Raw genomic sequence first — 57325 nt, forward strand, 5'->3', positions numbered from 1 at the left:
CCTCCGCCGCTTCCGGTTTTAGAACACTTGTTCGCCGTGCAGCGAGATATCCAGACCTTCGCGCTCCTGGTCGCGGCTTACGCGCAGGCCGATCACGGCGTCGGTGAATTTGAGCAGCGCCCAGCTCACCACCGCGCAATAAACAATGGTGGCGCCCACGCCCACGGCCTGCACGCCAAGCAGGTGCCAGCCGCCCTGCGCCACCCCGCCCGAGAGCGGGCCGAAGGCGAACCAGCCGGTAGCCAGCGTGCCGATGATGCCGGCGATGCCATGCACGCCGAAGGCGTCGAGGCTGTCGTCATAGCGCAGTTTGCGCTTCAGCGAGGTGGCAGTGAAATAGCAGACGAAGCCAACCGCCAGCCCGATCAGCAGCGCTGGGCCGGGCAGCACGTAGCCCGCCGCCGGGGTGATGCCGACCAGCCCCGCCACCGCGCCCGAGATGGCGCCGAGCACCGAGGGCTTGCCGTGCATGTACCACTCCACCGCCGTCCAGGAGAGCGTGGCCCCGGCGGCGGCGATCTGCGTGACCAGCACGGCCATGCCGGCGCGGCCGTTGGCGCCCATGGCGCCGCCGGAGTTGAAGCCCATCCAGCCGATCCAGAGCAGCGAGGCGCCGATCACCGCGTAGCTCAGGTTCCACGGCGCCATGTTTTCGGTGCCGTAGCCCAGGCGCCGCCCGAGCATAAGCGCGCACACCAGGCCGGTGATGCCGCAATTAATCTCTACCACCGTGCCGCCCGCGAAATCGGCGATTCCCATCTGCGCCAGCCAGCCGGTCGGCTCCCACACCCAATGCGCCAGCGGGGCGTAAACGAAGACCGACCACAGCGTGAAAAACAGCAGCATGGCCGAGAATTTCATGCGGTCGGCGCAGGCGCCGGTGACCACCGCCGGGGTGATGATGGCGAAGCTCATCTGGAACATCAGGAACACGGTCTCGGGCACCGTGGTCGGCTGCGCGAAGGGCGTGCCCGCGGCGATGGTGAAGGCCTGGTTCCAGCCAGTCCAGATGCCGTTGAGCAGCAGGCGCGAGGTGCCGCCGAGCAGAGCGTCGCCGGGCGTGAAGGCGAGCGAGTAGCCGGCCACCACCCACAGCACCGTAACCAGCGCGCAGAGCATGAAGGACTGCATCATCGTCGCCAGAATGTTCTTCTTGCGGACCATGCCGGCATAAAACAGGGCCAGGCCGGGCACGGTCATCAGCAGGACGAGAACCGTGCACATCAACACCCAGGCGGTATCGCCCGGATCCACATGCTGCATTTTTATTTCCCTTTGCCGGGGTGACTGGAGTTTGTCTTCCCCGGAAGCAGGGGCGCAAGGGGCGTGCTAGGCAGTCTGCTGCGTTGCGTCAAGCGCCCGGAATGGTCTTGCCGGGGTTCAGCACTCCCGCCGGATCGAGCGCCTGTTTGACCGCCCGCATCAGTCCCAGCGCCACGGGCGATTTATGCGCCGCCATGCCCGTCAGGCGGAGCTGGCCGATGCCGTGCTCGGCGGAAAAACTGCCCCCGAATGAGACGGCCAGTGACTCGACGGCCTCGCTGATCGCGGCCTTTGGCAAGGTGGTCAGCGCCGCCCCCTGGGGCGGGCGGATATTGATGTGCAGATTGCCATCGCCGAGATGGCCGAAGATATTGGGGATGCAGCCGGGGAAGTCCCGCGCCACCAGCGCGTGCACGGCGGTCGCCATCGCGGGGATCCGCCCCAGCGGCACCGAAATATCGTGCTTCACCGCGCCGCCGCTGGCCAGCTCACCTTCAGAGATCGCCTCGCGCAGCGCGATGAAGCGCAACCGCTCACGCTCGGATTGCGCGATCACGGCGTCGCTCGCCAACCCCTGCGCCAGCGCGTCGGCCAAAACGCTCTCCAGCGTGGCGGCGGGGGCGTGCGCCGGGTCGGTGGCGGAGATCTCCAGCAGCACATAGCCCGGCGCGGCGAAGGGCAGCGCGCCGCCCGCGAGTTGCCCCGCGCCCAGCGCCAGGGCTTTATCCTCCATGTATTCGCACAGCGTCAGCCCCGCCCCGGCGGCGGCGCGGGCGGATTGAAACAAGCGCAGCGCGGCCTCGGCCGAGGCCACCCCGGCCAGCGCACTGGCCCGCGCGGCAATGGCCGGATACAGGCGCAGACACGCGGCGGTGATGATGCCGAGCGTGCCCTCGGCGCCGATGAAGAGCTGCTTGAGGTCGTAGCCGGTATTGTCCTTGGGCAGCGCGGCCAGCCCGTCCCAAATGGCGCCATCGGCCAGCACCACCTCCAGCCCCAGCACCTGGGCGCGCATGGAGCCGTAAGAGAGCACTTGCATGCCGCCCGCATTGGTCGAGATCAGCCCGCCAAGGCGCGCCGTGCCCTCGGCGCCGAGGCTTACGGGGAAGAAGCGCCCGGCCTCGGTCGCGGCGTTTTGCAGCTCCACCAGCGTCAGCCCGGCCTCGGCAATGATGCAATCCGCCGCGAGGTCGAGCGTGCGGATGCGGTTCATGCGGTTAAGGCAGAGGATGAGCTGGGGCGCACCAGCCACCGGCACCGCGCCTGCAACCAGCCCGGTATTGCCGCCCTGGGGCACGATACCCACGCCGTGCGCGGCGCAGAGTTTCACAATGTCAGAGACTTGCGCGGTGGTCTTAGGCAGGGCGACGGCGACGGCCGGGTTTTGCACCAGGCCGCGCCAGTCGCGCTCATAGGGGGCGCGGTCTTGCGGGGCGGTGAGTAGCCCCCCCTGCCCCAGCACCGCGCTTAGGGCGGCGAGCAGCGCCGCCGGCACGTTACGCCTTCGCCTTGCCCTGCTTGTGGGCCAGGGCCTCCTCCGCCGTGGCCACGCCGCCATGCGCGGCCGACCACGCCATCGGGTTCTCCAGGAATTTGCGCACGCCCGAGAGCGCGGCATCGGAGAAATAAGGCTGGTTTTTCGCGGCTTCCAGCACATCCCACCAGGTGCAGAGATGATGCAGCGAGATGTTCATGCCCGCCAGCGTCTCGAAGCTGCCGGGGAACACGCCGTAGAAGAACACCACGAAGGTATGGTTGCAGATCGCCCCGGCCTCGCGCAGCGCCTTGGCGAACTGGATCTTGGAGCCGCCATCGGTGGTCAGGTCTTCCACCAGCAGCGTCTTCAGCCCCTCCGGCACGTCGCCCTCGATCAGCGCGTTGCGCCCGAAGCCTTTGGGCTGCTTGCGGATATAGGCCATCGGCGCGGACATGCGCTCGGCGATCCAGGCGGCGAAGGGGATACCCGCCGTCTCGCCGCCCGCCACGGCCTGGATGGTCTCGTAACCGACATGGCGGGAGATCTTCTCCACCGCGAGATCGCAGATCTTGGCGCGGGCGCGGGGGAAATAGATGATCTTGCGGCAATCGATATACACCGGGGACTTCCAGCCAGAGGTGAGCGTGTACGGGTCCTCGGGCCGGAAGTTCACGGCCTTGATCTCCAGCAGCAGCTTCGCCGTGGTCAGCGCGGCGTCGCGGTCCCAGTCGCTCGCCCAGTCGATTTTCGCGGCAATCCGGCCACTCATGTCATCACTCCGAAATTTGCAATCCGGCCCCTCTCCTAAACCGCCCGTCGCGGCGCGTCCATGCACCCCGCTCCCCGGTAGGGTTGTGTAGCGTGGCCAGGGTGTTATTGGAGGGGCGCGATTGAATTGGAGAGAGACCCTGACATGGCAAAAATCAAGGTAAAAAACCCCGTCGTGGAGATGGACGGCGATGAGATGACCCGGATCATCTGGGGCTTCATCAAAGACAAGCTGATCCTCCCCTATCTCGACATCGACCTGAAATATTACGACCTCGGCATCGAGCACCGCGACGCCACCAACGACCAGGTGACGATCGACGCCGCCAACGCCACCAAGCAGTATGGCGTGGCCGTGAAATGCGCCACCATCACTCCGGATGAGGCGCGCGTTCAGGAATTCGGCCTGAAGAAGATGTGGAAGAGCCCGAACGGCACCATCCGCAACATTCTCGACGGCACCATCTTCCGCGAGCCGATCATCTGCAAGAACGTGCCCCGCCTGGTGCCGCATTGGAGCCAGCCGATCGTGATCGGCCGCCATGCCTATGGCGACATCTACCGCGCCACCGAGACGAAGATCCCCGGCCCCGGCAAGGTGCAGCTGGTGTACACGCCCGAAGGCGGCCAGCCGCAGATCATGGATGTGCACGATTTCAAGGGCCCCGGCGTGACCATGGGCATGCACAACACCACCGCCTCGATCGGCGGTTTCGCCCGCGCCTCGTTCAACTACGCCCTGTCGCGCGGCTACCCGCTGTATCTCTCCACCAAGAACACCATCCTGAAGGCCTATGACGGCACCTTCAAGGATACGTTCCAGACGATTTACGAGACCGAGTTCAAGGACAAGTTCGAGGCGGCGGGGCTGACCTATGAGCACCGCCTGATCGATGACATGGTGGCCTGCGCCCTGAAGTGGAGCGGCGGCTATGTGTGGGCCTGCAAGAACTATGATGGCGACGTGCAGTCCGACATCGTGGCGCAGGGCTTCGGCTCGCTCGGCCTGATGACCTCGGTGCTGCTCAACCCGGATGGCTCGGTGGTGGAGTCGGAGGCCGCGCACGGCACCGTGACCCGCCATTACCGCGAGCACCAGAAGGGCCGCACCACCTCGACCAACCCGATCGCCAGCATCTTCGCGTGGACGCGCGGCCTGATCTATCGCGGCAAGTTCGACGGCACGCCGGACGTGTCCGCCTTCGCCGAGACGCTGGAGAAGGTCTGCGTCGAGACCGTGGAGTCGGGCCACATGACCAAGGATCTCGCGATCCTGATCGACAAGAACGCCCCCTGGCTGAACACCCAGGACTTCCTGGACAAGATCGACAGCAACCTGAAGGCGGCGATGAAGTAACGAAAAAGCCGGCGGGGATCACCCGCCGGCCCGTGATCTGCCAGATGACACCCGGTCCTGCGCGCAGGACCGGGTGTTTTCGTTTCAGCCCTTGTCCGCGGCCAGCGGATAGGTGTTCTCCCACCCGCCGCCCAGCGCCTGATAGAGCGTGACCAGATCAGTGCCCAGCCGCTCTTGAGACTGCGCCTGGTTCTGTTGCGCGCTCAGCAGCGCCTGCTGCGCGTTCAGCACCGAGAGATAGTCGATCAGCCCCTGCTTATACTGATCCTCGGCCAGGTTGAGGGCGATCTGCGCCTGCTGCACGTCGTTGTTCAGGGCATCGAGCGTGGCGTGCTCCTGGGTGTAGTTGGTCAGCGCCGTGTTCACCTGGGTGAAGGCGGTGATCACCGTCTTGGCGTAGCCGATCGCGGCTTCCTTCTGCTGCGCCTTGCGCAGTTGCAGCTGGCCGGTGAGCTGCCCGCCCTCAAACAGCGGCAGCGTGATCTGCGGCCCGGCGCCATAGGTGAGTGCCTTCCATTCATTGAGGTCCTTGAACTGCATGGCCTGTAGCGAGGCCGTGCCGTTCAGCGAGATATCGGGGAAGAATTGCGCCTTCGCGACGCCGATCTCGGCGGTGGCGGCATGCAGATCCTCGGTGGCCTCGCGCACATCCGGGCGGCGGGTCAGCAGGTCTGAAGGCAGGCCCACCGGCACGGAAGGCGGGGTAACTGGCACCGGGGCGGCGTTGACGAGATCGGCGGGCAGACCGGACGGCGTCTGCCCCAGCAGCAGGCCGATCTGGCCGATCAGCGCATCGCGCTGGGCGGTGAGCGTGGGCACCTGCGCCTCGATCGAGGCGGCGGTGGCCTTGGCGTCGGCCACGTCCAGCGCCGTGGTCAGCCCGGCCTGCTGGCGTTCGGTGGTGAGGGTGACGAGCTGGTTGGCCGAGTCGAGGTTTTTCTGGGTGATCGCCAGCACCGCCTCGGTGCCGCGCAGCTGGATATAATTGCTCGCCACCGCGGCCTCGACATTGAGCAGCCCGGCGCGGCGGGCTTCGGCGGAACTGCGCGCCTTGGCCACGGCGGCCTCCACGGCGCGGCGGTTCTTGCCCCAGAGGTCGAGGTCGTATTGCAGCTGCAACCCGTATTGGTAGAGGTCGTAGGGCTGGATTACCGCCGGAAAGGCTTGGCCGAACATGCCGTTCGGGCTGTACTGGCTCACCTTGCTGCGCGAATATGAGGCATCGGCACCGAGGCTGGGATAGAGCACCGCCCCCTGCATCTTGGCCTCGGCCTCTGCCTCCAACAGGCGCTGGGTGGCGATCTGCAGATCGAGATTCTGCGTCACCGCCGCGCTTTCAAGCTGCGTCAGTGTCGGGTCGTTGAAGCTCGTCCACCATTGCGGGTCAACCGCATCGCCCGACACATACGGGCGCGCGCCGGTTGGGGCGTCATTGGTGTAGCTGCCCGGCACCGCGGGGTGCGGCGCCTTGAAATCCGGCCCGACCATGCAGCCGGACAGGGCCAATGACAGGCAGACAGTGCCCAGCAATTGCAGGCGGCGCGAGGCGAGAGACACTTGCGAGAACTCCGTTATGAAGCCGTTTTAACGTGGCGTGCATGCATAGCAACGCCTGGGCGGCGATTATAGAGATAAAGGCGGCTGCGCGCGAAGCGTCAAGCCTGCTGTCAAAATCTGCACGGGTGCGGCGCTGCCGCGTTCAAGTTTCGTGCGTTGCCATGGTTTTTTGCAATCCCTGATTTTGCGGCAGAGCATGGCGATGCGGTTGATCGCGCCACCGTGCGGCTGTGTGGAAAAGGCGCAAAATGATGCAACTTAAAGATGTCTATCACGTACGCGCAGGTGGACGGAGCGATTTGAAAACAATTTTGAAAAAACGTATATTTGTGTTTTTTATCAATGTTCTATGGGCCATTTCATGCAAGGCTTAAATCCCAATAATTAACAAAAATTAATTAAACAGTAATTCAGATTCGGGGTTGCATCCGAGTCGATTTTGGAGGTTATGCTAGCATAGGTTGTATTATTAACTAAATTTAAGGGATTATGGATGGCTGCCGCGACGTCTCTCGATGCGCTTGTTCGTCATAAACTCCGCTCCTGGCCGCAGCACCCGCCGGGGCTGGCGGACCACGATTTCGGGGCCCGTGGCTGCTGGATGCGCGCGCGTCCGGGAGCGGTGGACGATAGCGACCATCCCTACCTGAAGCTGCCCGGCAGTAACCGGCTGCGCACCATTCCCGACGGGCTGTGGCTGTGCTTTGGCGGCACGGAGCGCGACCCGTATGTCGATATCTTCGCCATCGAGGCCTGCGGCGGGTTTCAAAATCTGCTCGACAAGCGCTCGCGCTTCGCGCCTTCGATGCACTCGCTGCTGGCGGTCTGCCCGCTGGAATGGCTGCACCAGCCGGTTTCGCCCTCCAACGCCATGCGGCGCTGGCGCTATACCGGGCTGCTGCGCGACGAGCCGCGTGGCCCGCTGGTGCTGCCGGTGCGCGACATCCGGGTGATGTATGCCCTGCGGCCACGGCAATATGAGCATTTTGCCGCCACCCAGATCCCGCACGCGCATGAATTCTTCGCCCCGATCGGCGCGCTCATCGGGCCGGAAGGCTGGCAGCACCCGACTCTGCGGGCCTTCATCGCCCGCACCTCGCCCCGCGCCAATTTCTGGGATTTCGCGGCCGCTTCAGCCGCCTGAGGCCTGCTCCGCGGCCAGCAGCGCCGCCGTCGCCGCGGCCCGGCCATCGGCCACTGCCTTGGCCAGCGAAGTGCCGTCCAGCTCACTGGCGATGGCGTCGCGCACCCGGCGCATCACGCGGCGGACATCGCAGGCTTGTTCATCCTTGCACTCATCGCAGCGGCGGTAATAATTCACGCTCACACAGGCCAGCGGCGCCAGCGCGCCATCCATGATCCGCACCACCTGGCCAAAGGTGATGAGGTCGGCCGGCTTGGCCAGGGCATAGCCGCCCCCGCGCCCGCGCCGCGAGCGCACGATGCCGTTGCGGTTGAGCTCCAGCAGGATCGCTTCGAGGAATTTCTTCGGCAGGTTTTCGCGCTCGGCGATCTCGCTCACCAGCAACAGGTTGTCACTGTTTTCCTTGGCCAGCACCATGAGTGCCTGCAACGCGTATTTGCACTTTTGCGACAGCATGATCCTGCTCCGTTATCCAAGCAACCTATAGGTTTTCTTCTACAACACCCACTCCCCGGAGGAAATGGTTTCCTGCCGCCTATATGGTGGTTGTCTATGGGTTTTCTAGGATCTGTCGTCTATTCTTCCCCGGCGAGGCTCAGCCCCACCGCTTCCGCGACCTTGACGCCATCCACCCCGGCCGAAAGGATGCCCCCGGCATAGCCCGCCCCCTCACCCGCTGGATAGAGGCCGCGCACGTTGAGCGAGCAGAAATCCTTGCCACGCGTGATGCGCACGGGTGACGAGGTGCGGGTTTCCACGCCGGTCAGCACCGCATCCGCCCGGTCGAAGCCGGGGATTTCCCGCCCGAAGGCGGGCAGCGCCTCGCGGATGGCGGCGATGGCGTAATCGGGCAGCGTGGGGGCGAGGTCGGTGAGATGCACGCCGGGCTTGTAGGAGGGCAGCACGTCGCCGAATTCATGCGAGGCCCGCCCGGCCAGGAAATCTCCCACCAGCTGCCCCGGCGCCTTATAGCCGCCACCCCCAGCGACAAAGGCGGCACTCTCCCAACGGCGCTGGAATTCCACCCCAGCCAGCACATCGCCGGGATAATCGGCCGGGCTGATGCCGACCACGATGCCCGCATTGGCGTTGCGCTCGGCGCGCGAATATTGGCTCATGCCATTGGTCACCACGCGCTCGGGCTCCGAGGTGGCGGCCACCACCGTGCCGCCGGGGCACATGCAGAACGAATAAACCGCGCGCCCGTTACGCGCATGATGCACCAGCTTGTAATCCGCCGCGCCCAGAATCGGGTGGCCCGCGCTGGGGCCGAAGCGGTGGCGGTCGATCATCGATTGCGGATGCTCGATGCGGAACCCCACGGAGAAGGGCTTGGCCTCCATGAACACGCCACGCTCATGCAGGGTGGCGAAGGTGTCGCGCGCCGAATGGCCGATCGCCAGCACCACATGGCTGGTCTCGATATATTCGCCCGAGGCGAGGAACAGCCCGCGCATCTGGCCGTCGTGGATGTCGAAATCGGTCACCCGCTCGCCGAAGCGGTATTCCCCGCCCAGCGACTCGATTTTGGCGCGAATCGATTCGACCATGCTGACCAGCCGGAACGTGCCGATATGCGGCTTGGCGACGTAGAGAATCTCCTCCGGTGCGCCGGCGGCGACGAATTCAGTGAGTACCTTGCGGCCGAGGTGGCGGGGGTCCTTGATCTGCGAATACAGCTTACCGTCGGAAAACGTGCCCGCCCCGCCCTCGCCGAACTGCACGTTGGAGTCCGGATTCAGTTCACCGCGCCGCCACAGGCCCCAAGTGTCCTTGGTGCGCTCGCGCACCAGCTTGCCGCGCTCCAGGATGAGCGGGCAAAACCCCATTTCCGCCAGCACCAGCGCGGCGAAGATGCCGCACGGGCCGGTGCCGATCACCACCGGGCGTCTGGCCGGGCGGCGCGTGGCGCGGGCCAGGAATTTATAGCTCACATCCGGGCTTGGCTCGCCTGTGGCCACGTCCACGGACAGCTCGGCGTCGATGGTATAAACCAGCTTGATGTCGCTCTTGCGCCGCGCATCCCAGGCGCGGCGATAGACATTATAGGAGAGCAGCGCCGCCTCCGGCACGCCGAACCCGGCGGCGATGGCGGCCCGCAATTCGGCCTCGGTGTGGTTGAGCGGCAGGCGGAGTTCGGTCAGGCGGCGCATTGGGTGAGACTCAGGAAATCCATTATGCAGGCTCTACAACCGGAGCGCCGTCAACGCCAATGTCCCTCGTCATCGATCTGCGCTGCCTGCAGGATGTGAATTATTACGAGCGTGGCATCGGCAACCACGCGCGCAACCTGCTGCGCCATGCGCCGGAGCCGTTCATCGGGCTCATCGACCCTGCCCTGCCGCCGCTGCCCGCCGAGATCGCGGCGCTGGCGGCGCAGCTCTCACCGCATGCCTATATCCCCGGCGCGCGCATGCTGCTCAACCCCTCGCCCTTCACGCCCAACCAAGCCTTCCTCGCCCGGCTGCTCACCGATCCGGCGGTGCTGAAGGCGGTGTGCGTGCATGACTTCATCCCCTATGACGACCAGGCGAACTACCTCACCCACGCCGCCGAGCGGCGGGACTATTTCACCGCCATGGCCTGGCTGCGGCGCTACGACGTGTATTTGCCCAATTCGGTGCCGACCGAAACGCGGCTGCGCGAATTATACGGCGATGTCCGCAGCGTGGTGACCGGGGTGGCGCTGCCGCCCTGGGTGCAGGGCATCACCCCCGAGCCGCCGCGCCATATCCTGATGATCGGCGGCGACGATGCGCGCAAAAACCCCGAGGCGCTGGCGGCAGCGCATGCGGCCAGCCTGGCGCTGCGGCGGCTGAAGCTGGTCATCACCGGCCATGTCCATCCGGCGCGGGCGGCGCGGCTGCGTGCGATCACGGCGCTAGAACTGCCCGGAAGGCTGAGCGACGCGGCGATGCGCGCGCTTTATGCCCAGGCCTATGCGGTGGTCACACCCTCGCTTGCCGAGGGCTTCTCGCTGCCGGTGCTGGAGGCCTGCGCCGCCGGCGTGCCGTCCATCGCGTCGGATATCCCCGCGCACCGCGCCTTGCTCCCCGCCGAATTCCTGTTCCCGCCCGATGATCCGGCGGCGCTGGCGCGGCTGCTGGAGGATGTGCTGGCGCGGCGTGAGGCTGTGGCGCGGGCGCAGGGCGGGCTGTGGCGGGGTTTCTCCGAGGCGGCGGTCGCGGGCAAGGCGTTTGCCGCCTTGCTCCCGAAACCCGCCATCGCGCGCCGGGCGAAGCCGCGCCTGGCACTGCTCACGCCCCTGCCGCCCGCGAAAACCGGCATCGCCGGTTACTCCGCCGCCATGCTGGCGGCGCTGCGCGAACTGGCCGAGGTCACGGTTTTTACCCCCGAGGCCACCTGGCCCCTGCCCTATGCCGATGCCCGGTATGATGCCGTGCTCAGCGTGATCGGCAACGACAAGCTGCACCTACCTACTTACGAGGCGGCCCGGCGCTGGGGCGGCGCGGTGTTGTGCCACGACGCGCGGCTGCTGGGGCTGCTCGGCCCGCGCGCGGCCACGCTGGCCAGCGCCGAGCTGGGCCGGGTGGTGACGTCGGAGGAGATCGATGCCTGGGCCCGCGATGAGACGCGGCGCGAGGCAAGCGGTCTGGGCGAGATCGCGGCCACGGCCCGGCCGCTGATCTTTCACGCACGGCAAAGCGTCGCGCTCGTGCGCGCGCGCTTTGGTGTGGCGGCGCGTTACCTGCCCTTCGCCATCCAGCGCAGCTTCACCCCGATCCCCAAGCCCCAGGCCCGCGCCGCGCTAGGGCTGGACCCGGCGGAGAGGCTCGCGGTGAGTTTCGGCTTCGTCACCCACGGCAAGGCGGTGCCCCTCGCGCGCCGCGCCGCCGCGCAGGCCGGGTGCCGCCTGGTGTTTGCGGGCGAGGCCGCGCCGGATTTCGCCGGGCTCGGCACCGGCTACCTGAGTGAGGCGGATTACCGGCTCTGGCTCTCCGCCGCCGATGTGGCGCTGCAACTGCGCGAGGGGCCGGGCGGCAACATCTCCGGCGCGTTGCAGGACGCCATTACTGCCGGGCTGCCCGCCGTGGCCAATGCGGATCTCGCGGATAATCTCAACTCGCCCGGCTACGTGCGGCGCGTGGCGGACGCGTTGGACGCCGGGGAGATCGCCGCCGCGCTGGCCGCCCAGCTCGACGCCCGCGCCAACACGGGCGAGGAACGCGCCGCCTATCGCGCCCGGCACGGCATGGCGCGCTACGGCGCCGCGCTGTTGGAGCTGCTGGCGCCCTGATCCTCGGCCTTGGCCAGCGCAATGGTCAGCAGCGCGGCCTCCAATTGCTGGTCGCGCTGCGCCAGCTGGGCGCGCAGCTCGGCCAGTTCGGCCAGCACATCGGCCAGCATCAGCCGGCGCAGGCGGCGTAGCAGCGGCTTAAACACGGCGCAGATCCAGCGTGCGCGGATATTCCGGCCCGGGCACGGCGCGCGGCTCGGCGCAAGGCCCTGGCGTGTGGCCGAACGGGTAGAAGCGCGCGCGCCGGCGCGCCTCGGCCGCGTTGGAATTCACCGGGAAATCCTCATAAGCCCGCCCGCCCGGATGCGCCACGTGATGCGTCATGCCGCCCAGGCTGCGCCCGCTCCAGCGGTCGTAAACGTCGAACACCAGCGGCGCCTGCGCGCCGATCGTCGGGTGCAGCGCCGAATAGGGCTGCCACGCCTTGAAGCGCACCCCGGCCACATATTGCCCCTGGGTCTCGGTGCGCTGTAGCGGCAGCGCGGCGCCATTGCAGGCCAGCACGTAACGCTCATCCACCCAGCCGCTCACCTTCACCTGCAGGCGCTCGGCCGAACTATCGACATAGCGCGCGGTGCCGCCCGAACCCTGCTCCTCGCCCAGCACATGCCAGGGCTCCAGCGCGTGGCGCAGTTCGAGCTGAATGCCGCGCACCGCCACCTCGCCCAGCTTGGGGAAGCGGAATTCCTGATGCGGCGTGAACCAGTCCGCGTCGAGCTCGAAGCCATAGGCCGCAAGTTCCTCCAGCGCGCCCCTGAAATCCGCCTCGTTATAATGCGGCAGCAGGAATTCATCGTGCAGCCGCGTGCCCCAGCGCACCAGCGCGCGCTCATAGGGCCGCGCCCAGAAGGCGGCCACGGCGGAGCGCATCAGCAGCATCTGCGCCGCCGACATCTGCGCATGCGGCGGCATCTCGAAGGCGCGGAACTCCACCAGACCGCGCCGGCCGGAGGCGCCGTTGGGGGAATATAGCTTGTCGATGCAGAATTCGGTGCGGTGGCCGTTGCCGGTCATGTCGCAGAGAATGTTGCGGAACAGCCGATCCACCAGCCAGGGCGGGGTCTGCGCCTGTTGCCCCACTTGCTGGAAGGCGATTTCCAGCTCGTTCACCGCGTCGTCGCGCGCTTCGTCGATGCGCGGATGCTGCGAGGACGGGCCGATGAACAGGCCGGAGAACAGGAAGGAGAGGCTCGGATGGTTGTGCCAGAAGCCGAGCATCGACTTCAGCAGGCCTGGCCGGCGCAGGAACGGGCTGTCCGCCGGGGTGGCGCCGCCCATCACCACATGGTTGCCGCCCCCCGTGCCGACATGCCGCCCATCGAGCATGAATTTCTCAGCCGCCAGCCCCACTTCGCGCGCAGCCTCGTAGAGTTGCTCGGTGCGCTCCACCATCTCCGCCCAATTGGCGGCGGGGTGGATGTTGACCTCGATCACGCCGGGGTCGGGCGTGACGGAGAAATTGAGCACGCGCGGGTCCTCGGGCGGCAGATAGCCCTCCAGCACCACTTTGCGGCCGCAGGCCGCGGCGGTGTCCTCCACCGCCGCCGTCAGGTCCAGCCAGTCCTCCACGTCGTAAAGCGGCGGGTAGAAGACATGCAGCAGGCCGCCCCGGGCTTCCACGCACAGCGCGGTGCGGACCACGCCCGGCTCCTCGCGCCCCACCACCGGGGCCTCCTGCGGCACGGGGCGGAACCCCTCGATGCCCGGCGCGCCATGCCCGGCACGCGTCATCTGCAGGGTATCGCGCCGGGGCAGTGTCTCGCGCGGGGCGAAGGGGTCGGTCTCGTAATCCGGCTCAATCCGCGCCGGGTCTGCCCAGGGCAGGCTCTCCAGCGGCAGGCGCAGCCCCAGCGGCGAATCACCCGGGATCAGGAACAGAAGATCGTCGCGGAAGAACCATTTGCCGGATTGCCAGAGGCGCTGGCCCTCCATGATCACGCGGCGCAGCGGCAGCACCGAACCCACCGGCGAGGCCAGCCCCTGGCCAAACACCCGGGCCAGCCGCGCGCGCTCCAGCGGGTCGCGCAGCTTGGCGTCCTCGGCGATGACGTTGGCGGGCAGGCGCTTCTCGCGCCAGAGATAATAATGGATGTCCTCATGGGCCTGGTTGACGAGGCCGGGCGCCACGCCCAGCCGCGCCGCCAGGGCCTGTGCGAAGGCGGCGGCCTCCGCCGGCCCGGCATCGCCCGTGTCGTCATCGCTCGCCAGCAGCGCCGGGTTCTTCCACACCGGCTCGCCATCGGCCCGCCAATGCGCGTGGATCGCCCAGCGCGGCAGTTGCTCGCCCGGATAATGCTTGCCCATGTTATGGGTGAGCGCCGCCCCCTTGCTCCAGAGCGGGGTGAGCTTGCGGATCAGCCGCCCGGCATAGGCGCGCTTGGTCGGTCCGAGCGCGTCGATGTTCCATTCCGCGCCCTCATGGTCATTGGCTGAGACGAAGGTCGGCTCGCCCCCCATGGTCAGGCGCACATCACCCTGTAGCAGCGCCCGGTCGACAGCGGCCCCGCGAGCCAAAATCTCCTGCCATTGGCGCGGCGTGTAGGGCTTGGTCACGCGCGGCGTTTCGGAAACGCGGCGCACCTCCATGTGAAAATCGAACGCGGTTTTGGTGCCGTCCTCGGCGGTGAAGCCCCCCGAGATCGGTGCCGCCGATTGCGGCGAGGGCGTGGCCGCGAGCGGGATATGCCCTTCGCCCGCGAACAGGCCGGAGGTGGCGTCGAGCCCCACCCAGCCCGCGCCGGGCAGATAAACCTCGGCCCAGGCGTGCAGATCGGTGAAATCGGCGGCGGGGCCAGCGGGGCCGTCGATCGGTTTCACATCGGCAGTGAGCTGGATCAGATAGCCCGAGACGAAGCGCGCCGCGAAGCCGAGATGGCGCAGCAAATTCACCTGGAGCCAGGCGGAATCGCGGCAGGAGCCCTTGGCTTTTTCCAGCGTCTCCTCGGGCGTGAACACGCCCGGCTCCATGCGCACCACATAGGCGATGCGCTCATGCAGCACGCGGTTGATTTCCACCAGCATGTCCACGGTGCGCGGCGCCTTACCCTCGAAGCATCCCCGCATCTCGTCCAGCAGCGCCGCGAGGCGCGGGCCGAGCGGGTTGAGCACGCGGAACGGCGCCAGCTCATCGGCCAGCACCTCGTCATAGGCGAAGGGCCAGGTTTCCGCCTGCGGTTCGAGGAAGAAGTCGAACGGGTTGATCGTCGCCATATCAGCCACGAGATCGACCACCACCTCAAAGCTCGTCACCCGCTCGGGAAACACCACCCGGGCCAGGAAATTGCCCTGCGGGTCCTGCTGCCAGTTGAGGAAATGCGGCTTGGGCGAGATTTGCAGCGCATAGGAGATGACCGGGGTGCGCGCATACGGCGCGGGGCGGAGCCGGATGGTCTGCGGCCCGAGCGATACGGGACGGTCATAAGTATACGAGGTGCGGTGCGTGATGGCGGCGTGGATCGACATGCAGGCTCCTTGCTTTCCGGCTGTCAGGTCAACACGCGTATGTTTTTTTTGCAACGCAATAGAGCGCGAGAGACAATTTTCCGGCATAAAACTCTATCTCAGGTGGTGGCGTATCGCGTAGTGCACGCGGGATGTATAGCCAAGCCATGACCGCACACGAAAACGCCGTCGTCTTCGCCACCGACGCCACGTATCTGCCCATCGCCTGGACCGCCGCCAAAACCGCCGCCGCCCAGCCCGGCCGGAATTTCGACGTGCTGCTGCTGGTCGCCGCCGGGTTGGGGCGCGGCGTGCCGCCCCCGCCGGGCTGCGTGATGCGCGAGGTGGAGCTGCCCGAAAGCCTGCGCGGATTGCCGGGGCCGAAGCATATGTCGCTATTCACCTATGCGCGCCTCGCCGTGGCGGAGCTTTGGGCGCCCGGCTACCGGCGGCTGCTTTACATCGACTCTGATACCCGCATCGCCGGGCCGTTAGCGCCGCTCTTTAGGGTGGATCTGCGCGGCGCCGCAATCGCCATGGCGGAGGATTGCGGGCGCTATCTGGGCGACAACGCCGGCCGGCACGACTGGGATAATTACCGCGCCAGCCTGGGGCTGGACCTCGCCGCCACTTATCACAATGCCGGCGTGCTGTTGATCGACACCGCCCGCTGGCGCGAGGCGCAATACTGGCGGCGGCTGCAAGAGTTTATCGCGGCGCGCGAGGGGCGGCTGATGTTCATGGACCAGGACGCGCTGAACGCCGTCTGCGCCGGGGCGATCGCCGAGCTGTCGCCGCGCTGGAATTTCCAGACGCATTATTTCGCCCTGGGGCTGGAGCAGACCATGCGCCCGGCCATCCTGCATTACGCCAATGTGTTGAAACCCTGGCGGGACCCGGAATGGGCGGCACTGTATGGGCGGAGTGACGCGCAAGCCTTCGCCGCGCTGTTGGCGGAATCACCCTGGCTCGGGCTAATGCAGGCGGGGCTGACGCGGCCGGGCCGGTGGCGCAGCTGGGCGGCGCGGCGCGCGGCGAAGCGCGCGCGGCATGTGACGGATGCGGAGATCCGCCGCCATGTGGCGAATTTCACCGCGATGGCGCCCCGCTTGCGACGCGATGTCGCCGCCGGGCTGGCCGCGGCCGCGCCGCGCTGCGCCGATTTAAGCCCGGATGAGGCGGCCTCCTGGCAGGCGGCGCTCAGCCCAGCCTGACGAGCACATGGTGCTTCTTACCGGCGGAGAGTTTCTGCTCCGCCTTGGGCGCGATCACCTGCGCCTCGTCGCCGATCACCACGTCATCCAGCCTCGCGCCGCCGCCGCGGATCAACCGCCGCGCCTCGCCATTGGTGGCGGCCAGACCAGCCCTCACCAACAGCGCGAAGGCGGGAATGCCCTCGCCGAACTCGGCGGCGGGAATGGTGATGCTGGGCAGCCCCTCGGCCGCCACGCCCTGCTCGAACAGCTTGCGCGCGGCCTCGGCGGCTTCCTCGCCGGCGGCGCGACCATGCGCGAGCGCGGTGGCCTCCGTCGCCAGCACGATCTTGGCGGCGTTGATCTCGGCCCCGGCCAGAGCCTCCAGCCGGGCGATCTCGTCCAGCGGCAGATCGGTGAACAGGCGCAGGAAGCGGCCGACATCGGCATCCTCGGTGTTGCGCCAGAATTGCCAGTAATTATACGGGCTGAGTTTCTCCGCCGAGAGCCACACCGCGCCCGAGGCTGATTTGCCCATCTTGGCGCCCGAGGCGGTGGTGATGAGCGGCGTGGTCAGGCCGAACACCTGCTTGCCCTCGGTGCGGCGCACCAGATCGATGCCGCTCACGATATTGCCCCATTGGTCGGAGCCGCCCATCTGCAGCACAACGTTCTCGCGGCGAAGAAGCTCGCGGAAATCGTAGGATTGCAGGATGGAGTAGTTGAATTCGAGGAAGGTCAGCCCCTGCTCGCGATCCAGCCGCTGCTTCACGGAATCGAAGGACAGCATGCGGTTGACCGAGAAATGCACGCCGACATCGCGCAGCAGCGAGATATAGGAAAGCTTGTCCAGCCATTCGGCGTTGTTGACCAGCTCCGCCCCCTTGGAGAAATCGATGAAGGCTTCCAGGTTCTTGCGGATGCCGACAAGATTTTCGGCGATCTTCTCCTCGGTCAACAACTGGCGGGCTTCCTCGCGGAAAGAGGGGTCGCCGATGCGCGTGGTGCCGCCGCCAAGCAGCGCCACCGGCTTGTGCCCATGCTTCTGAAACAGGCGCAGCAGCATGATGGGAATCATGTGGCCGACATGCAGAGAGTCGGCGGTGAGGTCGAAGCCCGCATAACCCGCGATCGGCCGGGCGGCACAGGCGGCGTCCAGCGCCTCCTCGTCGGTGCATTGGAAGATGAAGCCGCGCGCCTTCGCCTCGGCCAGAAATTCGCTTTTCGCCATTGTCATGCTCCTGTGGGCCGGGGCGGTAGCACAGCCGCACGGGCGCGCAAAGCGGTGCGGCCAAGGGCGGCCCGCATTGGCTGACGCAACCATCCGCACCAAGCCTTGCTGTTGCCTTGCCACCCTCGTAACACGCTCTCCATGCCCGCCCGCACCCTTCGCGCCATCGGCCTGATGTCCGGCACCTCGCTTGACGGCGTGGACGCCGCCTGGATCGAGACCGATGGCGAGCACGTGTTCCATTTCGGCCCGGCGGCGATGCTGCGCTATCAGGATGATCTGCGCGCCGATCTGCGCCGGCTGCTCGATCTTGCCCCTGGACTTAGCCCTGACGATCGTTTTTTACAACGAGTTGAGGAGCGCCTTACCCGCGACCATGCCCTGGCCGTCAGCATGACCGGGCGCGCGGCGGATGTGATCGGCTTTCATGGCCAGACGATCCTGCACGCGCCCGAGGCCCACCGCACCTGGCAGATCGGCGATGCGGTGCTGCTCGCGCATATCACCCGGATCCCGGTCGTGCATGATTTCCGCAGCGCCGATGTTGCCGCCGGGGGCCAGGGCGCGCCCTTCGCGCCGCTGTTTCATGCCGCGCTGGCCGCCGCTCTGCCCAAACCGCTGCTGGTGGTGAATATCGGCGGCGTCGCCAACATCACCTGGCTGGGCGCGGGGGGCGAGATCATTGCCTGCGACACCGGGCCAGGCAACGGCCCGCTCGACGATCTGGCCCAGCGCCACCTCGGCAAACCCTATGACGAAAACGGCGCCTTCGCGGCCTCGGGGCAGGTGGACGAGGCGCGGCTCGGGCTGCTGCTGGGGCATCCATATTTCGCCCGCCCGGCGCCGAAATCGCTGGACCGGCTGACCTTCTCCGCCCTCATCGCTCAGGCCATTGAGGGGTTACCCCCGGCGGACGCCGCCGCCACCCTGGCCGCTTTTTGCGCCACCGCCATTGGCCGCGCGCCCCTGCCTGCCCCGCCTTTGCGCGTGCTGGTGGGCGGCGGCGGGCGGCATAACGCGCATCTGATGCAACTGCTGGCGGCGCAATTTCCGGTGCCGGTGCAGCCGGTCGAGGCCGCGGGCTGGGATGGCGACGCGCTGGAGGCGCAATGCTTCGCCTTTCTCGCCGTGCGCTCGCTGCGCGGGCTGCCGCTCTCCTTGCCATCCACCACCGGCGTGCCGGAGCCGATGCCCGGCGGACGGCTTCAGCGCCCAACCTTGTAGAGCCGCCAGCCATCCTGGTTCTGCCCGGCCAGGGTCAGCCAGGGCGGCGGGGTGCCAGCATCAAGCGCGTCCCACAACGTGTCTCGCGGCAGGTCGGCCACCAGAAGCGAGCGCGCCGGGCTGGGGCAGAACAGCACATAGGCCGCCTTGGCCGCCGCCAGCTCCGGCGGCACATTCCGCCCCGGCAGGGCGCGCCAGGCGGCGCGGTCGCGCAGATAGCCGGGCACGCCGTGCTGGTAGAGCGAACCGACGGTCTTCACCTGCGTCCGGTAGAGCAGTTCCGGCGCGTCACTCGGCCCGGCGAGCACCACCTGTCCGGCGGCGGCGGCCAGCAGCGGCGCGATATTGTGCAGCGTGCAGCTCGGGGCAGCGTGTAATGCTGCGGCGGGCGCCTTGGGCGCAGGGGCGGCGAAGGCCGCCAGCTCCGGCACGCCAAGCACCAGCGCCAGCGCCGCGAGGCGCGCCAGGCTGGCCCGTTGCGGCGTGGCGGCGAGGCTGGCACTGGCTTGGCTGAGCGCCACCGGCAGCAGCGCCGCGCCAAGCACGGTCGAGAACCCGACGAAGAGCAGGAATTTCGCGCCCAGCGCCAGCGCTACCGCAGCGCACAGCGCCAGATACAGCCACATCAGCCGCGTATTGCCGCGCGGTGCGAGCAGCCCCTCGGCGGGCTCGGGCTGCCGCAGCCCGCGCCAGAGCGTATAAGCCAGGGCGCAACCGCCGGGGAACAGAAACACCACGAGATCATGCCCATGAAGCGGCCGCAACTCGCTGATTGCGCCGAAGAAGACCCGCGCCTGATCGGGCGGCAGAATGCCATAAGGCCCCAGCACCACGCCAGGAAACGCCGCCACCCAGACGCCAAACAGCACCGCCAGCACCGCGAACCCGGCTGGGCCGCGCCAGGGCCACGGGCGCTCCTGCAACCGCAGCAGCACCGCCGCCCCGGCCAGGAATAGCAGCGCCATCACCACATACACGCAGGAGAGCCGGTCCACTTCCGGCGCCAGATAACCACCCGCCGGCGGATCGACGAACAGCGCCACCACCAGCACATCGAAACACCCGGCGGCGGTGGCGAGCAGCACGGCGGCGTTTTTCGCCTCCAGCCAGCGCAGCGCCAGCGCGGTGTAGGCCATCAGCACAAATGGCATCGTCTCCGGCGTCAGCCAGATGGCGAAGCCCCCGCTCACCCCGGCAAGAAACCCGGCCCAGCGGTCATCGCGCCAGGCGCGGACGGCATACCCGGCGGTGAGCGCGATCATCGCCAGCAGCAGCACATGGTAATGCACCGCGCCGGGCACCGCGATCGTCACCACGCCCGGCAGCACGGCGGCGGCCAGCGTTGCGCTCCACAGATACCGGCGCAAGGCGAAGGGCTCCACCGCCCAGGCCGTGACCGCGCCGAGAAACCCGACACCGAGCGGCCCCAAAGCCACCCCGGCGGCAAGCAGCGCGCGGTGCCAGCCCAGCAACGGCGCCAGGGGCGCGGCCAAAAGCCAGAGCAACATATCCAGCAGGCGCGACCATTCCACCATCCCCCCGGCGCCGGACTGGTCGCCCGCCACGGTGGTGAGCAGATGCCCGGCGCGGATGCCCTGCTCCAGGCGCACGAGGCGCATGTAGGAATCCGGGTCTTGCAGATTGCCCGCGAGCACGGCGGGCCAGTGCCCGGCACCGAGCAGGATGTTCAGCCCGGCGCCAAGCAGAAACAGCGCGAGCAGACCCATCAGTTGGCGGCGGCCCTGAATCCGGCGACGCCGCGCTCAATCTCAGTGACGTGTTTCGGCGCGAAATAGCTGGCGTCGGTGAGGCCGCAGGAATGCGCGATGATCTCCACCTCCTCGCGCATCTTTTTGGCGTAGCGCGCCACCCGCACCGCCTTATCGGCCGGGTTCAGCCCCCGGATCAGCCGCTCATCGGCGGCGGTGACCCCGGTGGGGCAGAAGCCGCTGCCGCATTTCATCGCCTGGATGCAGCCAAGCGAGAACATGAAGCCGCGCGCCGATGACACGAAATCCGCTCCCATGCAAAGCGCCCAGGCCACCTTGTCCGGCGTGATGAGCTTGCCCGAGGCGACGATGCGGATGCGCTGTTGCAAGCCATGCTCGTAGCGCAGCCCGGCGACATAAGGCAGCGCCTGGGTGATCGGCATACCCACATAATCGGCCAACGGCTCGGGCGCGGCGCCGGTGCCGCCCTCGCCGCCGTCGATCTGCACGTAGTCGGGGCAATGCGCCGGGTTGCTGGCGCAATCGTCGAACCATTCATCGACGAACCGCGGATCACCCAGCACGAATTTCACCCCCACCGGCTTGCCAGTAATGCCGCGCACCCGCGCGATGAACGCGCCCAGCTCCTGCACGTTGCCGATATCCTTGTGGCGGTTGGGGGAGATGCTGTCCTGCCCCACCGGGATGCCGCGGATCTTCGCGACCTCGGCTGTCACCTTATGCGCGGGTAGAATGCCGCCTTTGCCGGGCTTCGCCCCCTGGGCCAGCTTCACCTCGAACATCCGCACCTGCGGATGCGCCGCGATCTCGCGCAGCTTCTCCTCGGAGAGATTGCCCAGCGCGTCGCGCACGCCGTATTTCGCGGTGCCGATCTGCATGATCAGATCCGCCCCGCCTTCGAGATGATAAGGCGACAGCCCGCCCTCGCCCGTGCTCATCCACACCCCCGCCATCTTCGCCCCGCGCGAGAGCGCGCTCACCGCCGCATGGCTCAGCGCGCCGTAAGACATGCCCGAGATGTTGAAGAAGCTTTGCGCCATATACGGCTCGCGGCAGGCGCCGGGGCCGTCGCTCACGCCGATCTGTTTGCCGGGATAGGGTTTCTGTTCCTCCTCCAGCGTCGGGAAGGCGGCGTTGCGGAAGATGAAGCTCGGCACGTTTTCGGAGCCGAAGCTGATGAGGTTGGAGAGCCCCTTGGCCGAGCGGTACACCCAGCTGCGCTCCAGCCGGTTGAACGGGCGCTCCGACCAGTCGGGCAGATATTGGTATTGGCGCATATATTCGCCCCAGGTCTCGGCGAAATAGCGGAAATGGCCGATGACCGGGTAATTGCGCAGGATGGTGTGCTTGGTCTGGCGCACATCGTGCAGGTAAAGCGCCGCGATGCTCAGCACCAGCAGCACGATGATGATCTCTACACCCAGCATCCCGTCTCTCCTTCGCGCTGGCCGCGATCAGGCCAGCAATTCGCGGATTTCCGCCGCTGCGGCCTTGATGTTGACAAGGATGACGCCGAGCGAGGTGCGCGCGCTGACCATCAGGATCAGCGGCTGGCGCGTATCCGCGATGGTGATGCTGGCGATCTGCAGGCCCTGCGCCTCCATGGTGATGATATCGAGCAGCCCGCCCGCCGGCACATCCCACGAAAAATCGGAAGCCAGCGCATCGCCGATGGAATTCACCGAACTGGTCAGCGCCGCCATGCGCCCAACCAAATTTTCCGCCACGCCGACGGAGCAGACATTGAAGCCGTCCGGGGTGCAGATGAGCGCGTTGCGCAGCTGCGGGATCCGCGAGATCATTTTGCGGAAGGCGGGCCGTAACAGCACCCCAAGCTCGGAAAAATCCATGTCGCTCCCGTACCTCACCTGAACCGGTCAGTCACCGCGCACCGCCCCTGGCAACGCCGTCAGCGCCGCCGCCACCATGCGGCGCACATCCTCGGCCGCGCGCGGATCGGCCGCCTGCACCACCGCCAGCGGGTGTAAACGTTGCACCAGCGCGCGATACGGCGCCAGCCCCGCTTCCTGCGCCGCCAATGGCAGGCGCGAGACGGCCACCGCCACCCGCAGCAGCGAAGCGCGCTGGCCGAGCGCGCGCAGCCAGGTGGCGCATTGGTTCACGCCCTCCGCCTGGTCGCCATAGGCCCACAGCACCACGGCCGCGCTGGCGGGCACCAGCAGGTCCCACATCGCGTCAAACCGCTCCTGCCCCGGCAGGCCGAACACCGCCACGCGCTCGCCCGCCGCGAGGCGGAACTCGCCATAATCAAACCCGGCGGTGGTCGTGGTCTTGCCGCCGGTACGCTGGGCGGTGTCGAGCTCGCGGCTGGCGACATCGGTGTTCACCACCGGAATTTCGGAGATTGCGCGCAGCGCGGTGGTTTTGCCGACGCCGAACGGCCCGGCAAACACCACCTGCCGGGAGGCAGGGTGCCCGAGCACGATCTCAAGCGCGTCTTCAGGCTGCAACTCCACGGACCTCACCTTGGCCTCAACGCCCGCCTGGCCGGCGCCATACGGGCAGCCAAGTTTCACCCGCCGAGGCGCGCCGCGTCAACGCCGCTCAGCATCTTGGGCAGCGCCACGGCCAGTAGCACGCCGAGGTTGACCTTCGCGGCATCCATCAGAACGCCCTGTAAAATCCCGGCGCCGTGCTGGATGATCATCACCGTCTTGCCGCCTTCGAGATCCATGTAGAAATAGCGGCTGAGCTTGGGGAAGCCCGAGGCGGCAAGCGTGTCGTTGAGCGAGTTGGTAATCTCGGTAAACAACGCCACGGCGGTCGGCTGCGAGTTGAAGCCCGCAAGCGAGAGGCCGGTGGAACGGTCCCAGATATCGGTGGCCAGGAGGCCATCCTTCATCGTGGCACGAAGGTCGGCGACGGCGGTTTCGAGTCTCTGCACGTCAATCTGCATCGGGCATCCTCCTTGTCGATCGGGCTGTTGGGCTTCGCCTGTTCGCCGCCCGCCACGCTGGCCGGGACGGTTCGTAGGTTAACATTCTTTAACCACAGGATTGAGGGATTGAGCTGCGCCGTCAAGTGCTTATCGCGTCTGGCGCGAATCAAAACTCAACCGGCGCGGCCGGGTAACCAGACGGTGAACACCGACCCCTTGCCCGGATCACTGTCGATCGCCAGCCGCCCGCGATGGCGGTTAATGACATGCTTGACGATGGCCAGCCCCAGCCCGGTGCCGCCGACGGCGCGTGAGCGGCCCTTATCCACCCGATAGAAACGCTCGGTCAGGCGCGGGATATGCTCGCGCGGAATGCCCGGCCCGTTATCGGCCACGCTCACGCTCACCCCGCCCGGCTCGAAGCGTGTATCCGGCGCCACGGTGGCGGATAACCGCACCACCCCGCCCGGCTTGCCATATTTCAAAGCGTTATCGAGCAGATTGCTGAAGACCTGGGCGAGCTGGTCGGCATCAGCCGGGATTTTCGGCAAATCCGGCGGCACGTTCACCTCAAGTCGCGTGCCGCTGGCGCGCAGCAGCGGCTCCAGCCCGGCGGCGACACGCTCCAGCACCGGCGGCAGATGCACCAGCTCCTTCGGCGGCGAATGCTCCGAGATCTCGATGCGCGAGAGGCTGAGCAGATCGCCGATCAGGCGCTGCATCCGCGCCGCCTGCTCGGCCATGATGCCGAGGAAGCGCTGCTGCGCCTCCGGGTCGTCGGCGGCGGGGCCGCGCAGGGTCTCGATGAAGCCGGAGAGCGAGGCGAGCGGCGTGCGCAGCTCGTGGCTGGCATTGGCGATGAAATCGGCGCGCATCTTCTCCACCGCACGCTCATGCGTGCGGTCGCTCACCAGCAGATAAAGCGGCCCGGCGGCGGGAATCAGGGTGACATGAAGATCGCGCGTGACCGGCGCCGCGAGCACGATCTCGCGCCGCACCGGCGCGTTGTCGCGGAGTGCCTCGGCCAGGGCGGCGCGCACATCCGGGTGGCGCAGCAGGGCCGCGATCTCGCCGCTGAAGGCGGTGGCGGCACTGGCGTTGCGCCACAGGATGTTGGCTTCGGCGTCTAGCTTCAGCAGCGGGTCGGGCAGACGCTCGACCAGCGCGCGGTCCTCGGCGGCGCTTTCCAGCTGACGCGCGCGCGAAAGCCGCTCGGCGCGGATCAGGCGGATCGCCTCCTCCCCCAGCTCGCGCATGCCGGGCACCAGCAGCGCCGGCTCATCGGGCAGGCTCTCCGGCGCGCGGCGAAGGGCGCGCAACAGCCTGGTCATCGCCTTAACGTCACGCCCGAGCAGGGCAGAAAACGCAACCGCCACGGCGGTGCATAGCCCCCAGGCCAGCAGCGCCGGCGCTGGCGCCAGCCGCCCGGCCAGCACCAGCGCGAGAAAAGCCAAACTGGGCACCAGCGCCAGCGCCACGAACAGGCTGGCCGCGGCGGAGCGGATGACGCCGGAGGCTCGTTCCATTTTGGGCTGTCAGGGCTGGTTGAGGTTGGCCGGGCCGGGCGAGGTCATCACCGGCTGCCCCGGCTCGACCGAGAACACCGCGAGCCCGCGCGATACCGTGCCGTCTGGGTGCAGGGCGAGCACGCCATCGGCGCCGGTGAAGCCGGCCGGGGCGGTGAGCACACTGCTCGTATACCCGCCCTGCCCCGCCGCCAGTTCGGCGATCGCGGCGGCGTCGAAGGCGACCTCGGCGATGGCCGGCGGCACCGCGCCATAGGCCGACTGGTATTTATTGGCGAAGGCGGTGCCAGCGGCGGGGTCGGCGGCGGCATACATGGCGCCGATAAACACACTCTGATTGGCCATCTGCGGCGCCAGATTGGCCCATAGCGCCGGGCCGAGGAATTGCACCTGCGGCGGCGACACGTCGTAATACGGCAGGAAATTGGCCAGTTCGGCCAGGGTGTTGGCATCGGTCGCGCCGATGAACAGGGCGTTGAAGCTGGGCGGCGGCACTTGCTGGTGCTTGAGCGCGGCGGCCTTGGCCCTGCCCGCCGCGGTGCCGAGATCCTCGGCCCGCTTGATCTGGTTCATCAGCCCCTGGCCACGATCGGCGAAATCGGAGAGCTGCTCTACCGCCTGGTTCACGCCGGTGAACCCCGGCTCGTAGAAGGTGATCTGCGCGGCGGGCTCGCCCAGCTTGCTGGTTTCCGCGCTGATCGCGTCGCTGAGATGGTGGCCGAATTCGGTGTCGGGCAGCAGCGCCGCGAGTTGGGTGCGCCCAGCATCCGCCGCCACCTGCAGCACACGCTCCACCTGTTGCGACGGGGTGATGCCCAGCGGCCACACGCCCGGCGCGGCGACGCTGCCATCATTGGTGAAGGCCAGCACATTCACGCCCGCCGCCTTGGCGATGGGAGCGACGGCCTGCGTTTCGCCCGAGGTGAGTGGGCCGATGATAATGCCATCGCCCGCCGCCAGCCCGGCTTGCGCGGCGGTGGCGGCGCCTTCGGGCGTGCCGCCCGTGTCGCGGATGTCCAGCCCCGGCCCGCCACTGGCCGGGAAGGCGAGCTTCGCCGCGTTCACCAGCGCCTGCCCCACCGGGGCGAGGCTGCCCGTGAGCGGCGCCAGCAGCAGCACATTGCCGCCGGTGCGGCCATAGCCAGAGGGCGCCGCCTGTGGCACCCCCGGCGGCGCCAGCAGCGCCGGAGCCCCGGCGCCCGATGAGAGGTACGGGACTTGACCGGCGCAGCCGGCAAGCGCCAGCGTGCCGCCCAGGAGCAGAGATGAACGAAGAGACAACCCAAGGCGCGAATCAGGACGAGACAATTTCACGGCCCTCCGTGAGCGGGGATGATGCGGCTTCATGCCCCGCCCTTGTGCTGGTTTCCACCCCGATCGGCAACCTCCAGGATTTTTCGCCCCGCGCGCGTGACGCTTTGGCGCGGGCCGACGTGGTTTTGTGCGAGGATACCCGCACCAGCGCGGCGCTGTTGCGCGCACACGGCGTCACCACCCGCACCCAGGCGCTGCACGAACACAACGAATCGGCGCGCATCCCGGCGCTGGTGGCGGCGATGCAAAGCGGCACCCGCTTCGCCCTGATCTCGGATGCGGGCACGCCGCTGGTTTCCGACCCCGGCTACCGGCTGGTGCGCGCGGCCATCGAGGCCGGGCTGAAAATCTCCGGTATTCCCGGCCCTAACGCGGCGCTGTTGGCGCTCACCCTCTCCGGCCTGCCGCCGCACCCCTATCTATTCAGCGGCTTCCTGCCGCCGAAATCCGCCGCCCGGCGCGCCGCCTTCACGGTTTTGCGCGGGGCGGAGCTGGCCGGGCTCTCGGCCACACATATCTTTTATGAAGCCCCGCACCGTCTGGCGGAATTCCTGGAAGATGCCGCCGCCGTGCTCGGCCCGCGCCCCGCCGCCGTATGCCGCGAGCTGACCAAGCATTTCGAGGAGGTGCGCCGCGGCGGGCTGGACGAGCTGGCCGCGCATTACGCCGCCCATGCCGCGCGCGGGGAGATCTGCGTCGTCATCGGCCCCGCCCCGGCGGAGAGCGCCAGCGCCGACACGCTCGACACCGCCTTGCGCGCTGCGCTCGCCAGCATGTCGGTGAAAGACGCCGCCGCCGCCGTGGCCACCGCCACCGGGCTGCCGAAAAAGCAGGTCTATGCCCGCGCCCTGCAACTCAGCCAAGGCGGGGAATGAGCGAGCCGATTGCGTTCGCCTGCCGCGATGGCGTGCGCCTGGGCGGGCATTGGTGGCCCCATGCCGGGGCCGAGTCGCGGGGCGTGGTCGTCATCAACGCCGCCACCGGCGTGCTGGCGCGCTATTATCACCGCTATGCCGCCTATCTCGCCGCGCATGGCTTCGATGCGCTGACCTATGATTACCGCGGGATCGGGGCCTCGCGCCCGGCCAGCCTGCGCGGCTGCGGCTATCGCTGGCACGATTGGGGCACGCAGGATTTCGACGCCGCGCTGCGCACCGCCGCCGCCCGCGCCCCAGGGGCGGAATTGCTGGTGGTGGGGCACAGCATCGGCGGGTTTCTGCCAGGCTTCTCGCCCGAGGCCGGGCGCATCGCGCGCATCCTCAGCGTTGGCGGGCAATACGGCTACTGGAGCGATTACGCCGCCCCCCGGCGCGCGGCGATGATGCTGAAATGGAACCTCGCCATGCCGCTGCTCACCGCGCTGTATGGCTATTTCCCCGGTAAGCGGCTGGGCTGGCTGGAGGATCTGCCCGCCGGAGTGGTGCGCGACTGGAGCTTCCGCCGGGCGCGCATGGAACTGGCGCATGCGCCGCATGAGCGCGCGGACATCCTGGCGCGCTTCGCCGCCGTCACCGCGCCGATCCTGGCCGTCACCCTCACCGATGACGAATTCGCCACGCGCTCGGCCCTGGCGCGGGCGCTGCGCTATTACCGCAACGCCCCGCATGAGGTGGTGCGCCTGCATCCGGGCGATCTGGGGTATGACGCCATCGGCCATTTCGGCCTGTTCCACGCCCGCCACGCGGCGGATTTCTGGCCCGCCACACTGGCCTGGCTGCGCGGCGGCGAGGCGCCATGGCCGCACCGCCGCCTCGCGCTTCAGGGGTAGAGCCGCCCGGTCTCCCAGCCGCTGGCGGTCTTGCTGAAGATCAGCCGGTCATGCAGGCGGAAGTCGATGCCCTGCCAGAACTCGAAATAATCCGGCGCCAGCTTCCAGCCGGACCAGAATTCCGGGCGCGGCACCGGCTGGCCCTGAAAGCGCGCCTCGACCTCCCGCACCCGCGACTCGAAGGCCTCACGCGAGGCCAGCGGGCGGGATTGCTCCGACGCCCAGGCACCGATCTGGCTCATGCGCGGGCGGCTGGCGAAATAAGCGTCGGCCTGGGCGTCGCTCACCTGGCTCACGATGCCCTCGATGCGCACCTGCCGGGCCAGGCTCTTCCAGTGGAACAGCAGCGCCACCTGCGGATGGGCCTGCATGTCCCGCGCCTTGCGCGAGCCGAGATTGCCGTAAAACGAAAAGCCCGTCTCATCCCAGGACTTCATCAACAGGATGCGCGCGGCCGGGCGGCCGTTCGCGCCCACCGTCGCCACTGTCATGGCGTTGGGGTCATTTGGCTCGCTGCCCTCGGCCGCGGCGAACCACTCGCCGAATTTCTTGAAGGGGGTCTCACTCATACGCAACAGCCTCCGGAGTTCATCGACACTTGATCGGATGATATACTCTATGCCACCACCGGCCCTGAGAGACGATAGCATCACGGAGAACACCCCCATGCCGGACACCCAAGCCGAACTCGCCCCGCCGCGTGGCACGCTCATGGCCGGCAAGCGCGGGCTGATCATGGGCGTGGCGAATAACCGCTCGATCGCCTGGGCCATTGCCCAGGCCGTGGCCGCCCAGGGCGGCGAGGTCGCCTTCACCTATCAGGGCGAGGCGCTGGAGAAGCGCGTGCGCCCGCTCGCGCAATCCATCGGGTCGGATTTCCTGGTGCCGTGCGACGTGTCGGACGATGCCGCGATCGACGCCGCCTTCGACGCGCTAGCCCAGAAATGGGGCAAGATCGACTTCCTGGTGCATGCCATCGGCTTCGCCGATAAAAATTTCCTGCGCGGGCGCTATGCCGACACCCCGCGCGATGCGTTCCTGCAGGCGCTGGATATCTCCTGCTACTCCTTCAGCGCCGTCGCGCGCCGCGCCGCGGCGATGATGCCCGATGGCGGCTCGCTGCTCACCCTCACCTATCTGGGGGCCGAGCGCTGGATGCCGCATTACAACGTGATGGGCGTGGCCAAGGCGGCGCTGGAAGCCTCCGTGCGCTATCTGGCCGCCGATTTCGGCAAGGATAATATCCGCGTCAACGGCATCTCGGCCGGGCCGATCAAGACCCTGGCCGCTAGTGGCATTGGCGATTTCAGCTACATCCTGAAATGGAACAAGTATAACTCGCCCATGCAGCGCAATGTGGAGCTGGAGGAAGTGGGCGGCGCCGGGCTGTATATGCTCTCCGACCTCTCGCGCGGCGTCTCCGGCGAGATCCACCACGTGGATTGCGGCTACCATATCGTCGGCATGAAGAACCCGGACGCGCCGGATCTCGCGATCGCGAGCGATTAACCCATGTCGTTCAACACCTTCGGGCAGTTGTTCCGGGTCACCACCTGGGGCGAGAGCCATGGGCCGGCCATTGGCTGCGTGGTCGATGGCTGCCCGCCCGGCATCGCGCTGTCCGAAGCCGATATCCAGCCTTATCTCGACAAGCGCCGCCCCGGCACCTCGCGCTTCACAACCCAGCGCCAGGAGCCGGATCAGGTGAAGATCCTCTCCGGCGTGTATGAGGGGCGCACCACCGGCACGCCGATTTCGCTGCTGATCGAGAACACCGACCAGCGCTCGAAGGATTACGCCAACATCGCCGCGCGCTACCGGCCCGGCCATGCCGATGTCGCCTATGACATGAAATACGGCCACCGCGACCCGCGCGGCGGCGGGCGCTCCAGCGCGCGCGAGACGGCGATGCGCGTGGCCGCCGGAGCCATTGCGCGCAAAGTGCTAGGGCCGCAAGTGGTGATCCGCGGCGCCATGACCGCGCTGGGCGCGCATGGCATTGACCGCGCGAATTGGGACTGGGCGGAGGTGGAGCGCAACCCGTTCTTCTGCCCCGACGCTGCTGCCGCCGCCGCCTGGGAGGGCGAACTCGACGCCATCCGCAAGGCCGGTTCCTCGATCGGCGCGGTGCTGGAGGTGGTGGCCGAAGGCGTCACGCCAGGACTGGGCGCGCCGCTCTACGGCAAGCTCGATGCCGACATCGCCGCCGCGCTGATGAGCATCAACGCGGTGAAGGCGGTGGAGATCGGTGATGGGTTCGCCGCCGCCGCCCTGCGCGGCGAAGACAATGCCGATGAGATGCGGATGGAGAACGGGAAGATCAAATTCCTCTCCAACCATGCCGGCGGCATCCTGGGCGGCATTGCCACCGGCCAGCCGATCGTGACCAGGTTTGCCGTAAAACCAACGAGTTCTATCCTCACCCCCAAGCAGAGCGTGAGCGCCGAGGGCGAGGATGTGGAGGTGATGACCAAGGGCCGGCACGACCCCTGCGTGGGCATCCGCGCCGTGCCGGTGGGCGAGGCCATGCTAGCCTGCGTGCTGGCCGACCATCTGCTCCGCCATCGCGGGCAGATCGGGTTAGGTTAGGCAAAAAAAGATCTGTTTTCGCAGCTTTTTTGAAAAAACCCAGGTTATAAATGTGAGAGCTGGGCCGGGTCTGGGCCCAGCCCAAGCAGGATCGGCAGGGCGGTGAACATGCCCACCAGCACGCCGCTCACCGCCACGATCAGCGCCGCCCGCCAGCCGCTCACGGCCAGCCCGGCGCGCAGCGTGAACCAGCGATACCAGAGCAGATACAGCCCCGCGATGCCCAGTGTAACGTATTCGGCCTGAACCATGCTCAGTCCAGCCTGAGCCAGAATCCCGCCAATGAAAGCGCCCACCACCATCACCGGCAGCAGCACCCAGAACGACCAGTTGAGCGCCGTGGCGGTACGCAGCCAGAGCGGCTCGCGCTGGTAGATGCGGGCAAACTCGTAGACCATCACCGGCAACACCAGCACCCCGCATAGCCGCGCGATGAAGCCCACCAGCGCCACCCGCCAATTCCCCTGCAGCGCGGTCGCGGCCGCGCCGACGAGCGGAAACGCGATCAGCGGCGCCAGCGAGGCATAAAAATTCTCCACGCCGCCGCCAAACTCACCGATGCCCCCGGCATCGCCCTTGGCCAGCCGCCACAAACCACGCAAAATCATCCGCAGAACGCCCCGATCAGCGCCTTATAAACCTCAGCCAGCTGGCGCAGATCGGCCAGCGGCACGGCCTCGTCCACCTTATGCATGGTCGCGCCGACCAGCCCGAACTCGGCCACCGGGCAATAGCGGGCGATGAACCGGGCATCGGAGGTGCCGCCGCCCGTGTTCTGCTCGGGCGTCACGCCCGTAACCCGCGCGATCGCCCCGGTCAGCGCCGCGATCTCGGCCCCCGGCTGGGTCAGGAAGGCTTCACCGGAAATACTCACCTCCAGCTTGGCGTCCGGCGCTTGGCGGTCCAACACCTCGCGCAGCCTGGCGGTGAGCGAGGCGCCGGTGTGCAGGTCGTTGAAGCGGATATTCAGCTTGGCCGTGGCCAGGGCGGGGATCACATTGGTCGCCGGATTGCCGACATCGACCGAGGTGATCTGCAGCGAGGAGGGCTCGAAGAACGGCGTGCCCTCGTCGAGCCGCGTGGCGATCAGCTCGTTAAGCGCCGGGATCAGCTTATGCACGGCATTATCGGCCAAATGCGGATAGGCGGCATGGCCCTGCCGCCCTGGCACCGCGATGCGCGCATTCATGCTGCCGCGGCGCCCCACTTTCACCACATCGCCCAGCCGCGCCCGGCTGGTCGGCTCGCCCACCACACAAAAATCGGGGATCTTGCCATGCGCGGCCATCCAGTCCAGCACCCTCACGGTGCCATCCTTGGCCTCGCCCTCCTCATCGCCGGTGATCAGCAGCGAGACATGGCCCGGCATCTGCGAGGCGGCGGCGACAAAGGCGGCGATGCCGCCCTTCATGTCCACCGCGCCGCGCCCGAAGATCACGCCCTCGGCCTCATCGGCCGCGAACGGGTCGTGCGACCAGCCCTCGCCGGGCGGCACCACATCAGTATGCCCGGCGAAGCACAAATGCCGCCCCGGCCCCGGCCGCTCTGCGAAAAAATTCTCGATCTCGCCGAAGCGCAGCCGGGTGACGGTGAACCCCAGCCCCTCCAGGGCACTGATCAGCACCGCCTGCGCGCCGCCATCCGCCGGAGTGACGGAATTGCAGCGCAGCAGCTCGCGGGTCAGGGCGGCGGGGTCGATCACGCGCGCAGCAGCTCGTTGATCGAGGTCTTGGAGCGCGTCTGCGCGTCCACCCGCTTCACGATCACGGCACAGGCGAGGCTCGGGGCCTCGGGCGTCTTGCCGGGCAGCGTGCCGGGCACCACCACCGCATAGGGCGGCACCTTGCCGTAGAACACCTCGCCGGTCTCGCGGTCAACGATCTTGGTGGAGGCGCCGAGGAACACGCCCATGGAGAGCACCGCGCCGCGGCCGACGATCACGCCCTCGGCGACCTCGGAGCGGGCGCCGATGAAGCAATCATCCTCGATGACGACCGGGTTGGCCTGCAACGGCTCCAGCACGCCGCCAATGCCGACGCCGCCGGAGATATGGCAGTTTTTGCCCACCTGAGCGCAGGAACCAACGGTGGACCAGGTGTCGATCATCGTGCCCTCGCCGACATAGGCGCCGACATTCACGAAGCTCGGCATCAGCACCACATTGGGGGCGATGAAGGCGGAGCGGCGCACCACCGCGCCCGGCACGGCGCGGATGCCCGCGGCGGCGAAGCGCTCTGCGCCCCAGCCCGTGAACTTCACCGGCACCTTGTCAAACACCGGGGCGCCGCCGGGGCCGTCCATCAGCGCGTTGGGGTTGAGGCGGAAGGAGAGCAGCACGGCCTGCTTCAGCCACTGGTTCACCACCCAGCCGCCCTCGCCCGGCTCGGCCACGCGCGCCTTGCCCGAGTCGAGCAGCTCCAGCGCGGCGTCCACCGCGTCGCGGATCTCGCCGGTGGTGGCGGGGGAGATGTCGGCGCGCTTGTCCCAGGCGGCTTCGATGATGGTCTTGAGGTTGGTGGTCATGTCTTTCCCGTACTGCGAATGTCGGGGCGGACCATGAGGGCCAGCGGCGCGCAATGTCAACGCGCCCGGCGCGGGCGCGGGAGCTGGTTAAGCTCCTGTTCAGCACCGGGCGGCTAGAATCGGGGCATGATTCCGCTTCTGCCCTCATCCTCCGCCCTGGGCGCGCTCAGCCCCGCCCCCGGCACGCATTGGCTCGCCGTTGCCGCGATGCTCACAGACCTCGCCTTCGAGACCGATCCGAAAGGGCGGTTCACCGCGTTCGGCCCCGGCAAGGTGCTGGGACGCCAGCCTTCGGCGCTGATCGGCGTGGAGATCGCCAGCCTGCTCGCCACGGGCTGCCCGGAGGATGACGCGCTGACCACCGCGCAATTCCGCTCGATCATCGACACCATCTGCACCGAATGCGTGGCTTGGCACGGCAAGATCCGCCTCTCGCTGGCCGATGGCGACACCGGTAGCTTCCGTCTCGCCCTGGCGCCGCGCCTCGCCGGGGCGCGCGTGGCCGGGATCTACGGTATCCTCATGGATTTGGAAGCGCCGGAACTAACCCTGCCGGACAGCCATGCCGGCCACGCTGGCGACCCCGCTTTGCACCACGGCACCATGCTCGACGCCGAGACCGGCCTCTGGGCCGCCCGCACCTTCACCGAGGAACTGGCCCGCCGGTTTGACCGGCTGGAGGTGGAGGGCCAGCCCGGTTCGCTGATTTATCTCGGCTTCTCCCGCGCCGCCGCGGCGCTGCGCCCGGCGATCGCGCTGCGCCTGGCCGAGGAACTGCGCGACACCGTGCGCCCCACCGATCTGCTCGGGCGGGTGGACGAGACCACGATCGGGCTATGGTGCGATGGCATGGACCATCTGACCGCGGCCGAGCGCGCGGCGAAATTCTGCGCCACCTTGCCCGCTCTACTGCCGCAGCGCGCGGTGATCACCGTGGGCGTCGGCCCACGCTGGCCGGGCATCTGCGAGGAGACCGGCGCCGTGATGGACCATGCCAGCTTGGCCCTGCGCAGCGCCGACGCCGCCTGCGCCCAGGCAGGCGACGACGCCGGCGGCGCCTGGCGGGTATGGCAGCGCGATTAGCCGCGCTTGCAGGTCTTGATGCCGAACGGCAGATAGGCCGGGCAAATGCCGATGACCGAGGTGCCGAGCGGGATTAGCCCGAGCAGGCCCCAATAGGTCTTGGGGCCGACAAACACGAGGCTGAGCAGCACGAGGCCCACGATCGCACGCAGAATCCGGTCCAGCCCGCCGACGTTTTTGATCATGAGGAATTATCCTTCTTACGGTTGCGCCGCACGTGCGCGGCATCGTTACTAGAGCGCAAAACTTACGGTTCCGCCAGGGGCGCGAATCTTGTTTCAGCGCCCAACATCGCCTAATTCGGCGGCATGACCGAAAACAGCGAACCGAACGAAACCATCCCCCAGGACGAGTCCCTGATCGAGGCGCCCGACCAGCGCATCGCCGCGCTGGAGCAGGAGCTGCAGGAGATGCGCGATAAATGGCTGCGCGCCGAGGCCGAGATGGCCAATCTGCGCGCCCGCACCAAGCGCGAGGTGGACGATGCCCGCGCCTTCGCGGTGCAGAAATTCGCCCGCGACGTGGCCGAGGCCGCCGAGAACCTCAAGCGCGGCATCGACAGCCTGCCCAAGCCGGTCGAGGGCGAGCCCGAGATCGTGACCAAGATGCGCGAGGGCTTCGAGGGCATCGAGCGCTCGTTCATCGCGCTGCTGGAGCGCAACGGCATCACCCGCACCGACCCCACCGGCGCCGCGTTCGACGCCAATCTGCACCAGGCGATGGCCGAGCAGGAGAGCGCCGAGCATCCGCCGGGCACGGTGGTGCAGGCCTGGAGCCAAACCTGGCAGCTCAATGGCCGGCTGCTGCGCCCGGCCATGGTGGTGGTGGCCAAGGCCCCGCCCAACGAGCAGCCAAAGGTGGACGTGACGGCGTAAGCCGCGCACTCAGGGCGGGGCGGCGGATTGGCCGCCGCCCAGGCCGAATAACCCGCGCAGGAAGCCCGGGGTGAGCGCAGAGAACGGGTTGACGCTGACATCGGGGTTGGAGAGCTTGCCGCTGACATGGGCGCGCATGGCGATCAACCCGCCCCCCTTTTCCGCCGAAAACAACCGGCCGAGCAGTGGCAGCTTGCCGGGCAAGGAATTGAGCCAGTAGGCGGGGATCACCGTGGTATCGATGGCGCATTCGTCATCGGCGAGGCGAATGCTGCCCGCGGCGGTGAAGCCGAGCGAGGCCGAGAAGGCCCGCGCCTGGTTCAGGTGCAGCACGCCGTCTTGCAGCACAAACGGGATCACCGCGTGGTCGATGAGCAGGCCGGGGCCGGAGACAGCCTCGGCCACGCCGTAAAGCGTGAGCGCCTGCAGCAGCTTCGTCACCTCCGGCGCCTTCACCAGCCGCACATCCGTGAGCGTGGCTGTGCCCGCGGCCGGTTGTCCGGCGCCGTATTGCGCGTCGAGCGCCAGCGTGCCGCCGCTGGCGCTGTCATAGGCGTCGAGCGTGCGCAGTAGCGCCCCCGCATCGTCCGCGCGCACCGCCAAGGCGCGGCGCTCGGCGGTTTGCGGTGTGATGGTCAGGCTGAAGCCGTCCGCCTTGGCCGCGCCCCGCAGCACGGTGCCGCCCTGCCCCGCGCCGGAGAAGCTGAAGCCGCTGAGGCCGGGCGCGGGGTCCGCCGCGAGGTAGAGCGTGCCGAAATTCAGGTTTGCCGACCAGAGCGGGCCGCTGGGCGCGGTGGTTTTAGCTGGCGCAGGGCTGGCGGCGGATGCCTGGCGCTGGCGGCGCACATCCAGCACCGGGCCGGAGAGGCTGATCTGCCATGGCGCGCCCGTGCCGCCGGGCGGGGTGATGCTGCCCGTGGCCTCGGTGCGCCCGATCGCCGCGCGGGACAACACGAAGCCGCCCCCCTGCGCCGCGCCGCTCAGGCTCAACCCCGGCGCCTGGGCGCTCAGGTTGGTCAAACCGATGAGCTGGCCATTCCGCACGGTGGCGCTGAGCTGCGCCTGTCCTGGGGTTCCTGGCGCCTTCTCCCAGCCGAAGGCGGGCAAGGCGATCCCCGCCGCGGTGAGATCGGCGCTGACCGTGGCGCTCTGCGCGCCTCCGGCGGGGCCGGTGAGGTGAACGGTGAACGGCGCCACCCCGCTGGCTGGTCCAGAGGCGGTGCTGGCCTGCCCCACGCCCAGATAATCCCAAATCTGCGTCCCCGCGCTGCCGCTGAACTGCACATCCTGCGCGCCATCGGGGCGGGTCAGGTCCTGCCGCAGCGTCAGCGTCGCCGGTTCGCCGGCAAAATTTCCCTTGGCCTGCACGCGCAACGTCTGCACCGTCACGTCGAGATCGGCATCGGTGCCGGCAAAGGCCAGCGGCGGCAGCGGGGAGACCATATCCACCCCGCGCAGCGCGGCGCGCACATGCAGCGCGGTCTCAGCCAGCGCGACGCGAAGCGTAAACGGGATGCGCGCGGTGACGGTGGCGGTGACGCTGCCCGTCGCCTTGGCCAGACCGGGCGGGGCGTCGCGCAGCAGGTCAAGCGGCGGGGTGCCGAGCACGGCCACGGCATCGGGCAGGCTGCTCGCGAGCGCCACCGAGAGATCACCGAACTGGTCCTTCTCCGCAAGCCCGGTGATCGTCATCTCGCCGCTGGTGAGCGCGATGCCGCCGACATGCGCGCTCTCGGCGGTGACGATGGCGGTGTCTTTGTCGGGCATGGTGAAGCTGCCATTCAGCCCCGTGATGGGGGTAACGTCTTTCAACCAAATCAGCGTGAGGTCCTGGCCGGTGAAGCCGCCGGTCACGTCGTCCAGATGCAGGGCGGAGAGATCGCCCGGGGCGCTAAGGCTGAAGGTGAACGCGGCATTGGTGGCCAAACCAGCCGTGATGTTCTTGCTCACCCAGGCACGGGTATGGGGCGCTGCATCGGCCGGCCAATACGCAGGGAGGTCCTGGGCGCGCACGGCATCGGCGGTGAGCAGCAATGTGCCGCGCCAATCGGTCTGCCTGCGGGCGGTGAAGGTGAAGCCGATATGCGGCGCGCTGGCGCCGACAGGGGCGAGGGTGAGCTGCCCGCTGCTCACATCCACCGCTCCCGGCGCGATTTGCATGATGAAATGCCCGCCGGTGATCACCTCGCTCAGGCCGGGCCGGCCCAGCACGCCGGGGCCGAGGCTGACATCAAACGCGCCGCGCGCCAGGGTGTACCCAGAGCCGGGCCAGATATCGGCACGCAGCGAAACCGGCGCGGTGGTGCCGGTGAACCGCGCGCCGGTGCCGTCAACGCGCAGCGGCTGCCGGGCGCCGAACAGATCGGCCGGCGGCACGATCATATCCGCCGCCGGGATATTGGCGAATTCGACGCCCACGGCGTTGCGCACCGAGATGCCGCGCAGCCGCACCACGAAGGGCATGCCCCCGCCCTGGTGATATCCGGCCCAGGTCAGCTCCGCGCCGTCCATGCGCACCGAAATGCCCTGGCCGGAGGCGAGCGTGGCCAAGCGCGAGGCGAGTTCCGGCAATTCCAGCGGGCCGAAGGAGAGGCGAAAGGCGAGCAGGCAGACCGCGCCAAAGCCCAGTATGAGCAGCAGCATCACGATGCGCCCAAGCTGGTGCGCCGCCTCGCCCAAAACCTTCCATGCTTGACCTGAACGCAGCTTCATCCTGTTCTGCTTGCCAGATGCCCAGCACTTCCCACAAGCCGGTGTTTCCCAAACCCGCCGATGCCGAGGCCGCCAAGCGGCTGCGCGTCGATTTTTCCGAGCTTGGCGAAGCCCAGGCGCGCTTCGCCGCCAGCGCCGAGGGGGCGGCCCTGCTCGACGCGCTGGGCGGCAACGCGCCATATCTCGCGGAACTCGCCTGCCGCGACTCGGAGGCGCTGCTCGCCTGCATGACGTCCGGGGTAGACGCGCATGTTGCCGCGCTGTTGCAAACAGTGCGGGAATTGCCGCTCGACCTCTCGCGCCGCGAGGTGAGCGCGGCCGTGCGCCGGGCCAAGCGGCAGGCGGCTTTGGCCATCGCCATTGCCGATATTGGCGGGCTGTGGCCGCTGGAGAAGATCACGCTTGCGCTCTCTGATCTCGCGGGGACCACGCTGCGCGCCGCGCTGCGGCATTTGCTGCTGGACCTGCACGAGGCGGAGAAGATCACCCTGCCCTTCCCCGGCGAGCCGGAGCGCGGCTGCGGCTTCGTGGCGCTGGGGCTGGGCAAGCTCGGCGCGCATGAGCTGAATTACTCCTCCGATATCGACCTCGTGCTGCTCTACGACCCGGATTGCGCGGTCTATCCCGAGGACGCGCAAAGCATGATGGCGCGGCTGGCGCGCGACATCACCACCCTGCTCGCCGCGCGCGACGAGGATGGCTACGTGTTCCGCGTCGATCTGCGGCTGCGGCCCGACCCCTCGGCCACGCCGCCGGTCGTGGCCCTGCCCACGGCGCTGGCCTATTACGAGTCGCAGGGCCGGACCTGGGAGCGCGCCGCCTTTTCCAAGGCGCGGCCGATCGCGGGCGATATCGCGCTCGGCGAGCAATTCCTGGCCGCGATCCGCTCCTTCATCTGGCGCAAATATCTCGATTTCGCGGCGATCTCCGAAATCCACGAGATGAAACGCCAGATCGACGCGCAAACCGGCGGCGCCGGGCTGCTGGGGCTGGACGTGAAGCGCGGGCGCGGCGGCATTCGCGAGATCGAATTCATCGTGCAGACGCTGGGCCTCGTCTGGGGCGGGCAGGAACCGGCGCTGCGCATACCGCCGACACTGGACGCGCTGCCCGCCATGGCCAGGGCCGGGCATCTGCCCGAGCGCACGGCGCGCGAACTGGCGGCGGATTACCGCAAGCTGCGCCAGGTGGAGCACCGGCTGCAAATGGTGGGCGACCGCCAGACCCACGCCCTGCCCACCACCCAGGCGGCGCTGGAGGCGTTCACCATCTTCCTCGGCGAACCCGGATTCCTGCGTGACTTCCCCGCCCTGCTGGCGCGGGTGCATGGGCATTTTCGCTCCTTCTTCGATGCGGGGGCCGAGGAGCCGCCGCCGGCCCTCGACCCCGGAACCGACGGCCCGCCCCCCGCCGCCTTCACCGCCAAGCTGCAGGAGCTGGGCTTTGCCGACCCCCAGCACATCGCGGCGCGGCTGCGCGAATGGACGAGCGGGCGGCTGCCAGCGCTCCGGGCCGAGCGGGCGCGCGAGTTGCTGGAGCAGCTATTGCCGCATCTGTTCGGCGCGCTCGGCGCGCTGCCGGAGCCGGACAAGGCCTTCGCGCTGTTCGACACGCTGCTCTCGCGCCAGCGCGCCGGGGTGCAGTTGCTCTCGCTGTTCACCCGCCATCCGGCGCTGTTGCAGCGCGTGGCGGCGGTACTCGGCGCGGCCCCGGCCCTGGCCGAGCAACTGGCGGAAGACCCGCAGGCGCTCGAAGGCCTGCTCAGCCCCAGCGCCCGCTTCGCCGCGCCCAAGCCGGTGCTGCGCCGCCAGCTGGCGGAGGCCGAGGATTTGGAGCAGGCGACGGAGATCACACGGCGCTTCGTGCGGCAGGAGGAGTTTCATCTTTCCGTAGCCACGCTGGAGGGGCGTATCGACGCCGACGCCGCCGGGCGGTTGCGCACGGCGCTTGCGGAATCGGCGCTCTCGCTGCTGCTGCCGCGCGTGCTGGCGGCGCATAAGACGCGCTATGGCCGCGTGCCGGGCGCGCGCTTCGCCGTGGTGGCGATGGGCAAGGCCGGGGCCGGCGAGATGCTGGCGGGGTCCGACCTCGACCTGATGCTGATCTATGACTACGCCCCGGCGGATATCGCGCCGACGCCGTATTTCGTGCGTCTCAGCCACGCCTTCACCGCCGCGCTCACCGCCCAGGGCAAGGAGGGGCAGCTTTATCACATCGATATGCGGCTGCGCCCCTCGGGCAATCATGGCCCGGTGGCGGTGGCGCTGGAGGCGTTCCGCCGCTACCACGCGCAGGAATCCTGGACCTGGGAGCGCTTGGCCCTGACCCGCGCGCGGGTGCTGGCGGCGACGCCGGGCTTCGCCAAGGTGGTGGAAGCGGCCATTCGCGCCGCGCTGGAGCGCGAGCAGAGCGCCGAATCGATCCTGAAAGACACCGCCGATATGCGCGACCGCCTGGCCGCCGAACTGCCGCCCCGCGGGATGTTCGACGTGAAAGCCCTGCCCGGCGGCATGATGGAGGTGGTATTCGTGGCGCAGGCGCTGCAACTCGTGCATGGGCCGCGCCGGCCGGAGGTGTTCCAGCCCAACACCGCCGCCGCGCTGCGCGCGCTGGAACGGGCGGAGCTGCTGGATGAGCCGGATGCGGGGCTGCTGCTGCGCGCCGACCATTTGTGGCGGACGATTCAGGGCGTCAACCGCATCACGGGCCTCTCGGAGCGCGCCAGCGACCCTCCCACCGCGCTGGCGGCGCCGCTGCTGCGCGCCACCGGCACGGCCGATTTCGCCGAGCTGCGCCTTGTCATGGCGCAGACCGCCGCCCAGGTACAAGCCTGTTTCAACCGCATCATCAGACGAGGAGACATCACATGAGTTTGGCCGAAGGCGACAAGGCCCCCGATTTCTCGCTGCCCGCCACGGGTGGCCGCACCGTCTCGCTGGCATCGCTGAAGGGCAAACCCTTCGTGCTCTATTTCTATCCGCGCGCCGACACGCCGGGCTGCACCAAGGAGGCCTGCGCCTTCCAGGACGGATTGCCGGAATTCTCCAAACTCGATGTCACTGTCATCGGTGTCTCCAAGGACTCGATGAAGGCGCTGGAGAAATTCGCCGAGAAATATTCGTTGCAGTTTCCGCTTGCCTCCGACCCTGAGGCCGAGGTGATCAACGCCTATGGCGCGTGGCAAGAGAAATCGATGTACGGCAAGAAATACATGGGCATCGAGCGCTCAACCGTGCTCGTCGACGCCAAGGGCAAGGTCGCGAAACTGTGGCCGAAGGTGAAGGTTGCCGGTCATGCCGAGGAGGTGTTGGCGGCGGTGCAGGCGCTGGGCTGAGCCCGCGCCGGGGGGAAGCTTAACATCGTGCGGGTGGCGAACTGAATTTTACGGCAAGTTAACGATTATCGCGGCATCATGAATCCACGTTAGGAAAGAGGATGCTGTGCCGTGAACGAAGTCCTGGATATTCGGCCGTCGCCACCCGAATCGCGTTTGGCCGCCGCTCTGCCAAAAACGCAGGATGAGGATAGCAGCCCGCAGGCTTTGGACGCCTATGAGATTCTCGATAGCGAGCCGGAAAAATCCTATGACGACATCGCCAAACTCGCGGCCTTTGTCTGCGCCGCGCCGGTGGCGGCGATCTCTTTCTTCGACCATGGCCGCCATTGGGTGAAGGCCCGCAGTTGCACCCCCGCCTTTGCCGACAAGCCCTTCGAGCTGCCGCGCGGCACGGTGCGGGAGGCCGCGCTGCACGAGCCGGGGAAATTGCTGCATGTGGCGGATATCCAGGCGGATGCGCGCTTTGCCCGCGTGGCCGCGCGATCCGGGCGGTTGCGCCTCTACGCCGCCGCGCCGCTCTGCTCGCCGACGGGCGATATTCTGGGCAGCCTCGCCGTAATGGACCGGCGCGTGCGCACGCTCAGCCCCGAGCAATGCCACGCGCTGGAAACCCTGGCCCGGCAGGTGATGCAATTGCTGGAGATGCGGCGCACGCTGATCGGCCTGTCCGCGGCCAACGCGAAACTCGGCCAGCAAAACGTGACCGACGCGCTCACCGGCATTCCCAACCGGCGCGCCTATGATCAGAAGCTGAGCGAGGAAGCCGCCCGCGCCCAGCGCACTGGCGCGCCGCTTTCGCTGCTGCTGCTCGATATCGATAATTTCAAGCAATATAACGACAGTTACGGCCACCCGGCGGGCGATACCGCGCTACAATCGGTCGCCCGCGTGCTGCTCTCCAGTCTGCGGCCTTACGATTTCCTGGCGCGCTATGGCGGCGAGGAATTCGCCATCATCCTGCCCGCGACCGATCTTGCCGACGCCTTTCTGGTGGCCGAGCGAGTGCGCGGGCTGGTCGCGGCCTCGGAATTTCCGCACCGCAAATTCACGGTTTCCATCGGTGTGTCGCGGCTCGATACCGAAGCCGGGCCGCGCGCGCTGGTGCAGGCCGCCGATATCGGGCTCTACCGGGCCAAGGCGGCGGGGCGGAACAAGGTGGTGATCGGCAAGCTCAACGACCACTCCCCGGTGGGCTCGGCAACACCCTGATTATTTCTGCGTCTTTGGGCAGTAATAGGTGCTGCGGCCAGATTGCGTGATGCATTTGATGCCATGGCAGGCGGGCGGGCCGGGGCAGCGCTCGCAAGCCTCTCCGGCACGGCCATAAACCTTCCAGGCATGCTGAAAATAGCCCAGCTCGCCATTGGGCTGCACGTAATCGCGCAGGCTCGACCCGCCCGCCGCGATCGCCTCGCGCAGCGTGTCGCGGATCGCCTGCACCAGCGCCTCGATGCGTGGACGCGAGATCTTCCCGGCAGCGCGGCGCGGGTCGATGCCGGCGCGGAACAGCGCCTCGCTGGCGTAGATATTGCCGATACCAGCGACGATGCGCTGGTCGAGCAGCGCCGCCTTGATCGCGCTGGTTCGACCCTTGAGCGCCGCCGCGAGCACCGGGGCGGAGAATTCGTTGCCCAGCGGCTCCGGGCCCATGCCAGCGAGCAGTTTGTGGCTGTCCTCCTCGGCGGTGGGCACCAGATCGAGCACCCCGAACCGGCGCGGATCGACAAACCCGACCCGGCCGCCCTCCTCGGTCTCGATGGTCAGGTGCTCATGCGCGGCGGGCGGCGCGTCGAGCAGCATCCGCCCGGACATGCCGAGATGGATCAGCACAGACTGCCCGTTATCGAGGCGCATCAGCATGAACTTGCCACGGCGGCGAAAGCCCAGCACGCGCGCCCCGGTGAGCACGCGCGGCAGCTCTGGCGGCACCGGCCAGCGTATGTCCGCCCTGTGCAGCGTGGCGCGCTTGATACGCCGCCCGGTGAGGCGGGCATCAAGCCCGCGCATTACGGTCTCGACCTCGGGTAGTTCCGGCATGATGATCCGGCTATACTGCCGCGCATGAGCCAGAACAATTCCAACGAGACCGCCGATTTCGGTTTCAAGACCGTCCCCCGCGGGCAGAAAGCCGCCCTGGTGCGGGAGGTCTTCGACTCCGTGGCCGGCAAATACGATGTGATGAACGACCTGATGTCGCTCGGCGTCCACCGGTTATGGAAGCGCGAATTCCTCACCGCGCTCGACCCGCGCCCCAATTACACGCTGCTCGATCTCGCCGCGGGAACGGGGGACATCACCTTCGGCTGGCTCAAGCGTGGCGGCGGCAAGGTGGTGATGTCGGACATCAACGCCGCCATGCTCAGCGTCGGGCGCGACCGCGCGGCCGCCAACGGCTATCTGGGCGATATCGAGTTCCTGGTGGCCGATGCCGAGAAGCTGCCCCTGCCCGATGCCAGCTTCGACCGCATCTCCATGGCCTTCGGCCTGCGCAACTGCACCAATAAGGACAAGGTGATCGCCGAGGCGCGGCGCCTGCTGAAGCCGGGCGGGCGGTTCATGGTGCTGGAATTCTCGCGTCTGCAGATCGCCGGGCTGAGCGGGCTTTATGACGCGTGGTCGTTCGAGGCGCTGCCGCGCATCGGCCAGATCGTGGCCAAGGACGCCGCGAGCTACCAATATCTGGCCGAGAGCATCCGCATGTTCCCCGACCAGGAGACGCTGAAGCGCATGTTCGAGGATGCCGGGCTGTCGCGCGTGACCTACCGCAACCTCTCTGGCGGCATCGCGGCCATCCATTCCGGCTGGCGCCTGTGAGGAAGCTGCTGCTCATCGTCACCGGCGGCATCGCGGCCTATAAGGTGCTGGAGCTGGTGCGCCTCGCCACCAAGGCGGGCTACGGCGTGACCGCCGTGCTGACCAAAGCCGGGGCGCAATTCGTCACCCCGCTCTCCTTGCAGGCGCTCACCGGCAACAAGGTGTACCAGGATCTGTTTTCGCTCACCGATGAGAGCGAGATGGGGCATATCGAGCTCTCCCGCGCCGCCGACCTGGTGGTGGTGGCGCCGGCCAGCGCCGACATGCTGGCCAAGATGGCGGCGGGGCTGGCCGATGATCTGGCCTCCACCCTGCTGCTGGCCACCGATAAGCGCGTGCTGGTGGCTCCGGCGATGAATGTACGGATGTGGGAGCACCCCGCCACCCAGGCCAATATGGCGCTGCTGGCCAAGCGCGGCGTGCTGGTGGTGCCACCCGAGCAAGGCCCGATGGCCTGCGGCGAGTTTGGCCCCGGCCGTCTGGCCGAGCCACCAGCGATCCTCGCCGCCATCAGCGCCGCCCTCGCCGATGGACCGCTGCGCGGCCGCCACGCGATCGTCACCAGCGGGCCGACGCATGAGCCGATCGACCCGGTGCGCTACCTGGCGAACCGCTCCTCGGGCAAGCAGGGCCACGCCATCGCCGCCGCGCTCGCCGCGCTGGGGGCGCGGGTCACGCTGGTCAGCGGCCCGGTGAGCGTGCCGGACCCCGCGGGGGTGCGGGTGGTGCGGGTGGAGACGGCGCGGCAGATGCGCGAGGCCGTGCGCGCCGCCCTGCCCGCCGATATCGCGATCTGCGCCGCCGCCGTGGCGGATTGGCGCGTCGAGGAAGCGGGACAGAAGATCAAGAAGGATGGCTCGGGCCAGCCGCCCGCGCTGCATCTGGCCGAGAACCCGGACATCCTGGCCGAACTCTCCCAGCCCGGCCCGCAACGCCCCCGGCTGGTGATCGGCTTTGCCGCCGAGACCGAGAAACTGGCCGAGCACGCCGCCGCCAAGCGCGCGCGCAAGGGCTGCGACTGGTTGGTGGCCAATGATGTCGGCGGCACCGGCATCATGGGCGGCGATGAGAACGAGATTCTGCTGCTCACCGAAGCCGGGGCCGAGGCCTGGGAGCGCATGGACAAAACCGCGCTGGCGCAAAAACTCGCCGCGCGCATCGGAGAATTTTTTGTATGAACGTGACTGTGAAGATCCGCCGCCTGCCGCATGGCGAAGGGCTCGAACTGCCGCATTACACCACCGCCGGCGCGGCGGGGATGGATCTGCTGGCGGCCGTGGGTGAGACCGTGACCATCGCGCCGGGCGGGCGGGCGCTGATCCCCACCGGGTTCTGCATCGCCCTGCCGCCGGGCTATGAGTTGCAGGTGCGCCCGCGCTCGGGGCTGGCGCTCAAGCACGGCATTACCCTGCCCAACTCCCCCGGCACGATCGACGAGGATTACCGCGGCGAGGTCGGCGTGATCGTGCTCAACACCGGGGCCGCGCCATTTGAGGTGACGCGCGGCATGCGCATCGCCCAGGCGGTGGTGGCGCCGGTGGTGCGCGCGCTGTGGCAGGTGGTTGAGGATCTCGACGAGACGGAGCGCGGCGCGGGCGGGTTCGGCAGCACGGGACATTAGGTTTAACCCGGCGGAGGCTTGGGCGCGCGCGTGACCAGCGCCAGGCCCGGCCCCTCCCATGGCTGAATAGAGGCATTTGGCGAGTTTTCGTCAATGACTAGGCTCGATTCACGGGCCTGGGCGCTGTAACGCAATCGCCATGCGATGCCTGGGTGACAAACCCCCGCATGCTGGTTAAGGGAGCAAAAGCAACCTCACCGAACGCCAGGCGGTACGATGACGAATTATACTCCCACGGCCCTGGCCGGGCGCCGATTGCCGAACCGCTGGGATGGGGTGGCGCTGCTGCTGGTCATGGGCCTGCTGATCGCCCTGGTGGATGTGGGCCGCGGCACCATCTCCACCTCAATCGCCACCATCCAGAACTCGCCGATCCACCTGGACCCGGCCTATCTGCCCTATTACGCGCTGCGCTCCACCGCGCGCATGTTCGCGGCGCTGTTCTTCTCGCTGCTGTTCACCTTCACCTATGCCACGCTGGCGGCGAAATCGCGCCGGGCGGGCATGGTGCTGATCCCGATCCTCGACATCCTGCAATCCGTCCCCATCCTGGGCTTCCTCACCTTCACCACCGTGTTCTTCCTCGGGCTGTTTCCGGGCAAGGTGATGGGCGCCGAGCTGGCCTCGGTGTTCGTGATCTTCACCTCCCAGGCCTGGAACATGGCCTTTTCCTTCTACCAGTCGCTGGTCACCCTGCCCAAAGATTTACAGGAAGCCGCGCGCAGTTTCCGCCTTAGCCCGTGGCAGCGCTTCTGGCGGCTGGACGTGCCCTTCGCCATGCCGGGGCTGGTGTGGAACACCATGCTCTCAATGTCCGGCGGCTGGTTCTTCGTCGTCGCGTCGGAGGCGGTGACGGTTGGCAACACCACCTTCCAGCTTCCCGGCATCGGCTCTTACGTGGCCACCGCCCTGGCGCGGGAGGATCTGCCGGCCATTCTCTACGCGATCAGCGCCATGCTCGTGGTGATCCTGCTTTACGACCAGCTCCTGTTCCGCCCTCTGGTGGCTTGGTCGGCCAAGTTCCGCTTCGAGACCACGGCGGTGAGCGCCGGACCGGAACCGTGGATGCTGAAGATCCTGCGCCGCACCGCGCTGTTTCAGGAGATCGGCGATGTCCTCGGCGGAGCCTTGCGCACCATCACCCGCCTGCGCCTGACCCCGCCCGTGCGCGCGCAGATCGACGAAAGTCGCGAACCCTCCCGCTGGTTCGACGGGGTCTGGTTCGTCTGCATCGCGCTGGTGGCCGCCTATGCGAGCTACCGCATCTTCATCTTCGTCTCGGCCACGCTGCATTGGTCAGATCTCGGCACCGCCGTGCTGATGGGCTTCTACACCCTGCTGCGCGTGATGGTGCTGATGACCGTGGCGGCGCTGATCTGGGTGCCGATTGGCGTGTGGATCGGGCTGCGCCCCAAGGTCACGCGCATCGCGCAGCCGATCGCGCAGTTTCTCGCCGCCTTCCCGGCCAATTTGTTGTTCCCGCCCGTGGTGCTGGCCATCGTGTATTTCCACGTCAGCCCCGACATCTGGCTATCGCCGCTGATGCTGATCGGCACGCAATGGTACATGCTGTTCAACGTCATCGCCGGGGCCGCCGCATTTCCCGGCGACCTCAAGGAGGCGGTGTCGAATTTCCAGATCAGGGGTTGGCTGTGGTGGCGCAAGGTAATGATCCCGGCGATCATGCCCTTCTTCATCAACGGCGCGCTCACCGCATCGGGCGGCGCATGGAACGCCTCGATCGTCGCCGAGGTGGCGAGCTGGGGTAAAACCAACCTCGCCGCGCACGGCCTGGGCGCCTATATCGCCCAGGCCACCGCCAATGGCGACACCGCGCGCGTCGTGCTCGGCGTGGTGGTGATGTCGGGCTTCGTCATCGTGGTCAATCGTATCCTCTGGCGGCCGCTATTTGATTACGCGACCCGCCGCAGCACTCTGGGGTAAGCCTATGGATCAGAATCTCGGCGCGCCGCTGGTCACCGTCAGCAACTGCCGCCAATCCTACCACAAGGACACCACGGCCGAGCTGGTGGTACTCGATGATGTCAACCTGACGCTGCACGAGGGGGAGATCGTCGCGCTGCTCGGGCGCTCAGGCTCGGGCAAATCCACCCTGCTGCGCATCGTCGCCGGGCTGCTCAAGCCAACGGCGGGCGATGTGCGCTGGCGCGGCCAGCCCTTGCGCGGCCCGGTGCCCGGCGTCGCCATGGTGTTCCAGAGTTTCGCGCTATTCCCCTGGCTCACCGTGCAGGAAAATGTGGAGCTGGGGCTGGAGGCGCTGGGCATGAGAAACGACGAGCGCGAGGAACGCTCGGAAGAAGCGATCGACCTGATCGGTCTTGGCGGTTACGACACCGCCTACCCCAAGGAGCTCTCAGGCGGCATGCGCCAGCGCGTGGGGCTGGCGCGCGCGCTGGTGGTGCACCCCGATCTGCTGCTCATGGACGAGCCGTTTTCGGCGCTCGACGTGCTGACCGCCGAAACGCTGCGCACCGACCTCATCGACCTCTGGATGGAAAAGAAGCTGCCGGTGAAATCCATCCTGCTGGTCACGCACAACATCGAGGAAGCCGTGCTGCTGGCGGATCGCATCCTGGTCTTCTCCTCCAACCCTGGCCGTGTGGCGCATGAGCTGAAAGTGCCCTTCAAGCACCCGCGCAACCGCTTCGACCCGGCCTTCCGGCAGACCGTGGACGATATTTACGGCATCATGACGCGCCGCGCGCCCAAGGAGGTTCAGCCCGCCACCGCCGCGCCCACCGGCTTCGCCACCACGCTGCATCCGGTCTCCACCAACCTCATCGCGGGTCTTATCGAAACGCTGCATGCCGCGCCCTATGAAGGCCGCGCCGACCTGCCAGCCCTGGCCGCCGCCCTGCAATACGAGGTGGACGATCTGCTGCCGCTGGGCGAAACGCTGCAACTTCTCGGCTTCGCGCGGCTGGAGGAAGGCGATTTGTTCCTCACCGAAACCGGCCGCAAATTCGCCGATGCCGAGACCGAGGACCGCAAGGAGATCTTCGGCGCCGCGCTGCGCGCGCATGTGCCGCTCGTCAACGCCATCCGCGCCGTCATCGACCAGCGCTCCAACCATCGCGCCTCGGCGGTGCGGTTCCGCGACGAGCTGGAGGATCATATGTCCCCCGATTATGCCGAGGAGACCCTGCGCGCCGTGATCTCCTGGGGCCGCTACGCCGAAATCTTCGAATATGACGAAGAGGCGCAGCAATTCAGCCTGGAAGAAGAGGATGAGGAAGAGGAGGCCTGAGCCTCCCCTTCCCGGCCGCGGTTACATCGCCGCTTCGAAAATGCCGATCACCTGCGCCAGCGTGGCCTTGCGCGGGTTGGTGAGCATGCAGGCATCCTTCTGCGCGTTTCCAGCCATTACCGCATGATCCTCGGCCTTCACGCCAAGCTGCGCCAACCCGGCGGGAATCCCGATCGAGCCTGAGAGTGCCTTGATCGCGTCGATCGCCGCCTGCGCGGCATCGGGGGTGCTGAGGCTCTCGGTGTTCACGCCCAGCAATTCGGCAATGGTGGCGTAACGCTCGGCGGCGGCGATCAGGTTAAACGCCGACACATGCGGCAGCAGGATGGCGTTGCACACGCCATGCGGCAAATTGTAAAATCCGCCAAGCTGATGCGCCATGGCATGCACATAACCCAGCGAGGCGTTGTTGAACGCCATGCCCGCCAGATATTGCGCGTAGCACATGGCCGCGCGCGCCTCCATGTTCTCGCCATTCGCCACGGCCTTGGGCAGCCATTCACCGATCAGCGCGATCGCCTTCTCGGCGCAGGCATCGGTAATCGGCGTGGCGGCGGTGGAGACGTAAGCCTCCACGGCATGGGTCAGCGCATCCATGCCGGTGGCGGCGGTGAGCGCGGGCGGCATCGCCACCATCAGGCGCGGATCATCGATGGCGATGAGCGGCGTGCAGCGCCAATCCACGATCGCCATTTTCACATGATTGCTGGAATTGGTGATGATGCAGAAGCGCGTCATCTCCGAGGCCGTGCCAGCCGTGGTGTTGATCGAGATCAACGGCGTCATCGGCACGCTGGATTTATCGACGCCCTCGTAATCGCGGATATGCCCGCCGCCCGCCGTGACCAGGCCAATGCCCTTGGCGCAGTCATGCGATGAGCCGCCGCCCAGCGAGACGATGAAATCGCAGCCAGCGTCCTGATAAGCCTTGACGCCATCATGCACGTTGATGTCGGTGGGGTTCGGCTCGGCACCGGCGAAGATCACGGCCTCGAGCCCCGCCTCGCGCAGATAGGAGGCGATCAGCTCGGACACGCCCATCTTGTGCAGCCCGGCATCGGTCACGATGAGCGCCTTTTTGGCGCCCAGCGCCTTGGCGCGCGGCCCGGTCTCGCGGGCGCAGCCCGGCCCGATCAGCGTGACGCAGGGAATGAAGAAGCTGTCTGTGCGGTCGGCGATGTTATGATAACCCATGTCATTTCCTCAAGCTTTTGTAATGTTAGCGACGGCGGCGCAGGCCGCCCGCCTTGGGGCTTGAGCAAATCACATGCCAGTTACACAACCGTCGGCAATCTCAGGAAACTTTCCGAGATGGGGGAGATGGGGCGATCCATAACAGGACAGGCGCACCCCAATTCAGAACACTGTCGGTCAGCGCCGGATGGCCGACCAGTAAACCGGCCGGCGCCCGGCGGCGATGGCCTTGGCCTCATAGCGCGTATGCGGCCAGCCCTCGGGGTGGTCGGTCATGCGCGTGACCGTGAACAGATCCTGCGCGCCCATCACCTCGTCGGTCCATTCCTGGTAGGTTGGGTCGTCTGAGGCGATGCGCCACTCCCCACCCTCGCGCAGGGCGCGGGCGACTTCCGTCACCATGTCGGGGTGCACGAAGCGGCGCTTGGCGTGGCGCGCTTTCGGCCAGGGGTCGGGGAACATCAAGAACAGCTTGGAGAGCGCGCCCGCCTCGAAGCTGCGCAGCAATGGGCGGGCATCGCCGGTGAACAAGCGCAGATTGGGCAGCGGCTCGGGCGCGTCCACGCCATCCGGCGCGATCTTGGCCAGCAGCGAGCAAATACCGGTCTCGAACACCTCGGCGGCGATGTAGCCGATATCGGGGTTGCGCGTGGCCAGCTCATAGGCGTGCTCGCCGCCGCCGAAGCCGACTTCCAGCCAGATCTCGCGCGGGGTGATGCCGAAGGGCGCCTCCGGCCAGGCGGTGCGGGGCAGGAACGCCTCCAGCAGCCATTCCTGGCGCGGGCGGAGTTTTTTGCCTTTGATGCGGCCATAAAGCCGGTCGGGGATGGGTTTGATCTTCATGTTGCCTTCCTATGCCAGCGGGCCAGCACCGCCCCCAGCAGCGGCTGCAGCGATACGATGCCGAGGATATGCCCGAAGCAAAGGCAGCGTGGCACCCGCCGAAATACATTGTCTGGATGCAGAAGCCGACCACGGCCAGGCGCAGCCAGATCGGCGTGGGGGGCATCACAAACAACTCGGCCTGGAGCGCGGCTTTGCCACCCCCAGGCCCGAAAAACTTAAGCTTGTCGCGCCGCCACCGCAGGCTGGCGGCGCAACTCTCAGGCTCAGCGCCCGAACGCGCTCTTCAGCGCCGGCACCAGGTCGGTCTTCTCCCAGGTGAAGGTGCCCAGCTCCGGGTCCGGTGTGCGGCCGAAATGGCCGAAGGACGAGGTCGGCACATAGATCGGGCGGTTGAGCTGCAGATGCTCACGGATGCCGCGCGGCGTCAGGTTGACCAGATCGCGCAGCACCTTGGCCACCTTCGCCTCGTCGATATCCTTGCCGGTGCCGTGCAGGTCCACATAGAGCGAGAGCGGCTGCGACACGCCGATGGCATAAGAGAGCTGCAGCGTGCAGCGCTCGGACAAGCCAGCCGCGACCACGTTTTTGGCCAGATAGCGGCAAACATAGGCGGCCGAGCGGTCCACCTTGGTCGGGTCCTTGCCCGAGAACGCGCCACCGCCATGCGGCGCCGCGCCGCCATAGGTGTCGACGATGATCTTGCGCCCGGTGAGGCCACAATCGCCATCCGGACCGCCGATCTCGAAGATGCCGGTCGGGTTGACGTAGAACTCCTTGTCCTCGGGCATCCAGCCCTCGGGCAGCGCCGCCTTCACGATCGGGCGCAGGATTTCCTTCACCCGGTCCGGGGTATAGCCGGGCTCGTGCTGAATGGAGACGACCACCGAGGTCGCGCCCACCGGCTTGCCATCCACATATTTCAGCGTCACCTGGCTCTTGGCATCGGGCAGCAGGCCCTTCACCTGGGAGTCGGCGGCGTGGCGCAGCTCGGAGATGCGGCGCAGGATCAGGTGCGAATAATAGATCGGAGCGGGCATCAGCGCCTCGGTCTCGGTGCAGGCATAACCGAACATGATGCCCTGGTCGCCAGCGCCTTCGTCCTTGTTACCGGCGGCGTCCACGCCCACGGCGATATGCGCCGATTGCGCGTGCAGATGCACCGCCACCTCGGCGTTCTTCCAGGAGAAGCCCTCCTGGTCGTAGCCGATATCGCGCACCGCCATGCGGGCGAGATGAGCGAGGTATTCCTTGGTGATGTGCTCCGGCCCACGCACCTCGCCCGCGAGCACGATGCGGTTGGTGGTCACCAGCGTCTCACAGGCGACGCGCGAATACGGGTCGGCGGCCAGATAGGCGTCGACCACGGCGTCGGAGATGCGGTCGGCAACCTTATCCGGATGACCTTCCGAGACGGATTCAGACGTGAACAGAAACTCGCCGCGATCGCGCATAATGTGCAATACCCCCAAAATTCCAGGCGGACCCGATGACCCATCCGGCCCCCGGGGTCAATACCCCGGCGGGCACGGCACTTTTGCAGAATAAAGAAATCAGAGGCGCAGGAAATCGCGCATCGAATACAGCCCCGCCGGCTGGGCGTGCAGCCATAGCGCCGCGCGCACCGCGCCCGAGGCGAAGACCCGGCGGTCGAAGGCGTGGTGGGTCAGGGCGATCTGCTCGTCTCCGGCGGTGAACAGTACCGAATGGCTGCCCACGATCTGCCCGCCGCGCAGCGTGGCGAAGCCGATCTCGCCATCCTTGCGCGGGCCGGTATGGCCATCGCGGCCCGAGACCATGACCTCCTCCAGCCTCACCCCCCGCCCCTGCGCCACGGCGCGGCCCAACGCCAGCGCGGTGCCCGAGGGGGCGTCCACCTTCTGCCGGTGGTGCATTTCCAAAATCTCGGCGTCGTATTGGTGCGGCGGCAGGGCGTGGCCGAGCTTCTCCGCCAGCAGCAGCAGCAGGTTTACCCCGGTGCAGAAATTGGGCGAGGCGATGATGGGGATGGTTTTCGCCGCCTCGTCGATGGCCGATTGCTCCATCGCGCCATATCCAGTGGTGCCCAGCACCCATGGCGTCTCGGTGGCGGCCAGGGCCACGGCATGCGCGGCCACCGTGCTGGCATGGGTGAAGTCGATCACCACATCCGACTCCCGCGCCAGCGCGGTGATGTCGGAGAAATGCGGCGCGCCCGCCGGTCCACGCCCCGAACGGCTGGTGCCACCCGCGAGCGAGGCGGCGGCGGCGGCCTCCTCGGCCAGATAAATACCCATGCGGCCGGAGATCCCGGCGATACCGATGCGAATTGTCATGCCCGCAGATTACCCGGATTCGCCGCGCGCACAAAAAAGTGTTGCTCATACCGGAGGCGCAACTTGCAAACCCAGCGCAACGGGGTGTTAACTGCGTCGTAATCTTGGGCGACGCTTTCCTGCACGAAAAATCAACGCGCTTCAGGGACAAAGCCAATCATGAAACAAAACATGCTGAAAGCTGAAACCGCGCTTTGTCTGCTGGCTCTCACGCTGGCGGGCTGCACCGGGGCCAGCCCCGGCCCCAACACCGCCGACGCCAACATGTTGAACGTCGCCGACGCCGCCGTCGCCAGTGACAATCCGGATATGGCGCTTAGCATCAGCCAATCGGTGCTGGCGCACGACCCCAATAATCTGCAGGCGCTCTATCACGAGGGCGCGGCCTATTACGCGCTGGACCGTTGCGAAGACGCGATGGCGGCCTATCGCGTGGCGCTGAAGGTGGACCCGAAATCATCCGAGGCGGAAACCGGCATTGGCCGCTGCCTGCTCCGGCGCAACGCGATCGAGGCCGAACAGGCCTTCAGCGCCGCGGTGCAGGACGATCCGGGGAATGCGGAGGCGTTCAACGATCTCGGCATCGCGCGCGATCTGCAAGGACATTACGCCGCCGCCAGCGACGCCTATCAGCAATCGCTACAGGTTTCGCCAGGCATCGCGGCGACCGAGGTCAATCTCGGCCTGTCGCTGGCGCTCTCCGGCCGGGCGGCGGATGCGCTGCAATATCTCGGCCCGCTCGCCACCAGCGACCAGGCGACCCCGAAGATCCGCGCCGATTACGCCGTGGCGCTCTACGCCGCCGGGCGGACGGACGACGCGCGGCAGGTGTTGAGCGCCGACCTGCCGCCCGACAAGGTGAACCAGGAGATCGGCGCCTTCGCCGCCCTGGTGGCGCAACCGCAAGCGGCGGCGCCGGAGCGACTCTCCAGCGCCGCGCCCGACTAAGCGCTTACATGCCGCCCGGATAGTTCGGGCCGCCAGCCCCCTCGGGCACCACCCAGTTGATGTTCTGAGTCGGGTCCTTGATGTCGCAGGTCTTACAGTGCACGCAGTTCTGCGCGTTGATCTGCAATTTCGGCGCGCCCTTGTCCTCGTCCACGATCTCATACACCCCGGCCGGGCAATAGCGCGTCTCCGGGCTGGCATAGAGCTTGTAGTTGATGTCGATCGCCTTGGCCGGGTCGAGCAGCTGCAGATGCGCCGGCTGGTTTTCCTCGTGGTTGGTGTTGGAGAGGAACACCGAGGACAGGCGGTCGAAGGTCAGCTTGCCATCCGGTTTGGGGTAGTCGATCGGCTTGCAGATCGAGGCCTTCTTGAGGCTCTCATTATCCGGGTGCGGATGATGCAGCGTCCAGGGCGCCTTGCCGCGGAACACATAGGTTTCCAGCGCCGCGTTCAGCATCCCGCCATACAGGCCGAACTTGGCGAAGCCCGGGCGGATGTTACGCACCTGATGCAGTTCCGCCCACACCCAGCTCTCTTTCAGCATGTCGGTATAGGCGCTCACCTCGTCCGGCTTGCCGCCAGCGAAGGCGGCGGCGATCGCCTCGGCCGCGACCATGGCCGATTTCATCGCCGTATGCGAGCCCTTGATCTTGGGCACGTTCAGCGTGCCCGCGGCGCAGCCGATCAGCACGCCGCCGGGGAAGGTCAGCTTCGGCAGCGACTGGAAGCCGCCCTCGTTGAGCGCGCGCGCGCCGTAGGAGATGCGCTTGGCCCCCTCGAACATCGGGGCGATGGCCGGGTGAGTTTTGTAGCGCTGCATCTCCTGGAACGGCGAGAGATACGGGTTGCTGTAATCCAGCCCGACGACGAAGCAATACGCCATCAGGTTCTCGCCGAAATGGTAAATCGCGGCGCCGCCATAGGTGTCGGATTGCAGCGGCCAGCCGACGCTGTGCAGGGTCAGGCCCTTCTGGAACTTCTCGGGCTTGATCTCCCACAGCTCCTTGATGCCGATGCCGTAAGTCTGCGGGTCGCACTGCTCGCGCAGCTTGAACTGGCTCATCAGCTGCTTGGAGAGCGAGCCGCGGCAGCCCTCGCCGAACACGGTGTAGGTGGCGCGCAACTCCATGCCGCGCTGGAAATTCTCGGTGGGCTGGCCATCCTTGCCGATGCCCATATCGCCGGTGGCGACGCCGACCACGCGACCATCCTCGACCAGCAGCTCGGCGGCGGCGAAGCCGGGGTAGATCTCGACGCCCAGCTCCTCGGCCTGCTGGCCCAGCCAGCGCACCACATTGCCGAGCGAGACGATGTAATTCCCCTCGTTATGCATCTGCGGCGGGGTGGGCATCGAGACCGATTTCTTGTCGTCGAGCAGGAACAGGAATTTATCGGCCGTAACCGGGGTGGCGAGCGGGATCAGCCCCGGGTCGCAATCGGGGAACAATTCCTTCAGCGCCCGCGGCTCCAGCACCGCGCCAGAGAGGATATGCGCGCCGACCTCGGAGCCCTTTTCCACCACACAGACCGAGAGTTCGGGGTTGAGCTGCTTCAGCCTGATCGCGGCGCTCAAGCCAGCCGGGCCAGCGCCGACGACCAGAACATCGAATTCCATCGCCTCGCGGGGCAGGGTTTCGTCCGACATTATATACTCCCTTCCTGACGTATGGGGACGGTGTAGATGATCCCTGCCCCCTGTAAAGATCATGTGCAGGCAATTTTAATTCACGTAAGACCCGGTAAATAAGAATTATGGAACTGCTCGAGGCGTTACGCCTGCAATGGGAATGGGGGGCGGATGAGGCGCTGCTGGACGCGCCGCAAGACCGCCGGCACGCCGCGCCGCCGCCCGAGGCCGTGCCGGAGCCGCCGCGCCCGCGCCCGGCGGCGGTTGCCAAGCTCGTCTCGGCCCTGCCGGCGGGCCCGGCCGAGGCGCGCCAGCTCGCGGAATCGTGCCATACGCTGGCGGCGCTGGAAGCGGCGATGCGCGGCTTCACCGGCTGCGCCCTGCGCGACACCGCCACCCAGCTGGTCTTTGCCGATGGCGCGGATGATGCGCGGCTGATCATCGTGGGCGAGGCGCCGGGGGCGGAGGAAGACCGCGCCGGCAAGCCATTCGTCGGTCCCGCCGGGCAGTTGCTCGACCGCATGCTCGCTAGCATCGGGCTAGACCGCACCCAGGTCCGTATCATCAACACCGTGCCCTGGCGCCCGCCCGGCAACCGCACGCCCAGCGAGGCCGAGATCGCGCTGTGCCTCCCCTTTCTGCACCGGCAGATCGCGCTCGTCGCCCCGCGCGGGCTGCTGGCGCTGGGCGCCGTGGCGGCCAAGGCGCTGCTCCCGGCCGAGGGCGGGCTCGGCATCCGCCGCCTGCGCGGCACGTGGCGCGAGGCGCAAATCGCCGGGCTGCCAGCCGCCCTGCCCTGCCTGGCGACGTATCACCCCGCCTATTTGCTGCGCACGCCAGCCGCCAAGGCCGAGGCCTGGCGGGATCTGCTGAGCGTAAAAGCCTGGCTGGAAACCTTGCCTGCACATTAAATCTCACGATAATTTTATCTCAAATCCCCCTTGCAAGCCGCTGAAACCCCTAAACCCGTCTCAAAACAAGAGACTCGTCTCGCCGGCGGGGGTTGCGTCACTTAGCCATGCCGTGTAGGTGCCTTGGCCATGCGAGGAGCACATAAACCGCTTCCCCGCCTGAATGCGACGCGACTGGCGCTTGCCACCGTGTCCATTTTTGCCCTCGGTCTCGTGGCCCCCACGAGCGCGTCGGCGAAGTCCCCTGATATGGGACAAGGCCAGGGAACGATTCAGCCCCCCACAGCGCCGCTTAGCGCCATGAATGGCGAGAGCGTGGCCTATGCCATACCGCGCAATGCCCCCTCGGGCGAAGTGGAAGTCACCCTACCCCAACCGCTCGCGCCCAGCGACGTGGCGCTCTACAAGCGCATCCTGCAATTGCAGGATAGCGGCGCCTATGCCGAGGCCGACAAGCTGATCGCGCGGCTCGACGACAATTCGCTCGTCGGCAGCGTGCTGGCGGCGCGGTATCT

Annotated in this window: 50 protein-coding genes (1 of these 50 running past the window's edge); 22 read left to right on the forward strand and 28 right to left on the reverse strand. The window is 67.5% G+C overall.

From position 1 onward, the window contains the following. Positions 1–18: 18 nt before the first annotated feature. The 3 genes from LI953_RS00830 to LI953_RS00840 all read right to left on the reverse strand — a co-directional run bounded on the left by LI953_RS00830 (position 19) and on the right by LI953_RS00840 (position 3509). A complete protein-coding gene (locus tag LI953_RS00830; protein WP_227074070.1) occupies positions 19–1263 on the reverse strand; it encodes an ammonium transporter in 1245 nt (414 codons plus the stop codon). Positions 1264–1351: 88 nt separating this feature from the next. Further along, positions 1352–2758, reverse strand: a complete 1407-nt coding sequence (locus tag LI953_RS00835) for an FAD-binding oxidoreductase (RefSeq protein WP_227074071.1) — start codon at positions 2756–2758, stop codon at positions 1352–1354. A 1-nt stretch (position 2759) separates the two neighbouring features. Beyond that, a complete protein-coding gene (locus tag LI953_RS00840) occupies positions 2760–3509 on the reverse strand; it encodes an orotate phosphoribosyltransferase (RefSeq protein ID WP_227074072.1) in 750 nt (249 codons plus the stop codon). A gap of 144 nt (positions 3510–3653) precedes the next feature. Here LI953_RS00840 and LI953_RS00845 point away from each other — a divergent pair, with 144 nt between their 5' ends. After that, positions 3654–4865, forward strand: a complete 1212-nt coding sequence (locus LI953_RS00845; protein ID WP_227074073.1) for an NADP-dependent isocitrate dehydrogenase — start codon at positions 3654–3656, stop codon at positions 4863–4865. An 84-nt stretch (positions 4866–4949) separates the two neighbouring features. Here LI953_RS00845 and LI953_RS00850 read toward each other — a convergent pair whose 3' ends face one another. Next, positions 4950–6422, reverse strand: a complete 1473-nt coding sequence (locus LI953_RS00850) for an efflux transporter outer membrane subunit (RefSeq protein WP_227074074.1) — start codon at positions 6420–6422, stop codon at positions 4950–4952. 601 nt (positions 6423–7023) lie between these two features. Between LI953_RS00850 and LI953_RS00855 the strand changes: the two genes are divergently transcribed. Beyond that, entirely contained in the window at positions 7024–7566 is a 543-nt protein-coding gene (locus tag LI953_RS00855) for a hypothetical protein (RefSeq protein WP_227074075.1), read from the forward strand. Here LI953_RS00855 and LI953_RS00860 read toward each other — a convergent pair. Next, positions 7555–8022 carry an Rrf2 family transcriptional regulator gene (locus tag LI953_RS00860; RefSeq protein WP_227074076.1) on the reverse strand — a complete coding sequence of 156 codons (468 nt, stop codon included), beginning with the start codon at positions 8020–8022 and terminating at the stop codon, positions 7555–7557. The genes LI953_RS00855 and LI953_RS00860 overlap by 12 nt on opposite strands. A 119-nt stretch (positions 8023–8141) precedes the next feature. Further along, positions 8142–9719, reverse strand: a complete 1578-nt coding sequence (locus LI953_RS00865) for an NAD(P)/FAD-dependent oxidoreductase (protein ID WP_227074077.1) — start codon at positions 9717–9719, stop codon at positions 8142–8144. Positions 9720–9778: 59 nt separating this feature from the next. Here LI953_RS00865 and LI953_RS00870 point away from each other — a divergent pair, with 59 nt between their 5' ends. After that, entirely contained in the window at positions 9779–11824 is a 2046-nt protein-coding gene (locus tag LI953_RS00870; protein ID WP_227074078.1) for a glycosyltransferase, read from the forward strand. Here the strand turns inward: LI953_RS00870 and LI953_RS00875 are convergent. Both LI953_RS00875 and LI953_RS00880 read right to left on the reverse strand, forming a co-directional pair. Then, positions 11788–11970: a hypothetical protein gene (locus LI953_RS00875; RefSeq protein WP_227074079.1), complete on the reverse strand. Its 183-nt coding sequence runs from the start codon at positions 11968–11970 to the stop codon at positions 11788–11790. The two genes, LI953_RS00870 and LI953_RS00875, sit on opposite strands and share 37 nt — an antisense overlap. Next, positions 11963–15286: a DUF2126 domain-containing protein gene (locus tag LI953_RS00880; protein ID WP_227074080.1), complete on the reverse strand. Its 3324-nt coding sequence runs from the start codon at positions 15284–15286 to the stop codon at positions 11963–11965. Before LI953_RS00880 ends, LI953_RS00875 begins: the two co-directional genes overlap by 8 nt. 146 nt (positions 15287–15432) lie before the next feature. On the opposite strand from LI953_RS00880, the gene LI953_RS00885 reads away from it, so the two are divergent. Beyond that, a complete protein-coding gene (locus LI953_RS00885; protein ID WP_227074081.1) occupies positions 15433–16479 on the forward strand; it encodes a glycosyltransferase family 8 protein in 1047 nt (348 codons plus the stop codon). On the opposite strand, the gene tyrS is transcribed toward LI953_RS00885, so the two are convergent. Further along, entirely contained in the window at positions 16466–17689 is a 1224-nt protein-coding gene (gene tyrS, locus LI953_RS00890) for a tyrosine--tRNA ligase (protein WP_227074082.1), read from the reverse strand. The two genes, LI953_RS00885 and tyrS, sit on opposite strands and share 14 nt — an antisense overlap. 141 nt (positions 17690–17830) lie before the next feature. Here tyrS and LI953_RS00895 point away from each other — a divergent pair, with 141 nt between their 5' ends. Beyond that, on the forward strand, positions 17831–18913 hold the full coding sequence (locus LI953_RS00895; RefSeq protein WP_227074083.1) for an anhydro-N-acetylmuramic acid kinase: 1083 nt from the start codon (positions 17831–17833) through the stop codon (positions 18911–18913). Here LI953_RS00895 and LI953_RS00900 read toward each other — a convergent pair. The 7 genes from LI953_RS00900 to LI953_RS00930 form a co-directional block, all read right to left on the reverse strand. Next, positions 18895–20640: a hypothetical protein gene (locus LI953_RS00900; protein WP_227074084.1), complete on the reverse strand. Its 1746-nt coding sequence runs from the start codon at positions 20638–20640 to the stop codon at positions 18895–18897. The two genes, LI953_RS00895 and LI953_RS00900, sit on opposite strands and share 19 nt — an antisense overlap. Beyond that, positions 20640–22070 carry an FMN-binding glutamate synthase family protein gene (locus tag LI953_RS00905; protein WP_227074085.1) on the reverse strand — a complete coding sequence of 477 codons (1431 nt, stop codon included), beginning with the start codon at positions 22068–22070 and terminating at the stop codon, positions 20640–20642. Before LI953_RS00905 ends, LI953_RS00900 begins: the two co-directional genes overlap by 1 nt. Before the next feature lie 27 nt (positions 22071–22097). Next, positions 22098–22493, reverse strand: a complete 396-nt coding sequence (locus tag LI953_RS00910) for a hypothetical protein (protein ID WP_227074086.1) — start codon at positions 22491–22493, stop codon at positions 22098–22100. Between the two features lie 27 nt (positions 22494–22520). Further along, positions 22521–23120 (reverse strand): ATP/GTP-binding protein, encoded by a 600-nt coding sequence (locus LI953_RS00915; protein ID WP_227074087.1) that lies wholly within the window; start codon positions 23118–23120, stop codon positions 22521–22523. Positions 23121–23176: 56 nt separating this feature from the next. Further along, positions 23177–23560: a hypothetical protein gene (locus LI953_RS00920; RefSeq protein WP_227074088.1), complete on the reverse strand. Its 384-nt coding sequence runs from the start codon at positions 23558–23560 to the stop codon at positions 23177–23179. A 155-nt stretch (positions 23561–23715) separates the two neighbouring features. Next, a complete protein-coding gene (locus LI953_RS00925) occupies positions 23716–25068 on the reverse strand; it encodes an ATP-binding protein (RefSeq protein WP_227074089.1) in 1353 nt (450 codons plus the stop codon). A 9-nt stretch (positions 25069–25077) separates the two neighbouring features. Continuing rightward, positions 25078–26376 carry a penicillin-binding protein activator gene (locus LI953_RS00930; RefSeq protein ID WP_227074090.1) on the reverse strand — a complete coding sequence of 433 codons (1299 nt, stop codon included), beginning with the start codon at positions 26374–26376 and terminating at the stop codon, positions 25078–25080. Between LI953_RS00930 and rsmI the strand changes: the two genes are divergently transcribed. Together rsmI and LI953_RS00940 are read left to right on the forward strand one after the other, a co-directional pair. Next, entirely contained in the window at positions 26334–27257 is a 924-nt protein-coding gene (gene rsmI / locus LI953_RS00935) for a 16S rRNA (cytidine(1402)-2'-O)-methyltransferase (RefSeq protein ID WP_227074091.1), read from the forward strand. The two genes, LI953_RS00930 and rsmI, sit on opposite strands and share 43 nt — an antisense overlap. Further along, positions 27254–28150, forward strand: a complete 897-nt coding sequence (locus LI953_RS00940) for an alpha/beta fold hydrolase (protein ID WP_227074092.1) — start codon at positions 27254–27256, stop codon at positions 28148–28150. Before rsmI ends, LI953_RS00940 begins: the two co-directional genes overlap by 4 nt. On the opposite strand, the gene pdxH is transcribed toward LI953_RS00940, so the two are convergent. Then, positions 28141–28719 (reverse strand): pyridoxamine 5'-phosphate oxidase, encoded by a 579-nt coding sequence (gene pdxH / locus LI953_RS00945; RefSeq protein WP_227074093.1) that lies wholly within the window; start codon positions 28717–28719, stop codon positions 28141–28143. The two genes, LI953_RS00940 and pdxH, sit on opposite strands and share 10 nt — an antisense overlap. Positions 28720–28816: 97 nt before the next feature. Between pdxH and fabI the strand changes: the two genes are divergently transcribed. Together fabI and aroC are read left to right on the forward strand one after the other, a co-directional pair. Next, entirely contained in the window at positions 28817–29659 is an 843-nt protein-coding gene (fabI, locus tag LI953_RS00950; RefSeq protein WP_227074094.1) for an enoyl-ACP reductase FabI, read from the forward strand. Positions 29660–29662: 3 nt separating this feature from the next. Then, a complete protein-coding gene (gene aroC, locus LI953_RS00955; RefSeq protein WP_227074095.1) occupies positions 29663–30739 on the forward strand; it encodes a chorismate synthase in 1077 nt (358 codons plus the stop codon). 44 nt (positions 30740–30783) lie between these two features. Here the strand turns inward: aroC and LI953_RS00960 are convergent, their stop codons facing one another. From LI953_RS00960 to dapD, 3 genes are read right to left on the reverse strand one after another with little or no spacing between them, the layout of a single operon-like run. Further along, positions 30784–31347: a hypothetical protein gene (locus tag LI953_RS00960; RefSeq protein WP_227074096.1), complete on the reverse strand. Its 564-nt coding sequence runs from the start codon at positions 31345–31347 to the stop codon at positions 30784–30786. Beyond that, entirely contained in the window at positions 31344–32441 is a 1098-nt protein-coding gene (gene dapE, locus LI953_RS00965; RefSeq protein ID WP_227074097.1) for a succinyl-diaminopimelate desuccinylase, read from the reverse strand. The genes LI953_RS00960 and dapE overlap by 4 nt, the downstream gene beginning before the upstream one ends. Next, complete coding sequence (gene dapD / locus LI953_RS00970; RefSeq protein ID WP_227074098.1) at positions 32438–33262, reverse strand: 2,3,4,5-tetrahydropyridine-2,6-dicarboxylate N-succinyltransferase; 825 nt, start codon at positions 33260–33262, stop codon at positions 32438–32440. Before dapD ends, dapE begins: the two co-directional genes overlap by 4 nt. A 126-nt stretch (positions 33263–33388) precedes the next feature. Between dapD and LI953_RS00975 the strand changes: the two genes are divergently transcribed. Then, positions 33389–34345 (forward strand): hypothetical protein, encoded by a 957-nt coding sequence (locus LI953_RS00975; protein ID WP_227074099.1) that lies wholly within the window; start codon positions 33389–33391, stop codon positions 34343–34345. Here the strand turns inward: LI953_RS00975 and LI953_RS00980 are convergent. After that, positions 34342–34530, reverse strand: coding sequence for a DUF2892 domain-containing protein (locus LI953_RS00980; protein WP_227074100.1), 189 nt, complete (start codon positions 34528–34530; stop codon positions 34342–34344). The two genes, LI953_RS00975 and LI953_RS00980, sit on opposite strands and share 4 nt — an antisense overlap. A gap of 123 nt (positions 34531–34653) precedes the next feature. On the opposite strand from LI953_RS00980, the gene LI953_RS00985 reads away from it, so the two are divergent. Further along, entirely contained in the window at positions 34654–35220 is a 567-nt protein-coding gene (locus tag LI953_RS00985) for a nucleotide exchange factor GrpE (protein ID WP_227074101.1), read from the forward strand. A gap of 9 nt (positions 35221–35229) precedes the next feature. On the opposite strand, the gene LI953_RS00990 is transcribed toward LI953_RS00985, so the two are convergent. Beyond that, on the reverse strand, positions 35230–37932 hold the full coding sequence (locus LI953_RS00990; protein ID WP_227074102.1) for a DUF3971 domain-containing protein: 2703 nt from the start codon (positions 37930–37932) through the stop codon (positions 35230–35232). Positions 37933–37949: 17 nt separating this feature from the next. Between LI953_RS00990 and LI953_RS00995 the strand changes: the two genes are divergently transcribed. The 3 genes from LI953_RS00995 to LI953_RS01005 all read left to right on the forward strand — a co-directional run bounded on the left by LI953_RS00995 (position 37950) and on the right by LI953_RS01005 (position 42478). After that, on the forward strand, positions 37950–40802 hold the full coding sequence (locus tag LI953_RS00995; protein ID WP_227074103.1) for a bifunctional [glutamine synthetase] adenylyltransferase/[glutamine synthetase]-adenylyl-L-tyrosine phosphorylase: 2853 nt from the start codon (positions 37950–37952) through the stop codon (positions 40800–40802). Continuing rightward, the gene (bcp, locus tag LI953_RS01000) at positions 40799–41266 is read left to right on the forward strand and encodes a thioredoxin-dependent thiol peroxidase (RefSeq protein WP_227074104.1); all 468 of its coding nucleotides are present in this window, start codon (positions 40799–40801) and stop codon (positions 41264–41266) included. Before LI953_RS00995 ends, bcp begins: the two co-directional genes overlap by 4 nt. Positions 41267–41377: 111 nt before the next feature. Beyond that, positions 41378–42478 (forward strand): sensor domain-containing diguanylate cyclase, encoded by a 1101-nt coding sequence (locus LI953_RS01005; RefSeq protein ID WP_227074105.1) that lies wholly within the window; start codon positions 41378–41380, stop codon positions 42476–42478. Here LI953_RS01005 and mutM read toward each other — a convergent pair whose 3' ends face one another. Further along, positions 42479–43306: a bifunctional DNA-formamidopyrimidine glycosylase/DNA-(apurinic or apyrimidinic site) lyase gene (mutM, locus tag LI953_RS01010; RefSeq protein ID WP_227074106.1), complete on the reverse strand. Its 828-nt coding sequence runs from the start codon at positions 43304–43306 to the stop codon at positions 42479–42481. A gap of 24 nt (positions 43307–43330) precedes the next feature. Here mutM and LI953_RS01015 point away from each other — a divergent pair, with 24 nt between their 5' ends. From LI953_RS01015 to LI953_RS01035, 5 genes are all read left to right on the forward strand, one after another. Then, positions 43331–44083 (forward strand): class I SAM-dependent methyltransferase, encoded by a 753-nt coding sequence (locus LI953_RS01015; RefSeq protein WP_227074107.1) that lies wholly within the window; start codon positions 43331–43333, stop codon positions 44081–44083. Continuing rightward, entirely contained in the window at positions 44080–45261 is a 1182-nt protein-coding gene (gene coaBC / locus LI953_RS01020) for a bifunctional phosphopantothenoylcysteine decarboxylase/phosphopantothenate--cysteine ligase CoaBC (RefSeq protein ID WP_370635723.1), read from the forward strand. Before LI953_RS01015 ends, coaBC begins: the two co-directional genes overlap by 4 nt. After that, positions 45258–45704, forward strand: a complete 447-nt coding sequence (dut, locus tag LI953_RS01025) for a dUTP diphosphatase (RefSeq protein ID WP_227074108.1) — start codon at positions 45258–45260, stop codon at positions 45702–45704. Before coaBC ends, dut begins: the two co-directional genes overlap by 4 nt. A 216-nt stretch (positions 45705–45920) precedes the next feature. Beyond that, positions 45921–47648, forward strand: a complete 1728-nt coding sequence (locus tag LI953_RS01030; protein WP_227074109.1) for an ABC transporter permease subunit — start codon at positions 45921–45923, stop codon at positions 47646–47648. 4 nt (positions 47649–47652) lie between these two features. Then, positions 47653–48972: an AAA-associated domain-containing protein gene (locus LI953_RS01035; RefSeq protein ID WP_227074110.1), complete on the forward strand. Its 1320-nt coding sequence runs from the start codon at positions 47653–47655 to the stop codon at positions 48970–48972. 21 nt (positions 48973–48993) lie between these two features. On the opposite strand, the gene LI953_RS01040 is transcribed toward LI953_RS01035, so the two are convergent. From LI953_RS01040 to dapB, 4 genes are all read right to left on the reverse strand, one after another. Next, entirely contained in the window at positions 48994–50151 is a 1158-nt protein-coding gene (locus LI953_RS01040; protein ID WP_370635727.1) for an iron-containing alcohol dehydrogenase, read from the reverse strand. Positions 50152–50343: 192 nt separating this feature from the next. Further along, positions 50344–51009, reverse strand: a complete 666-nt coding sequence (gene trmB / locus LI953_RS01045; RefSeq protein WP_227074112.1) for a tRNA (guanosine(46)-N7)-methyltransferase TrmB — start codon at positions 51007–51009, stop codon at positions 50344–50346. A gap of 266 nt (positions 51010–51275) precedes the next feature. Beyond that, positions 51276–52463: a methionine adenosyltransferase gene (gene metK, locus LI953_RS01050; protein WP_227074113.1), complete on the reverse strand. Its 1188-nt coding sequence runs from the start codon at positions 52461–52463 to the stop codon at positions 51276–51278. A 99-nt stretch (positions 52464–52562) separates the two neighbouring features. Then, positions 52563–53318, reverse strand: coding sequence for a 4-hydroxy-tetrahydrodipicolinate reductase (gene dapB, locus LI953_RS01055; protein WP_227074223.1), 756 nt, complete (start codon positions 53316–53318; stop codon positions 52563–52565). A 177-nt stretch (positions 53319–53495) separates the two neighbouring features. Between dapB and LI953_RS01060 the strand changes: the two genes are divergently transcribed. After that, complete coding sequence (locus tag LI953_RS01060; protein WP_227074114.1) at positions 53496–54272, forward strand: tetratricopeptide repeat protein; 777 nt, start codon at positions 53496–53498, stop codon at positions 54270–54272. 4 nt (positions 54273–54276) lie between these two features. Here the strand turns inward: LI953_RS01060 and LI953_RS01065 are convergent, their stop codons facing one another. Further along, on the reverse strand, positions 54277–55917 hold the full coding sequence (locus tag LI953_RS01065; protein ID WP_227074115.1) for an electron transfer flavoprotein-ubiquinone oxidoreductase: 1641 nt from the start codon (positions 55915–55917) through the stop codon (positions 54277–54279). 107 nt (positions 55918–56024) lie between these two features. On the opposite strand from LI953_RS01065, the gene LI953_RS01070 reads away from it, so the two are divergent. Both LI953_RS01070 and LI953_RS01075 read left to right on the forward strand, forming a co-directional pair. Then, positions 56025–56810: a uracil-DNA glycosylase family protein gene (locus tag LI953_RS01070; RefSeq protein WP_227074116.1), complete on the forward strand. Its 786-nt coding sequence runs from the start codon at positions 56025–56027 to the stop codon at positions 56808–56810. Between the two features lie 300 nt (positions 56811–57110). Then, positions 57111–57325, forward strand: the 5' end (the start) of a protein-coding gene (locus LI953_RS01075; RefSeq protein ID WP_227074117.1) for a lytic transglycosylase domain-containing protein. It continues 1264 nt past the right edge of the window; only the first 215 of its 1479 coding nucleotides appear in the window; the start codon lies at positions 57111–57113; the stop codon falls past the right edge of the window.

This window comes from Acidocella sp. KAb 2-4, assembly GCF_020567705.1.
GTDB lineage: Bacteria > Pseudomonadota > Alphaproteobacteria > Acetobacterales > Acetobacteraceae > Acidocella.

Coding starts and splice junctions, on each gene's coding strand:
- LI953_RS00830 (WP_227074070.1), bottom strand. CDS start 1,263: ATGCAGCATGTGGATCCGGGCGATACCGCCTGGGTGTTGATGTGCACG.
- LI953_RS00840 (WP_227074072.1), bottom strand. CDS start 3,509: ATGAGTGGCCGGATTGCCGCGAAAATCGACTGGGCGAGCGACTGGGAC.
- LI953_RS00845 (WP_227074073.1), top strand. CDS start 3,654: ATGGCAAAAATCAAGGTAAAAAACCCCGTCGTGGAGATGGACGGCGAT.
- LI953_RS00855 (WP_227074075.1), top strand. CDS start 7,024: ATGCGCGCGCGTCCGGGAGCGGTGGACGATAGCGACCATCCCTACCTG.
- LI953_RS00860 (WP_227074076.1), bottom strand. CDS start 8,022: ATGCTGTCGCAAAAGTGCAAATACGCGTTGCAGGCACTCATGGTGCTG.
- LI953_RS00865 (WP_227074077.1), bottom strand. CDS start 9,719: ATGCGCCGCCTGACCGAACTCCGCCTGCCGCTCAACCACACCGAGGCC.
- LI953_RS00870 (WP_227074078.1), top strand. CDS start 9,779: ATGTCCCTCGTCATCGATCTGCGCTGCCTGCAGGATGTGAATTATTAC.
- LI953_RS00880 (WP_227074080.1), bottom strand. CDS start 15,286: ATGTCGATCCACGCCGCCATCACGCACCGCACCTCGTATACTTATGAC.
- LI953_RS00885 (WP_227074081.1), top strand. CDS start 15,433: ATGACCGCACACGAAAACGCCGTCGTCTTCGCCACCGACGCCACGTAT.
- tyrS (WP_227074082.1), bottom strand. CDS start 17,689: ATGGCGAAAAGCGAATTTCTGGCCGAGGCGAAGGCGCGCGGCTTCATC.
- LI953_RS00895 (WP_227074083.1), top strand. CDS start 17,831: ATGCCCGCCCGCACCCTTCGCGCCATCGGCCTGATGTCCGGCACCTCG.
- LI953_RS00900 (WP_227074084.1), bottom strand. CDS start 20,640: ATGGGTCTGCTCGCGCTGTTTCTGCTTGGCGCCGGGCTGAACATCCTG.
- LI953_RS00905 (WP_227074085.1), bottom strand. CDS start 22,070: ATGCTGGGTGTAGAGATCATCATCGTGCTGCTGGTGCTGAGCATCGCG.
- LI953_RS00910 (WP_227074086.1), bottom strand. CDS start 22,493: ATGGATTTTTCCGAGCTTGGGGTGCTGTTACGGCCCGCCTTCCGCAAA.
- LI953_RS00920 (WP_227074088.1), bottom strand. CDS start 23,560: ATGCAGATTGACGTGCAGAGACTCGAAACCGCCGTCGCCGACCTTCGT.
- LI953_RS00925 (WP_227074089.1), bottom strand. CDS start 25,068: ATGGAACGAGCCTCCGGCGTCATCCGCTCCGCCGCGGCCAGCCTGTTC.
- rsmI (WP_227074091.1), top strand. CDS start 26,334: ATGAACGAAGAGACAACCCAAGGCGCGAATCAGGACGAGACAATTTCA.
- LI953_RS00940 (WP_227074092.1), top strand. CDS start 27,254: ATGAGCGAGCCGATTGCGTTCGCCTGCCGCGATGGCGTGCGCCTGGGC.
- pdxH (WP_227074093.1), bottom strand. CDS start 28,719: ATGAGTGAGACCCCCTTCAAGAAATTCGGCGAGTGGTTCGCCGCGGCC.
- fabI (WP_227074094.1), top strand. CDS start 28,817: ATGCCGGACACCCAAGCCGAACTCGCCCCGCCGCGTGGCACGCTCATG.
- aroC (WP_227074095.1), top strand. CDS start 29,663: ATGTCGTTCAACACCTTCGGGCAGTTGTTCCGGGTCACCACCTGGGGC.
- LI953_RS00960 (WP_227074096.1), bottom strand. CDS start 31,347: ATGATTTTGCGTGGTTTGTGGCGGCTGGCCAAGGGCGATGCCGGGGGC.
- dapD (WP_227074098.1), bottom strand. CDS start 33,262: ATGACCACCAACCTCAAGACCATCATCGAAGCCGCCTGGGACAAGCGC.
- LI953_RS00975 (WP_227074099.1), top strand. CDS start 33,389: ATGATTCCGCTTCTGCCCTCATCCTCCGCCCTGGGCGCGCTCAGCCCC.
- LI953_RS00980 (WP_227074100.1), bottom strand. CDS start 34,530: ATGATCAAAAACGTCGGCGGGCTGGACCGGATTCTGCGTGCGATCGTG.
- LI953_RS00985 (WP_227074101.1), top strand. CDS start 34,654: ATGACCGAAAACAGCGAACCGAACGAAACCATCCCCCAGGACGAGTCC.
- LI953_RS00990 (WP_227074102.1), bottom strand. CDS start 37,932: ATGAAGCTGCGTTCAGGTCAAGCATGGAAGGTTTTGGGCGAGGCGGCG.
- LI953_RS00995 (WP_227074103.1), top strand. CDS start 37,950: ATGCCCAGCACTTCCCACAAGCCGGTGTTTCCCAAACCCGCCGATGCC.
- bcp (WP_227074104.1), top strand. CDS start 40,799: ATGAGTTTGGCCGAAGGCGACAAGGCCCCCGATTTCTCGCTGCCCGCC.
- mutM (WP_227074106.1), bottom strand. CDS start 43,306: ATGCCGGAACTACCCGAGGTCGAGACCGTAATGCGCGGGCTTGATGCC.
- LI953_RS01015 (WP_227074107.1), top strand. CDS start 43,331: ATGAGCCAGAACAATTCCAACGAGACCGCCGATTTCGGTTTCAAGACC.
- dut (WP_227074108.1), top strand. CDS start 45,258: ATGAACGTGACTGTGAAGATCCGCCGCCTGCCGCATGGCGAAGGGCTC.
- LI953_RS01030 (WP_227074109.1), top strand. CDS start 45,921: ATGACGAATTATACTCCCACGGCCCTGGCCGGGCGCCGATTGCCGAAC.
- LI953_RS01035 (WP_227074110.1), top strand. CDS start 47,653: ATGGATCAGAATCTCGGCGCGCCGCTGGTCACCGTCAGCAACTGCCGC.
- trmB (WP_227074112.1), bottom strand. CDS start 51,009: ATGAAGATCAAACCCATCCCCGACCGGCTTTATGGCCGCATCAAAGGC.
- metK (WP_227074113.1), bottom strand. CDS start 52,463: ATGCGCGATCGCGGCGAGTTTCTGTTCACGTCTGAATCCGTCTCGGAA.
- LI953_RS01060 (WP_227074114.1), top strand. CDS start 53,496: ATGCTGAAAGCTGAAACCGCGCTTTGTCTGCTGGCTCTCACGCTGGCG.
- LI953_RS01065 (WP_227074115.1), bottom strand. CDS start 55,917: ATGTCGGACGAAACCCTGCCCCGCGAGGCGATGGAATTCGATGTTCTG.
- LI953_RS01070 (WP_227074116.1), top strand. CDS start 56,025: ATGGAACTGCTCGAGGCGTTACGCCTGCAATGGGAATGGGGGGCGGAT.